This is a genomic window from Nonomuraea sp. B5E05, from assembly GCF_039880665.1.
In the GTDB taxonomy this organism is placed as follows: domain Bacteria; phylum Actinomycetota; class Actinomycetes; order Streptosporangiales; family Streptosporangiaceae; genus Nonomuraea.
Genome location: NZ_JBDPMJ010000030.1, coordinates 1 through 54,342, shown reverse-complemented (window position 1 = coordinate 54,342; position 54,342 = coordinate 1). Strand labels below are relative to the sequence as shown.

The following is a 54,342-nucleotide window of genomic DNA, read 5'->3' as shown; positions in this document are numbered from 1 at the left end:
TCCACGGCCGCCGACACCGCGTGCAGCGCGACATTGGACGGCCTGAACTCCAGCCCGTAGTAGTTCGTGGAATCACCGGCCAGCGACTGCGCGGCATGGCCGGCCAGCCGTAGATGCTCATCCGACAGGTCCGCGTCACCGGAGCGCGCCGCCAGCACGGACGATCTCAGATGCAACGACCCGTACAGCGCCGCAGCGGCAGGCTCCATCCGCTCGGGGTCGTCGCCGAGGCCGCGGCGCGTCTGCTCCATCAGCCGCAGCCCTTGCTCGTAGGCGGCGACCGCGAGCAGAGACACTCCACGCGACCAGCGCGTACGCGCGACCCGTAGCGGATCACGACTCAGCTGCGCCTCACGCTCGATCCGCTCCAGCACGATGCCGCGCATGTCCTGGTATCCGAGCATGTGAGCGAGCGCGGATACGCCCCCGTACGCCTCGGCCATCAGCGCATGCAGGCGGGGATCGTCGCTGTGGTGGATGGCGATGGACAGCTCTTCCAGCAGGGAAGGCAGCATCTCCCCGAGCCGCAGGTAACGAGCCTGCCGGCCCAACTGCGAAGCCTCCTCGACGTCCTTGCGAAGCTCCGCCAAGGACCGCGGCTCCGGCGCCTCCTCCGGCGGAAGATCCTGAGTGAGCAGGGCCCGACGCAACGGCTCGACGACGGCCTGGAGCCGCTGCCCCTGGCTCACCGGCTCCTGATAAGGCTGACCGGTAATGCGGGGAACATCTACCTTCAGTGCCCGCGCCACGGCACCGATGAACGCCGGGCTCGCGGGCGCATGCCCGGATTCCACCTTCGTGAGCAGGCTGTAGGAGACATGCGCGCGTGTGGCGAGGCCACGTTGGCTGTATCCGCGTAGCTTGCGCAGCCCGGCGACCCGGACTCCGATCGTCTCGGTCACGCCCACACCCGCTTTCAGACCCTTTGAAAGCTCGTCTCGGTCTTCAGTATGACTCTGTCTAGCGTGACACAGGCTGATTCCGGCGACCGAACAGTAGCGCTCGGTGACGATGCGGTCGCCATCGAACTCGAGCAGAAGTTCCCAGCGTGGCGTGTATGGAGAAGCGACACCGGCCTCTGGTGGGCCGCGCGCCGCGCCTATCCCATCGGCGCCGAACGGAACACCAGCCTGGCGTCCTATCTCCGCGCCACCACCGCCATGGGCCTCGTCGACCTCCTCATAGAGCAGGAGCAAAGCAAGTCGCCGTAGCCAACACCGAAACGCGCAATCCCCGCCGAGCAGGCCCCCGGTGTGCCCCTTGATCAGAAAGGCAGGTCCTCACCCATGCTGATGCGGGAGATCCCCACATGAACGCGACCATCCTCGCGCACCGGCAATATGTCCGCGCTGCGACGCACGTACCCGGATGGGAGATCGTCCGCGGAAGAGACGGGTCCGGCTGCGAATGCTGGGAGGCACGGTTGCGGATCGCCACGACCGAGCCCATGCGACAGGCCGGGGTGGCCGCGTTCATACGAGGGCCGGACGCCTACGCACTGTCGTCCGCCCTGGCCCGCCAGCAGTCGATCGTGCACCTCTTCCGCACCAGCTCGCCGACCAGTTCAACAACCGCACTACCACGCTCGCCCTCGATCAGGAGGTCATCATGACCGAGCACGACGGACCGCCGCAGATCAGGACATCCTTCTGGCAGACGAGAAGAACGGCACCCTCGCAACCGACACAAACGCACGAGACCCTCGATGACCGATGACCGCACCCCATCGCCCTCGTCAGGTGTGAACCCGAACACGCCCAGCATCGCCCGGGTGTATGACTACTTCCTTGACGGCAAGGACAATTTCGCCGCCGACCGGGAGCTGGCCGAGCAGGTTCTGAAAGTGGCTCCGAACGCTCGCACCACAGCACGTGCGAATCGAACCTTCCTGGTTCGGGCAACGGAAGCGGTCGTCGAAGCCGGCATCCGGCAATTCGTCGATCTGGGCACAGGCGTCCCCACATCGCCGAACGTGCATGAGGTCGCGCAGCGGACCATCCCGGACGCGCGCGTGGCGTACGTCGATAACGATCCGATCGTGCTGGTCCATGCCCGCGCCCTGTTGGCCGGCATCAGGCCTGACGTGATCGCGATCGAGGCTGACCTGCGTGACCCGAAGAACATCCTGGACCACCCCGGCCTGCGTGCGCACATCGACTTCTCCCGGCCAACCGCGTTCCTCCTGGTAGCCATGCTGCATCTGCTGACCGACGAGGACCGCCCGGAGAAGCTGGTGGAGGCAGTACGCGACCGGATGGCGCCGGGCAGCTATCTGATCTTGTCCCATCTGTGGGACGACCCGGACGGTGTCGCGCGGGCAGGTGCCGAAGAGTACGCGCACCGCAAGGCCAGTGCTTCGGTCGTGCCGCGGACGACGGAGCAGATCCAGCGGTTTTTCGACGGCTTCGAGCTGATCCAGCCTGGGCTGGTCTTTCTGGATCAGTGGCGGCCGACCGAAGGCATGATCAACGCGAGGGCCGATGACCGATTCTGCCTGTGCGCGGTGGGCCGGAAGCTGTGACCAGTGGCGAGGTTTCGAGCGTTTCCGGAGTACGACATGGACGTCGGCCAGACGCTGCCGTGGCCGTGCCATCCCAGCGCCCGCGCGTGATCGTCTCCTCCAGCTTCCTCCGGGAGGTGTGGTCGGGTGAACAAGCGGGACGAAGCCGGGCACGCGCCCCTGCGAGCGGGCAACGATCCTGCACTTCTCGTATGAATGACCTTCCCGGCGCCGCGGTGCAGCCGCAGCACCGCCCAAAGGCACAGGCGGTGGCCCGTGTCGCACCCCCTGTCTCGCACCCCAGGGACGAGCCAGTTCCTCTCCCTGGGGTGCGAGACAGCCAACAGCATCTTCTCGACCCCTGGAGGTCACTGTGCGCGACCTTGCCGAACTGGACAAGCTGCCCCACGCCGTCCGCAGCCTCATCGTGCAAGCGCACACCGGAGCGATAGACCGGATTCAGCCCATCAGCACCTCCCGGCCAGGTCTCGCCCTGCACGTGCATGGCGCGCAGCAGGACGTGTTCCTCAGGGCCACCCCGCTGGCCAGCCCGGATCTGCCGCTCTACAAACGGGAGCGATCAGCGAGTCTGAGCCTGCCCCTGGACGCGCCGGCGCCCCGCCTGCTGTGGACCACGGCAGCCGACGGCTGGATGCTGCTGGCCTACGAGCTCATCAACGACAACGCCGACCACGTGTGAGGGGAGGGCGGGTCCTGGCCGCCGCCGTCACGGGAGGCGCGCGGCGGCGTCGTCAGCGAGCCAGCCGGCCCGTGTGGCGAGGACGCCGGCCTGGAAACGGCTCTTGGCGTTGAGGCGGGCCATCAGGTCGGCGGTCAGGCGGCGTTCGGTGCGGAGCGAGATGCCGAGCTTGCGGGCGCACACCTCGTCGGTGTTGCCCTCGGCCATGAGCCTGAGCAGGGAAAGCTCCTGGCGGCTGATGCCGTCGTGCTCGCGTTGGGGGGCGACGCCGATCGGGGTGGCGTCCTCCCAGAGCTTTTCGAAAAGTGCGCACATGGCGATGATCACACTGCTCTGGCGCAACACCATGGCCCCCATGGACGTGTCGTTGATCTGCACCGGAAGCAGCGCCACCCGCCGATCGAAGATGATCATCCGGAGTGGGACCACGGGAGTGGTGCGGATCGACGCTCCCTCTTCGGTCAGCCAGTTGACGTAGGCGAGGGTGGCGGGGTCGTTGGACAGGCTCTCCAGGTAGATCGAGCGCATCCGCACGCCGCGGGCCAGGACCGCCTGGTCCTGGGGCCTGCTGGCCTCCATGTTCTCCCTGGTCTGCGGTCCGCCGTCCACGAACGCCATCACGTCGGACACGCATTCACGCCCCATGACCTCGATGTGCGTCCTGACGTCGTCCAGGCCTGAGAGGTACTTGATCTCGGCCCGGCCGGGGGCGCCGTTACGCCCGTTGTACTCCGCGATCAGGTCGTTCACCGCTGCGCGGCCGGCGGCGATCGCCTGCTGACGCTGAAGCAGCTCGGCCTCGCGGCTGGCGAGCAGCGAGGTGAGGCTGATCTCGGGGTCCACCAGGTGCAGGTGACCCGGCCGTTCCCAGGACGGCTGGATCAGCCCGAGCCGGGTCAGCTCGCCGAGGGCATCGTGCACGTGCCCGGGTGGCAGCTGCGTGCGGATGGCGAGCTCCTCCACCTGCAGCCCTGGCTCGCGCATGATGACGCGATAAAGGGACTCAGCGTCGACGCTGAGTCCCAGCGTGGCGAAAAATCCTCGTGTCATACGTTCACTATGGCCAAGGAACGACGACGGTGGGGCCGCACGAAACCCGTTGGGGGGACGTCCGTAATGGAGGGCGGCCGTAACACCTTCTACGAGGCATCAAGGTGCCAGGGCAGCATGGTGACAGCCAGAAACGATGACACCCCGGGACGGCTGCCCCGAAACTCTTCTCTGTCGGTTTTCCGTACACGTGATACTGCGAGGAGTCCTGTCTTCATGAAGGGAGCCATCCTGTCGCTCGTGGCCGCCGCACTGGTCGGCCTGGCGCATGGGGCCGTCTCCGGGAGTGCGAGCGACCATGGCACGGTCGCGCTGCCGCCCGTTGGCTGCCTCCCGGACGCCGACTGTGGCCCCGGCAACCTCGGCTGGCAGGACCAGACCGAGCCTTGATGCGCTGCCCCATCGTGAGTTGAGGGCCATACCGCCTCGGATGCGAAAGGTTCTACAGGCTGCATATGAGAGTCGAACTGTTCCGGAGACTGACCTCTTTCGCCGGCGCGCTGGCGCTCGGCGCCGGCCTCGTGGCGGCTGCATCGGCTCCGGCCTCGGCGGCCGTTTGTTCCGGCACCCACCTAGACAACTGGTCCATCACCGGCGGATACATCGCCGTTTACTACAACTCCTCCACCGGGAGGAACTGCGCGATGACTTACACGAACAATCCTGGCAAAGCGCAGTACATCATGGTTTCCATCTCCACCTCGGGCGCCTCCGACAGGGATGCCGGCACCTACACCACCTACGCCGGTCCGGTCAGCGTGTACGCCAAGGGCAAGTGCATCAGCTTCCAGGGCCAGGTCGGCAAGAGCAACCCGACAGAGGGCGTCACCGACGTCTACTGCGGCTGAGCCTTCAACGCCGATTGAACGCCGTTCACCCCAGAGTTCATCTCGTCGAGAACCTGAGACGCGATCGCGCTGGGTCGAACCCGGCCAAGCGAGGGGTCCGCGACCTGGTCGCGGACCCCTCGCGCACCGACCCTCCCTGGCGGCCGGACCGCATCAGCGAGTCGGGGCACGCGGTTCATCGGGAGGACCGACCACGCGGCCGGTTGGCGCCCGGCCGGCCATCCTCGCCGTCAGCTTGGCACAGCCAGAATCAGCTTGGCACAGCCAGAAGGAGCCAGGGCGCTCTCACCGGCCCTGCGGCGAGTCATGGCGGCGGTCAGCCGCAGTGGACTCTGTCCACCCTCACATCGCCGTATCCACCGCTGCCCTTGACGGTCGCCAGCACGGTGATGCACTTGTCCCGGGCCGAGACGTAGACGGGACCCGCGTAGTACTCGAACTGGCCGCTGTCGGAGTCGGCCCACGAGGAGGCGCCGGAAGTCTTGATCCGCACCGACTTGTAGGCCTTGGAACCATAGGTGCTGCCCCGGCCGTAGGCCACCGCGCAGTTCCGCCCCTTACCGGAGTTCCAGCGAATCTCAAGGATTCCGTACTTCGAACCCCCCAACTTGATGTTGTACGTACCCACAAGTTTGTAGCCGCTGCCGCACGGGCCCGCCGCGCTCGCCGGAGCAGCGGTACCCACGAGCCAGGCGGAGGCCATGGCCACGCTCGCCACGGCGGCGAGCCCATTACGAAAACGCATATGCCTTCCTTGCTTTTGCGTGGCGCCGTCATCGCGCCCGAGCCTGCTTCTCATTGCGGGGCTCGACCGAGCTTCGAAGGACTCTCGGACAATGAAGCCCGGAAACACCCGCCAACCCGTTCGACCCGCAGCAGTCTGGATCATCCGACCAGCGCCGGTCAGCACTTGCGGCTGGCAGGATGGTGCTCCGGCAACATCATGCGAGGGAGTGGTGTGCGAATTTGGCCTGGTCGCAGCGTGACACAGGCTGATTCCGGCGACTGAACAGGACGACAACGTCGCCATCGCCGATGACCTCATGACCAGGCATCGGATCTTCACCGTCGCCCGCAGCGGCATGAGCGGAGGCGACGCCGTCCGCGCCACTCCCGCCTTGTTCACCTCCGCCGGCGACGTGGACCGGCTGGCGGCCGCCCTGAACGACATCTGCCCGCGTACCGGGTGCCGGTGAGCCCAGGGCGCTCTTGACAGGCGCTCCCCGCCGGCCACTATCTTGCTCATGTGAATAGCTCTTCAGATGACAGCGTGTTGATAGTCGACGGCTGCACCGTCAAGGTGGTCGACGCCGACCGCGTGACCGCCGTGCGCGAACGGATGCCCCCCGCCGATGACCTGACCGACACGGCCGACGTGTTCGGCCTGCTGTCGGACCCCAACCGGCTGCGGCTCCTGGTAGCGCTGCTGGACGGCGAGCTGTGCGTCTGCGACCTCGCGGCGGTGACCGGCCAGAGCGAGTCCGCCGTCTCCCACGCCCTGCGGCTGCTGCGCGCGCACCGCATCGTGGCCGCCCGCCGCTCCGGCCGGATGGCCTACTACCGGCTGGAGGACCCGCACGTACGGATGCTGCTCGACCTGGCACTCGCCCACACCGAACACACCGACGCCATCCACCCCGAGCGCGAAGGAACCCCGTAATGGGCGCCGGACACGGACACGGGCACGCGGGAAGCCGCCACCGATGGCGGCTGGCGGTCTCCTTCGCCCTGATCGGCGCCTACTTCGTCGTCGAGCTGGCCTACGGCCTCATCTCGGGCTCACTGGCACTGCTCTCGGACGCCGGGCACATGGCCGCCGACGTCGTCACCCTCGGCGCCGCCCTGGTCGCCACCAGGATCGCCACCCGCCCGGACACCACCGGCCGGCGCAGTTACGGCTCCTACCGGGCCGAGATCTTCGCCTCCCTACTGGCCGTGATCATGATGCTCGGCGTCGCCCTCTACGTCGTCATCGAAGCCATCGGCCGCATCGGCGGCGGCACCGAGGTCTCCTCCGGCCCCATGCTCGTCGTCGGCGCCATCGGCCTGGCCGTCAACCTCGTGGCCCTGCTCCTGCTGCGCTCGGGAGCCGGCGAAAGCCTCAACGTCAAAGGCGCCTACATCGAGGTCGTGGCCGACACCGCCGGTTCGGTCGGCGTCATCGCAGCCGGCTGGCTGGTGTCCGTCACCGGCCAGCCGTTCTGGGACACCTTCGTCGCCCTGGCCATCGGCGTCTTCGTCGCCGTGCGCGCCATCTCCCTCGGACGGCAGGTCTTCGCCGTGCTGGGCCAGCACGTGCCCGAAGGCCTCGACGCCGGTGCCGTGGCCCAGGACCTGGCCTCCATCGCGGGCGTCCGCGACGTGCACGACCTGCACCTGTGGACACTGACCTCCGGCATGAACGTGGCCACCGCCCACCTGGTCACCGCGGACCTGAGCGACAACCACGCCGTCCTGGACCAGGCCCGCGACCTGCTGCGCCGCCGCCACGGCGTGGCCCACGCCACGCTGCAGGTGGAACCGGCCGACCACCGCGGCTGCGACGAACTGGGCTGGTGAACCACCACAGGCCCCGGCGACCCATCGCTCTTCATCGACACCCCACCCGCCTACCGGAGAAGACCGTGGCATCCCCTCTCACCGGCCCCGCTCCTGTTCAGGCCGGGCCCGCCGCGCCCGGCACCTGGCCGTTCCTGCTGCCCTTCGTGGTCTACGTGCTGCACACATTGGAAGAGCTGCAGGGCTTCGCCGCCTGGGCAGGCCGCTACTTCGGCCCCGAGACCACCGGCATGTTCGCCGCCTACCACATCCCGCTGATGCTGCTCGTTCTGGTGTGCTCCTGGCGAGCCTCGGTGGCCGGGCGGCACGGTGCCTGGGTTGTGCTGGCCACCGCGTTCCAGCGGCAGTTCAGCGTCAACGCCCTGTTCCACCTGAGCGTCGGGGCGGCGGATCAGTTGCCCGTCGCGTACTCGGAGAAGATCTCATCGAGTACGCGTCGCGCGCTCGCGGCCTCCTCGTCGTCGTCGCCCACCGTGTAGGCGTAGGTGGCAAGCGTCTTCCACAGGGCCCAGCCACGCCCGCGGGCCCATGCCGCCTCCCCGACCGACAGCCGCTCCCGGAACGCCTGCCGGCCCTCGGCGGTCAGCAAGGTCCATGCGACTGCCAGGTCACAGGCCGGATCGCCGACGCCGCAGGTGCCGAAGTCGATGACCGCCGCCAACTGCCCGTCGTTGAGCAGGAGATTTCCCTCGGCGACGTCACCGTGGAACCAGCTCTCCACACCGTCCCAGCGTGCGTCGAGGGCGCTCTTCCAGATCTCGCGCGCCAGGTCGACATCGACGTGGCCGCGCAGTTCCGCGAGCGCGTTCTGGGCCACCCCGTCGTACGTCCGCAGCGTGCCGCCGCGAAACCAGTTGTGCTTTCCCGGGCGGGGGCCGTCAGCGGGGTCGATGCTCCGTAAGGCCGTCAGGAACTCGGCCAGGTCAACCGCGAATCGCACGGGATCGGCGATCCGCTCCGCGCCGGCCGGCTCGCCGCCGAGCCACTGGTAGATCGACCACGGGTACGGGTAGCCCGCGCCGGGCTCGCCCTTCGCCAGTGGCACGGGAATCGGCAACGGGAGCCGGGAAGCGAACGCCGGGAGCCACCGGTGTTCCTTGTCGACTGCCAACGCGTACTCGGACGCGCTGGGCAGGCGCACCAACATTCCGGCGCCAAGGTGGAACGTACGGTTGTCCCAGCCGCCGTTGGCAACGGGGTGCACCGGGAGACCGGCCCACTGAGGGAACTGTTGTTCGACGAGGCGACGAACCTGCTCCGCCTCGACGGTGATGCGCTGGGGCACGGCACCGAGATCCGGTGTGTTACTCAACGACACATCCTGTCAGGCTGTTGAATCTCTGTGAAAGCACGTCGCTTGAGTACACCACTGAAGTTCACGCGGTCAAAGGCGTAGAGCGGGCAACGCGGACGACAGGCAGTACGTCCTCCAGGATCTGATCGAGACCTCCACCACGTTCGCTCACTGGATCGGCCCGGAGACAGGGCGGCTCGAGAACATCTCGCTGGACCGAGCGGCGCTGGTCACGTGGCCACGGGGCCAGGGCTTCGCCAGCCGGGCCGAGGCGTCTCCGGGATGGGCGCTGAACGAACTCATTGCGATGGCCCGCGCCGGAAGGGTTGCGGAGGCCCGTGAGGCGGCGGCGCGGTCGCTGAAGTCCTTCTGGCACGCCGCCGGCCGTTACGCCGATCAGACCGAACTTCTCCGCAAGGCGCTCGAAGCAGCCATGAAGCTGGATGACACGCTGGCTTGGCTCACCGACGACTGGAAGGTCTCCACCTGATCGGGCATCGTCAGGATCAGCGCCCGGCGCGGCTTTATCTTCTCACCATGTGAGGGCTGCGGATCTCGGCCCTCACATTTCTTGGTCAGGGTGATGGGTCAGCACGCGGAGCATGCGGCGAGATGTTTCGGGAAGCGAGAGCCGCTCCGCCTGCCGCCTCAGTACTGTGACGTCGCATGACCGGCACCGAGATAGAGATCACCGCGGACTTGGTCCGCGACCTGCTGCAGGAGCAACATCCGGACCTTGCAGGGCTGGCCATCCGCGAGGTGGCGGGCGGCTGGGGCAACCAGATGTGGCGCCTGGGGGACGAGTTGGCCGTGCGCATGCAGCGCATGGACCCCACCCCTGAGCTCCAGCTCAAGGAGCGGCGGTGGCTACCCGTGCTGGCCCCGCGCCTGCCGCTCCCGGTGCCGACCCCGGTGCGGTTCGGCGAACCGTCCGAGCGTTTCCCCAAGCACTGGACCGTGATGACGTGGGTTCCCGGCGAGCCGCTGGACCACGGCTCGATCAGCCGCGGCGCCCACGCGGCCGACACGCTGGCGAGCTTCCTCCAGGCGCTCCATGTGGAGGCGCCCGCCGAGGCCCCGGCCAGTTCGGACCGCGGCGCTCACCCCAGTAGGTGCACCGGCGGCTTCGAGCGGTTCTTGCAGGCCATTGACCCCGACGCCGTCGGCGATGTCCGCGCCGTCCGGGCCGTCTGGGCCGATGCCGTCGCGGCCCCCGAGTGGGAGGGCCCGCCGGTGTGGGTGCACGGCGACCTCCATCCGGCGAACGTCGTCGTCTCGGACGGAACGCTCTCGGGCATCGTCGACTTCGGTGACATGTTCGCCGGAGATCCGGCGTGGGACCTCGCCGCCGCATGGGTGCTGCTCCCCGCGGGCACGGCCTCACGCTTCTTCGACACGTACGCGCACGCGGACGAGGCGGCGATCCGGCGCGCCCGCGGGCTGGCCGCCATGAAGAGCCTCTTCCTGATGCTCATGGGGCAGAACGGTGATCGGGGCCTTCCCGGGGGCAAGCCGCACTGGGGACCTGCAGGCCGGGCGGCACTTGATCGTGTTCTGAAAGGCGTTTGAGTGAGATGTTGCCGACGAGCCATTCCGCGTACGGATGCGGCTCATAACCGTCGGAGAAGAACCCCATGACGTGGCCCTTGTCGCTGCGCAGGATCGCCTGCCGTCCGGGGACCCGGGCAAGCCCTCGGCGCGGAGTGATCATGCTCTGCGAAGACGCCGAGTGCTGCCCCGGCGCGGTCATCCGCCAGGTGTGGGCGTGCGCTGGTCCGTGACCGGATCGGGGCGTTGCCTCGTGCCTCTTCGCGCGAGGAGCGCTCGCCGCGCCGACACGATCACGGCCAGGACGACGAGACCGAAAATCACCATCGTGACGGGCCGTCCGAGGACGTACCCGGGGTTGCCGTCAGAGTAGGCCAGGGTCTGGCGCAGCGAGACTTCGAGCGTGGGCTGGAGGACGACTGCCAGCACGAAGGGAGCCATGCTGAACCCGGCCCGGCGCAGCATGAATCCGAGCAGTCCCGCGACCAGCATGACCACGACGTCGAACATCGAGTTGTTCTCGGCGTACACTCCCACGACGCACAGGCCGATCACGAGCGGCATCAACGTCTGCGGCGGGATCGACAGCAGGCGGGTGAAGAGTCCCACCAGCGGAAGGTTGAGCACCAGCAGCATCAGGTTGGCGATGTACATCGCGGCGATCACGGTCCAGAACAGGTCGGGCTGGTCCTCGACGAACGTCGGGCCAGGGACGATGCCGTTGAGCAGCAGGGCCGCGAGTACGAGTGCCATGGTCGGCGCGAACGGGATCCCGAGCGCCAGCAACGGGACGAACGCCGCGCCGGCCGCCGCGTTGTTGGCCGCCTCAGGGCCGGACACCCCCTCGACGGCGCCCTTGCCGAACTTGTCAGGGTTCCTGGAGATCTTCCGCTCGACGACATAGGAGGCGAACGTCGACAGCACGGCGGCGGGGCCGGGCACCAGCCCCAGCAGGAAGCCGATCACCGAGCCACGCACCGCCGCGGGAGCCGCCTGGCGGGACTCCTGCCCGCTGGGCAGGAGCTCCCTGAGCCGTGGGGCCCTGACGGGTTTCGGACGCCAGCGCCGGCCGACCATCGTGAGCGCTTCCGCCACGCCGAAGGCCCCCATGACCAGGGCGATGAAGCTGAAGCCCTCAGCCAGGGTGTCGGAGCCCATGGTGAACCTCAGGTCACCGCCGGCCGGGTCGATCCCGACCGTGCCGATCGCCAGGCCGGCGCAGATCATGGCGATCGCTTTCGCGACGGAGCCGTCGGCGAGCGCCGCCAGCAGCAGGAGTCCCGCGACGCACAGTGCCAGGTATTCGGGCGGGCCGAGCTTGACCGCTATCCCGCTCAGCCACGGCGCAGACATCATGAGACCGAAGATGGCGATGGTGCCCGCCAGGAACGACGAGAGCGCCGCGATGGTCAGTGCGGGCCCTGCTCTGCCCCGTTTTGTCATCTCGTGGCCGTCGAGCGCTGTGACCACCGACGACGCTTCACCGGGTACGTTGAGCAGGATCGAGGTCGTCGACCCACCGTACGTGGAGCCGAAATAGATGCCGGCGAACAGGATCAGCGATCCCGTCGGGCCCAACTGCGTGGTCATCCCGAGCAGGACCGACATCGCGCCGATCGGCCCGATGCCGGGCAGCACGCCGACCATCGTGCCGAGAACCACGCCGACCAGCGCGAGAATGACGTAGGCCGGATCGGCGAAGGCGGCGAAGCCCGCGCCGAGGTTGTCGATCGCGTCGCCCACGGGGCGTCCTTCCGTTCAGAACAGGCCGAGCGTGCCGCCCGGCAGGGGGACCGACAGCCAGCGCACGAAGATCAACCAGGTGGCCGCGCCGAAGGAGAAGCCGAAGATCACGGCGCTGCTCCACCGGGCGACCCCCATGACCTTGGCCATCAGGACCAAGGAGATCGCCAACGTCACGATCATCCCCACGGTGTCGCCCACCGCCGGCACCAGCAGGGCGGCGGCCAGCACGCCGGCGATCCGCCACCAGCGCACCTCGCCGTCGCCCTCGCCTTCCGCGTCGTCTTCCGCGTCGTCCTCCGGTGGGGTGACGCCGCCCGGCGTCCTTCGACGGCTCTGCAGGAGGACGACGGCACTGGCGGCGACCAGCACCAGCGCGACGACGAAGGGGAAGAAGCCCGCCCCACTGTCCGCCATCGTCCCCAGGCCCTCACCGAGGGCCAGCGCGCCGTACAGCAGGCCCAGCACCAGCAGCGACCCGGCGGCGATCACATCCGGCTTGGCGATCCCTCGCACAGGACCCGTTCCCCTCATTTCGCCGCGATCAGGTTCGCCGCCTCCGCGGTCTTCTTGGCCAGCCGCGCCTTGGCCGTCTCGCCGTCGGCCCCGCTGACGACCAGCCCCAGCTTCCGCGCCGCCTCGGCGAACTTCTGGCTCTTGACGGCCGAGCCGAACGCCTCGCCCAGTTTCCGCTGGACGTCGCCGGGCAGCCCCTGCGGCGCGATCAACACGTTGTAGGCCTCCCACTCCAGGGCGACGTCCTGCTGGGCGAAGGTTCGGATCTCGGGGGCGAGCTCGATGGGCTTGGCGGAGGCGATCCCCAGGGCGCGAAGCTTACCGGCCTTCAGCTGCGCCATCCCGCCGGCCAGTTGCATGACGCCCACTTCGACGTTGTCGCCGAGCAGGGCCGTGACGGTCGCCTGGTCGCCGTCGAACTTGACGTGCTTGAACCGCGTGCCCGTCAACTGCTCGAACTTCCCGGCCGGGATGGCGTAATTGAGCGGACCCTCGGCGATCGTGATAGCCCCTGGGCGGGCCTTGGCGGCTGCGACCAGATCGCCGATGCTCTTGTACGGCGAATCGCCGGGGACCACGAACAGCACCGGTGACGTGGTGACCTCGCTGATCACCGAAATCGCCACCGGGTCGTAGGAGACCTCCTCGGTACGCGGGAGCAAGGTCAGCGGGCCGTCCGGCACGAGGCCGATCGTGTGCCCGTCCGGTTCGGCGCTGAGCGTCGCCGTGGTGCCGACCGAGCCCGCGCCGCCCTCCCTGTTCACCACCTGGACGCGCCGGCCGAGCTTGCCCTCGTCGTTGACGACCTCGACCAGCGAACGGGATGTGGCGTCGATGGCACTTCCGGCCGGATAGGGCACGATGAGCTGGATGTTCCGTGTCGGAAAGCCGCCCTGGGACGCGGGCGCACCGCATGCCGCGGTGACGAGTACGACGGCCGCGAGGAGCGCGGGCAACGCGGCACGGCCGCGCCTGCCGGCCGGAAGAATACTCATGGGGCACCTCCTGGAAGGGACAGGGGAGGATGGGTTCCCGGCCCGATGGCGGCCGTGGCGATGACCGAGTCGTGCCAGCCGTCGTCGCCGAAGTCGTAGGCGTCTCGGTGGAGCCGTTTGAAGAACAGGTGCGCGCTGTGCTCCCAGGTGAAGCCGATCGCGCCATGAAACTGCACCATCGCGGCCGACATCCGGCGGGCCAGGTCGGCGGCGCGGCTCTTGACCACCGACGTCATCAGCACGGCGTCGTCGCGCCCGGTGTCGTGGGCGTGGGCGGTGTACCACAACGCGTCGGTGATCGTCGTCCATGCCACGTACAGCTCGGCCAGCTCGTGCTGGATCGCCTGGAAGCCGCCGATCGCCCGGCCGAACTGCCGGCGCCCGCGAAGGTGGTCAAGAGTGATCCGCATCGCCGTGCCCGCGGCGCCGACGAGGTCCGCGCTCACCAGCACGGTCAACCGCTGGACGATGCGCTCGAAGACGTCGTCGTGCGCCCAGCTCAGCGGCTCAGCGGGCACATCGGCCAAGGTCACCCGGGCCGCACGCATGGTCCGGTCGACGGGCTCGACCGCGCGGATCGACACCCCGGGATGTCCGGCCGCCACGACGAGAACAGCGGGGCCGCTCGCCGACGTGGCGGCGACCAGCATGATGTCGGCATCCTCCGCATGGCCGACGATTCCGGCGTCGCCGTTGAGCATGCCGTCACCGGTGGCGGTGACGGCGATGCCGTCGCGGTCCCACGAGCCGCCCGGAGCACGCAGGGCGGTCGCTCCGATGAGCTCGCCCGCGACCATCGGCGCGAGCCATCGGCGCCGCTGCTCCGGGTCGGTCGAGGTCGCGAGGACGTCGCAGGCGGCCATGGCCGTTCCGACGCCCGCCGGCGCGAGGCCGGCCCCCAGCGCCTCGCCGACCACGGCGAGGTCGAGCAGCCCGAGTCCGAGGCCGCCGTCCGACGGCGCGGCCGTCACCCCGAGCCAGTTGAGGTCTGCCGCCGCACGTCGCAGGCCGGCGTCGAGCCCGGCCGAGGGCGCGTCAGCGTACTGCGCCACGCGCGCCAGGTCCAGGTGGCGATCGAGCCAGCGCCGTACGGCGCCGCCCATCGCCACCTGCTCCTCACTGAGCCCAAAGTCCATGTCACCGGTCCACTCACGCGAATGGCACACAGTTCACAGTGCATGTGTGAAGTACGTCAAAGACGTGAAATCAACCCGACTCATTGCATTTCGCAATGAGTCGGTCATGGGTTTTGCTCTTTGACGCTCCAGGACGACGGTGCTCAGGATGGGCGTGCGCGCAGGACGGATCGGACAAGGAGTGGTGCACGGGATGGATCTTCGATACTCGTCGGCTGCGGAGAGATTCCGGCGGGAGATCCGCCGGTGGCTGGATGAGTCCGTACCGGCGAGGTGGCGCCAGCCGCGTTTCTGGATCGACCGGGGCGGGAGTGAGGAGTCCCTGGAGTTGCGGCGCCGTTGGGAGAAGGACCGGTTCGACAACGGCTTCGCCGGCGTCGACTGGCCCGTCGAGTTCGGTGGGCGCGGCGCCGACCACGAGATCCGGGCGGTGCACGACGAGGAGATGGCGCGGGCCCGGGCGCCGATCGGTCCCTTCCTCGGCCTGACCTACCTCGGCACCGCGCTGCTCGGCCCCACGCTGCTGCGCTACGGCAGCGACGTGCAGAAACGCACGATCCTGCCGCGGATCCTGTCCGGCGACACGATCTGGTGCCAGGGGTTCTCCGAGCCGGAGAGCGGCAGTGACCTCGCCGGCCTCTCGACCACCGCCCGGCGTGACGGCGAGGTCCTGGTGGTCTCCGGCCAGAAGACCTGGACCTCGCTGGCGCGCCACGCCGATGCAATGTTCGCCCTCGTCCGCACCGATCCGAAGGCGGAACGACGTCGCGGCATCACCTTTCTGCTGATCGACCTGACGCTGCCGGGGGTGCACGTGCGCCCGATCCGTCAGATGTCCGGCTCGTACGAGTTCGGGGAGGAGTTCTTCGACGAGGTACGCGTGCCCGTCGACGGCAACGTGGTCGGCCGGATCGGCGACGGCTGGGCCGTGGCCCGCCACCTGCTCTCGGTCGAGCGGAACGCCTCGCCGATCAGCCAGTACGTGGAGTTCGGCCACGAGCTCGACGACGTGATCGCCGCGGCCCGGCACACCAGGAAAGACGGCCGTCCGGCCATCGAACACCCGCAGATCCGGGCACGGATCGCACGCTGCCGGGCCGACCTGGAGTTGCTCCGCGTTCGCGGCTACCACACGATGACCCGCCTGGCGCAGGGTCAGGACCTGGGCGCCGACGCCTCGGTCACCAAGCTGCTGTGGTCACAGACCAGGCTGGCGATCGCCGATCTGGGCGCCGACATCCTCGGTGCGGACGGCCAGCTGAGCGCCGAGCCTGACGGCGGTGAGCATCTCGGCCATCTCCGCTGGCGCCACCTTCACGTACGCGGCCAGCGGATCGCCGGCGGCACCGCGCAGATCCAGCGCACGATCATCGCCCGCGACCTGCTGGGCCTCCCCCGGTGAGCGGGACGGCGATCGGCTCGGGAACCGTGCTGTTCCAGCTGCGCGACGGGGTCGGCACGGTGACCCTCAACCGGCCGGAGCGCCGCAATGCGATCTCCTGGAACCTCGTGCAGGATCTGCTCGCCGCCATCGAGCGGGCCGGCTCAGAAAAGGACCTGCGCGTCCTCGTCGTCACGGGTGCCGGTGACGACTTCTGCGTCGGCGCCGACCTCGCGCGGGTCGGGTCGGACAGTGCCCAGGACCAGGAGACACGCACGCTGCGCGGACGTTCGGTGGCCGACGACCGCGAACGGCTGACCCGGGCCTCGGCCATCGTGGAGACGCTCGTGCACTTCCCCTCGCCGACGATCGCCGCCATCAACGGCGCCTGCGCCGGTGCGGGGCTCTGCCTCGCGCTGGCCGCCGACTTCCGGCTCGCGGCGCGGGAGGCGGTGTTCAACACCGCGTTCGTCAGCGCCGCGGTGTCCGGTGATCTGGGCAGCGCCTGGCTGCTGACCCGCGCGGTGGGCGGCGCCCGCGCGCGGGCGCTGCTGCTCGACCCGGTCAAGCTCACCGCCGCCGAGGCGGCCGACCTGGGACTCGTGACCGAGACCACGACCGATCTGGAGGCACGGATCGGCTCGCTGGCCGGCAAGCTCGCCGCGCAGGCACCGAAGGCGATGCGCTACGCGAAGCAGAACCTGGCGGACGCCGGATCGGCCACGCTGCCCGACTACCTGCGGCGGGAGGTGCCTCGTATGGTCGACTGTGCCCGCAGCGGCGATGCGCGGCGGGCCGCCCAAGCCTTCCTGGAAAAGCGCAGACCGGTGTTCACCGGAGAGTAGGAGCGGCATGACCCCCCCTCTCGCGGGAGTTCGCGTCGTCGAGTTCGGCCACTACATCGCCGCCCCAGCGGCGACCCAGATGCTGTCCGACCTCGGCGCCGAGGTCATCAAGATCGAGCCGCCCGCCGGCGACCAGGCACGCGGCATCGGCGCCTACGGCGAGGGCATCGTCCTGGCCTACAACCGCGGCAAGCGCTCGATCGTGCTCGACCTCAAGCAGGCCGGCGACAGGGACACCGCCCTGGGTCTGATCACGGAGGCGGACGTCGTCGTGCAGAACCTGCGGGCCGACGCGCTGGCCGGCCTCGGTCTCGGTCCCGACGACCTGCGGCCGGCCAACCCCAGGCTCATCTACGTCTCGATCCGTGGTTTCAGCTCCCGAGGCCCCTCGGCGAACCGGGCCGGCCTCGACATCGCCGCGCAGGCCGAGAGCGGGCTGATGTCGATCACCGGCGAGCTCGACGGTGATCCGCTCCGGGTCGGCTTCCCCGTCGCCGACGTCGCCGCCAGCTACGCGGTCGTCCAGGTCGTCCTCGCCGCGCTCCTGCGCCGGGAGCGCACCGGCGAGGGCGGGGTCGCCGAGGTCTCGCTGCTGGACGCCGCTATCCACCTTCAGTCGGCGATGTGGGGCGAATGGCACGCCTCCGGCCAGGAGCCGCGGCGCAAGGGAAACGGCCAGGCGACCGTCGCTCCCGCCGCCGACCTCGTACGCACCGCCGACGGGACCATCGTGTTGTCGGCCTACACCGCCGACCACTTCGCGCGGCTGTGCCGGCTCATCGACAGAAAGTGGATGATCGACGACCCTCGCTTCGCCGACAACCCCGCCCGGGTCGCCAACCGGGAGGCGCTCCTGGCGGAGATCTCGCGGGCCATCGGCGTCCTGCGGACCGAGGAGTGCCTCGCGATGCTGGCCGACCACGGCATCGTCGCGGCGGAGGTGCGCACCTACCACGACGTGGCCGAGGCGCCGGACGTGCATGCCAGCGGAGTCCTGACCACGGGCATCGGGCCGGACGGTGACCGCTACACCGTTCCATCACTGCCCTTCACCCTCGACGGTGTCACCGTCGAGGCGGACCAAACGGTGCCCCGCGCCGGGGCCGACTCGGGTGCGCCCGGCTGGCGCGGCGCTTGACCTGGTGAGCAGGGCGCACATTGGATCGCATCATGAACGTCCGCGAGCTCGAATGCTTCCTCGCCGTCGTCGACCAGGGCAGCATCACCCGGGCCGCTTCCGCGCTCTACCTGGCACAGCCGTCCCTGTCGCAGATCATCCGCCGCCTGGAAAGCGACCTCGGCGTGGAGCTGTTCCGCCGGGTCGGGCGCGGACTGGTGCTCGCCCCCGCCGGTGAGGCGCTTGTCGGGCCGGCCCGCCAGGTCGTCCGTGACCTGCACCATGCCCGCCAGGTCGCCGAGGGTTACCGGGGGCTCGAACGCGGACGGGTCGACCTGGCGATCTCCACCTCCCTCACGTCCAACTTCCTGGCCGCGTGGGTAGGTCACTTCCGCCGCCAACATCCCGGGTTCACGGTCCGGCTCAAGCAGCACGACGGCGACACCGACGAGATCGTCCACCTGATCAGGTCGGGCGAGGCCGAGCTCGCCTACGCGGTCGCGCCCGTGTCCCGGCAGGGAATCGACTGCTTCCGCATCGGGGAGGGCGAGGTCGTGCTGGCGCTGCCGCCCAGTTGGCGCGCCGGCTTCCCCGACCCGATCCCGGCCGCCCTGCTCGACGGCCTGCCGATGATCGTCGATCGGGGGTTCGGGCGTGCGTACCTCGACTCCATCGGCGTCGAACCCACCGTCGTCGTCGATGTCAGCGAACCCGCCGGACTGGTGCCACTGATCGTCGCCGGCGCGGGAGCCGCCGTCCTGCCGATGCGCCAGGCCCTGGACGCTCGACGCAGGGGAGCGAGCCTGCGCATGATCGAACCGCTGGCCGTACGGGCGATCTACGCCATCACCTCGACCTCCCCGCTGTCGATACCGGCCCGCCGGTTCCTCGAACTCAGCAGGGAGAACCTTGATCGCTGGCGTCGGGCCGTGACCAGACGCACCGACCGGGGCATGACGCTGCTGGAGGCGTCCATCGACGCCGACAACGTGATCGAAGCCGCATATCAGCGACTGGAGGAGACCCCTGACCAGCCGATGACGCCCCTCGCTTCCACGCCGCTCTCGGCGCGAGATTCCTGATCTGTGGCTTCAGGTTCGGGCCTTGGGCACCCTACCGCTGCGACCTGCGGTTTTCCGCGATTCTGCAGTCGAGTCGAAGGATTCCCTGTCGCCGACCGCGGCAGGCTCCTCCCCGAGGGCTGGGAGGCTCGGCTCGGCATGCCGGCACCGCCGGACGGCCAACGGATCGCCGTACCCGAGGATGATCACAGAATGCCGGACAGTGCCTCAGACGTCGCACCGTTGAGGCCCGTGGTTCTGCCGTCTCTCCACCAGCGATCCTTGCGAGCGCTGGGGCAGGAGCGTGGGAGAGGTGCGTGCGTCTGCTCGTGCATGAGCACCCCCGGTCGTGCCGAGGGCAGCAAGCGAGCTGAGCATGTCCGAGGGCTCCGGGCGCGAGGGCGTCTCTCCGGTCCGGCGAAGTCAAGTCAAAAGGAGAAGGCGGGATACCCTGCCTGCGGTGCCTCGAACCACGTGACCGGAGGAGTCGATGCTGGGATGACGGCAGAGCGACCGATGCCCACACAGGACGACGTGCTCGGCTACTTCGACACGCTGTCGAACTGGGGACGGTGGGGCGACGACGACGAGCTCGGCACTCTCAACCACATCACCGACGACGTCCGGGTGGCGGCGGCGCGGGCCGTGCGCCACGGCAGGAGCGTGTCGTGCGCATGGGAGGTCGCCGTACCGGAGGACATGGAGCGGTCGACGACGACGTGCCCGTGCGCCGCCGACATGCCGGGTGCCGAGAACATGCCGCCCGCATTCCACGCCGACCGGCGCTGGGGCTTCTCGTCCGAGCGGATCGGCGTCACCTTCCACGGCAACACCCTCACCCACATCGACTCGCCGTGCCACATCTTCTGGGACGGCACGATGTACAACGGGCGGTCGCACTCGCTGGTCGGCGCCGCAACGGGATCGGCGTGGGCGGCCGTCACGGCGGCGGCGAACGGGATCATCACGCGTGGTGTCCTGCTGGACATCGCGGGCGTGCGGGATGTGCCGTGGTTGGAGCCGGGGCAGGGTGTGTTTCCCGACGATCTCGAAGAGGCCGAGCGCCGCCAGGGTGTGCGGGTACGCTCCGGCGACGCGGTACTCCTGCGGACCGGCTATGGCCGCGTCCGGCGCGAGACCGGTGCGGTCAGCGGTTTCACGCAGGCCGGGTGGCACGCGTCCTGCCTGCCGTGGCTGCATGAACGGGAGGTCGCGCTGATCGGCGCCGACACCCCCCAGGACGTTCAGCCATCGGGGTACGAAGGCGTGTTGATGCCGGTTCACGCCGTGAGCCTCGTCGCGATGGGTCTGTGGATGCTCGACAACTGCGACCTGGAGGCGTGTGCGGCGACGGCTGCCGAGCTCGGCCAGTGGGACTTCCACCTCGCAGTCGCGCCGGTCCGCTTCGCCGGTACGTCCGGCAGCCCGGTCAACCCGATCGCCACCTTCTGACCGCGGTTCACGAGGAGGTGCGATCCGCCGTCTGGCCGCCGCCCCGATCAGGCCTGCTCTTCACGGGCCTCTGACGGGCGCGGGTCATGGGGCATGGGGTGCCGAAGGTTGTGGGCGCAGGCCGTCCATCATGACCGTGACGAAGCCGGCGGCCAGTTCCGGGGAGCTCTCGTTCGAGCGTGCGATCGCGTAGGCCGCCTCACCCAGCAACACCGTGGTGACGGCCGGGTGAAGGTCGGCTCTGATCGCTCCGGCATCCTGCGCCCGGCCGATCAGGTCGCGCAACGTGTTGCGGAGTTCGGCGCGCCGCAAGGTGGTCAAGGGGACCCGCAGGCCCTCAAGCTGTTCGCTCATGATCCAGTGAGCCGCTTGAAAGTTGATCAGTTCGAGCAGGAAACCGCGCAGCGCCGTGCCCGGGTCGTCTTCGGCCAGCGCCTCCTGGGCGCGTCGAATGAGAGGGCCGAGCAGGTCGGCGACGGCCGCGTCAATGAGCGCGTCCTTGGTGCCGAAGGCTCGTACGACCGTTGCGGCCCCCAATCCGGCCTGGCGGGCGATGGTCTCCACTGTGAGAGTCGTCTCGGGCCGGGTGAGCAGCGTTTTGGCGGCCTCCAGGGCAAGGCGCCGGTTGCGTACGGCGTCCGCCCGGCGCGGCTGACCCTCGACCGCCTTTGGTGTTGACATCTGAAATGCCCCTTCCACATCATTAACTGGAATGCTCATTTCAGTAATTTATGTGCCTGGGGAGGGCCCATGCAAGCACTGCTCACCGCCCCTGACTCCGCCGCCGGCGTACGGCTCGGCGAGACACGCGAACGCGCCGACCGGCACGACATCGACACGCTCGCCCGGAGGCTGCGGGCGGCCGACGCTCCCCGTCGGATGACGGTGACGCTCCGATGAGCCGGCGCATCCTGATCTCCGGCGCGAGCATCGCCGGGCTCACCCTCGCGCACTGGCTGAGCAGGCGCGGCTTCGAACCCACGGTGATCGAGCGCTCCCCGCGGCTGCGCGCCGGCGGTAACGGCGTCGACGTCCGCGACCAGGCCATCGAGGTGGCCGAGCGGATGGGCGTCATGCCACGCATCAGAGCGGCAGGAGCCGACGTGGTGGGTATGGCGTTCCTGGACGCCAGCGGCGAGCCCCTGGCTCGGATGGACCTGCGGCCCAGAGGCGACGAAGTCGAGATCATGCGCGCCGATCTGGCGGCCATCCTGCACGCGACCGCCAAACGTGGCGTCGAATACGTCTTCGGCGACTCCATCCAGAGCCTGCGCCAGGACGATGACAGCGTCGCGGTCACCTTCGAGCAGGGATCCCCGCGCAGGTTCGACCTGGTCGTCGGCGCCGACGGCATTCACTCCACGGTCCGCCGCCTCGCCTTCGGGCCGGAGACGCGGTTCCTGCGGTACCTGGGCCACTACTTCGCCTTCGCCGACGCCGATCCCGCCCTGGGCGAGAACCGCTGGGTCACGGCCTACAACGAGCCCGGCAGGATGGCCGGCGTCTATCGCTCGGGCAACCACACGGGCGCCAAGGCCAACTTCATGTTCCACCGTCGCGAACCGCTCCTCTACGACCACCGCGACATCGACCGGCACAAGGACCTCCTGCGCGAGGCCTTCACCGGCCTTGGCTGGCATGTGCCCGCGCTGCTCGACCGGGCCCTGGCCGACCCCGACCTGTATGTCGACTCGCTCGCACAGGTTCGTATGCCCTCTTGGTCGTCGGGCCGCATCGCTCTGGTGGGCGACGCCGCCTACTGCGCTTCCCCGGTGTCGGGCTGCGGCGCCCGGCTGGCCATGGTCGGCGCCTACCGCCTGGCAGGCGAGCTCGCCACCGCCGACGGCTACCACGAGATCGCTTTCCGCCGATACGAGGACGGTTTCCGAGATGCCGTCCGGCGCATGCAACAGGTCGGCCCCAACCTCCGGCTCATGATTCCCAAGAGCCGGCTCGGCGCCCGTATCAGGAACGCCATCGCCCGGTCACCGCTCCTGGACTCCCTGGCGGGCATCGAACGCATCATGAGCCCCAAGAACACCGACCCGCTGCCGGACTACGACAGCCGGGCCACCACCGCCCGCTGAGAGCCGGCGGAACACCGCGGGGTGCGGTCCGGGCCTTCGCAGGCCACGACCCACCTGGCGCCATGCCGGCCCGGGGTCACGGCTGATTGAGGACGCGGCGCAGTGCGGTGGTGGCGGCGGCGAATTCGGTGTCGTCCAGGAGCGTGCCGCCCCACTCGAGCAGCGGCCGCCGCGCCTGCTGGATGCGGGTGGCCATCTCGCGCCCGTGGGGGGTCAGGGTGAGCTCGATGTGGCGGCGGTCGTGCGCGGACGGATGGCGGTGGACGAGTCCGGCGCTGTGGAGGCGGTCCACGAGCCGGCTGGGGTTACCGGTCTCGGCGATGAGGCGGGCGCCGAGCTCTCCAAGGGTGAGGGGCTGGTCGTCGGCGAGAATGAGGATCGCCTCGGCCTGGACCACCGTGATGCCCAGCGGCCGCAGGGCCTCGCTGAAGCGTCGATTGATCTCTCGGTGCACGGCTTTGACCGCCAGCACGAACTCCAGCACCTGGTCCACGGAAAGGCATCCTACTTGAATCGATGACATGACATAGATATCGTGCGTCATATCGTTAGATGACATGACGCACATCTCGGAGAGCGATATGCGCAGCACCGTCCTGTCGCGGACACCGACGTTTCACTTCGAAGCCGTCCGGGCCCTGTGGTCGAGCCCGTACAACGGAGCCGACTACGGAGAGGTCGTCTCGGCGGTCTCCCGGGTACGCCCCGGCGACTTCGAGTCCTGGCACCGGCAATGGGCCCACCTGGCCATGGCCACGTGGGGCCGCGCCGATCGCCTGGGCGACCCGGTCTCGCGGGGCAAGGCCCTGCTGCGGGCGAGCAACTACATGCGCACCGCCGAGTTCTACCTGGCGCCCGCCGACCCTCGTCGCGTGGACTGCGCGAGCCGTTCCCGGACGTGGTTCGACTCCGGACTGGCCGCCCTCGGCGTGGCCGCCACTCGCTCGCGCGTACCGTACGAGGACGCGGAGATGGAGACGATCTTCCTGCGGTCATCGCGCCCGGACGCCCGGGACGTGCTGGTGGTGCACGGGGGCTTCGACTCGACGCCGGAGGAGTTGTACTTCGTCATCGGCGCCGGCGCGCTGGAGCGGGGCTTCCACGTGCTGCTGTACGAAGGGCCGGGGCAGGGCAACCTGCTGCGCGAGTTCGGGATGCCGTTCACGTCGCGGTGGGAACGCCCGGCCGCGACGGCGATCGACTCGCTGCGGCGGCACTGCGATCCCGGCGCGATCGTCGGGGTGGGGGTGAGCTTCGGCGGCCATCTGCTGGCCCGGGCGGCCGCGATGGAGAAGCGCTACGACGCGATCGTGCTGCTCGACTACTTCCCCGGCATGTTACGAGCCTTCGCCCACAAGATGCCCCGGCTGCTGCGCGGGCGGATCGGCGCCATGCCCGCCTGGCTCCAATTCCTGATCAAGCTGAACGCACGTTTCGACGCTGAGCTGCGCTGGGCGCTCGGCAACGCGCTGTGGACGTTCGGCGTGTCCACGCTGCCCGCCCTGGTCGCGGAAATGGGCAGGTACGACGACCGCGCGTGGGCCGATGCCATCGAGGCCGACGTCCTGGTGCTGCTGGGCGAGGACGAGCACTTCTTCGACAACCGCCTCGGGTACGACTTCGCCCGCCGGCTGACCGGCGCGCGCTCGGTCCGGGTGCACGAGTTCCCCGGGGCCGAAGGCGGCGCTCTGCACTGCCAGAACGGGGCCGTCCACCTCGCGCACGAGGTCATCTTCGACTGGCTGTCCACCGTCAAGGAGGCCGGCCGATGAGTGAGCCGATCAAGCATGGCCGGATGGTGGTGCGGCGCTTCGGCGACGCGGAGACGCTGGGGCGGGCCGAGGCGGTCACGCCCGTCCCCGGGCCGGGCCAGGTCAGGGTCAGGGTGCTGGCAGCAGGAGTCGGCTACACCGACGTGATGGCGCGCAAGGGCGAGTACCTCTTCCAGCGGGGACGGCCGTTCAGCCCCGGGTACGAGTTGGTGGGCGAGGTCGTGGACCACCACGTCGACGCGCCGCCGCCCTGGCTGGTGGCCGGCGCCCGGGTCGCCGCCTGCCTGACCCGGATGGGCGGCTACACGGAATATGCGAACCTGCCCGTGCGGATGCTGGCCCCCGTACCGGATGGCCTGGACACCCTGGTGGCGGCCGCCCTCCCGCTGGACTACCTGACTGCGCTGAGCCTCCTGGACCGGCATGGCCGGGCCCGCCCGGGCGACACCGTGCTCATCCACGGCGCTACCGGCGGTGTGGGCGACGCGCTGTGCCAGCTCGGCGCGCACCGGCGCCTGTCCATGTACGGCACCGCCTCCGCGCGCAGCCTGCACCTGCTGCGCGACTACGGCATCGTCCCCATCGACTACCGCCACCAGGACGTCGCCCAGGTCGTGCGCGCCCGGCATCCCGAAGGCGTCCGGATCGTCTACGACCACCTCGGCGGCGCCGCCCTGCGCGCCGGCCACCGCCTGCTGGCCCCGGGCGGCGTGCTGGTCAGCTACGCGTTCATGGGCCGGCCCGGACACGTGCTGGCCGACACCGTCCGCGGTGCGCTGCACAACCGCATGCTGAACCTCGTGCCGGGCAGGCGTACGGCCGTCTGCTCGCTGCCCCGGGAGATCGCCGCGGACCCGCCGCGGCACCAGGCACTGCTGACCCACCTGTTCGAGCTGGCGCTCACGCGGCGCATCCGGCCGCGGATCGGCGCGTGCTTTCCGCTCGCCCGGGCCGCCGACGCCCATCGGGCACTCGAACGACGGGACGTCCACGGAAAGATCATCCTCAACATGTTCTGACCCTGATTGCCAGGGCGCTGAACACACGTTTACTATTGTAAACGTGTGTTCAGCACCTTTGGCGGACCTGACCGCCCAAGCCAAGATCCGTAACGCCGCCATCGAGCACTTCGCCCGCGACGGCTTCCAGAAGACGAACCTGCGCGCCATCGCGGCCACCGCAGGGGTGAGCGCCGCCCTGGTCATCCGGCACTTCGGCAGCAAGGACAACCTGCGGAGCATCTGCGATGAGCACGTCCTGCAGATTCTGGTGCGGAGAGCCCGGACCGTGGCCGACATCGTTGGCGTGCGCGATCTGTCCGAGGAATATCTGTCGAACTCGGAGGAGTACCGCCTCCATGTGCAGTACATGGTGCGCGCGATCGAGGACGACTCCTCCGCGGCCACCACGTTCGTCAACACGCTGGTGGAGGAGACCGAGCAGATCTTCCGGGACGGGATCGCCAGCGGCTCGATGCGCCAGTCCTCCGACGTTCGGGCGCTGGCCGTGCTCACCGTGCTGGTGAGCCTGGCCACACTGACCATGGCGCCGCCCCTGACCCGCGCGCTCGGCTTCGAGCGGATGGGCCCCGACGTGCTGCAGCGCATCGGTCTGCCCATGCTCGAGCTCTACACCCACGGCTTGTACGCCGACGACACCGTGCTCAAAGCCGCCCAGACCGTCTGGGACGCCCAGCGGGGAGACGATCTCTAGTCCTCTCCGCATCACCACCACTCAAGGACACCCATGATGACTGTGACCGATGCCATTTCCATGGCCGGATTGGTCAAGTCGTTCGGCCCGGCACGGGCACTGAACGGCCTCGACCTCGTCGTACGGACTGGCGAGGTGCACGGCTTCCTCGGGCCCAACGGCGCGGGCAAGAGCACCACGATCCGGATCCTGCTGGGCCTGATGCGCCTCGACGCGGGCACCGCCCGGCTGCTCGGCGGCGACCCCTGGACACAGACCGCTGAGCTGCACCGCCGCCTGGCCTACGTGCCCGGCGACGTCACTCTGTGGCCCGGCCTGTCCGGCGGCGAGGCCATCGACCTGCTCGGCCGGCTGCGCGGCGGGATCGACCGGCGGCGCCGTGACGAGCTGATCGAGCGCTTCGACCTCGATCCGCGCAAGAAGGGCCGCACCTACTCCAAGGGCAACCGGCAGAAGGTGGCCCTGGTCGCGGCGCTGGCCTCCGACGCCGAGCTGCTCATTCTCGATGAGCCCACCTCCGGTTTGGACCCGTTGATGGAGGAGGTCTTCCGGCAGACGGTCCAGGAGGTGCGACGCACGGGTGACCGTACGGTGCTGCTGTCCAGCCACATCCTCTCCGAGGTCGAGGCGCTCTGTGACCGGATCACGATCATCCGCGACGGCCGCACCGTCGAGACCGGCACCATGGCCGAGCTGCGGCACCTCACCCGCACCTCCATCGACGCCGAGCTGGCCGCCCCACCGGACGGGCTGGCGGGCCTGCCGGGCGTGCACGGCCTGCGCGCCGACGGCTGCCGGGTACGCTTCAGCGTCGACGCCGCCGCGCTGGACCTCGCACTTCGCCACCTCACCCGGGCCGGCGTGCGCAGCCTGGTCAGCCAACCTCCGACGCTGGAGGAGCTGTTCCTGCGGCACTACGACCGTGCGGCCGCGAACGTCGAGGGCCGGCACGCGGAGGCAGGACGATGAACGCGTTCGCCGGCACGGGAAAGCTCATCCGCCTGGTGCTGCGGCGCGATCGTGTGCTGCTCCCGCTGTGGGTGGCCCTCATCTGCGTGATCCCGGTGGTGTTCGTCGGCGCGTTCACTGGGGCGTACCCGACGGCCGAGGCCCGCCAGCACTACTACGAGACCAGCGTCCACACCAGGGCCTTCACCGTCGCGTACGGCGTGCTGAACGGCTCCAGCCTCGGCGAGCTCGTCTCGTGGCGGTCGGGGTTCGTGACGTTCATGGTCGCGCTGTTCGCGCTGCTCACGGTCATCCGGCACACGCGTACAGAAGAGGAGGCCGGGCGGCGCGAACTGGTCGGAGCCACCGCTTTGTCGCGGCATGCCGACCTGGCCGCCACACTGATCGTCATCTGCGGGGCCGTCCTCGTCCTTGGCGTGGCGTCGGCGCTGGCGCTGATCGGCCAGGGCCTGCCCGCCGCCGGTTCCCTGGCGCTGGGGCTCGGGTTCACGGTGACCGGCTGCGTGTTCGCCGCGATCGGCGCCGTGACCGCGCAGCTCACGACGGGAGCGGGCGGCGCGCGGGCCATCGGGATCAGCGTGCTCGGTGCCGCACTCATCCTGCGCGGTGTCGGCGACATCGCCGCGCAGTCCGGTGACGGGCCCGCGTGGGTGTCGTGGCTGACACCGCTCGGCTGGGCGGAGGCGCTGCGGCCCTACTCCGGAGAACGCTGGTGGATCCTCACGCTCGCCGCGGGCACCGTGGTGGCGCTGATCGTGCTGGCCGTGGCGCTGTCGGAGCGGCGCGACCTCGGCGCCGGCATGTTCCACGCCCGCCTGGGCCCGGCCGCCGCCGGACCTCGCCTGAGCAGCCCGCTGGCGCTGGCCTGGCGGCTGCACCGCGGCCCGCTGATCAGCAGGATCGCCGGACTCGCCGTGGTCGGGCTCGTGGTCGGCGCGATGTCGGCGAGCCTTGGGACGCTGATGGACAACAGCGGCGCCGCGGCCCGAGAGGCGCTGGCGCGGCTCGGCGGTCCAGGCACGCTCGTCGACCAGTTCCTCGCCCCCATGATGACCATGCTCGGCCTGGTCAGCGCCGGCTTCGCCATCCAGGCCGCGCTGCTGCTCAGAAACGAGGAGCGCGACGGGCGGGCCGAGCCCTTGCTGGCCACCCCGGTGCGCCGGCTGCGCTGGGCGGGCAGCCACGTCGTGTTCGTACTGCTCGGCCCGGCGCTCGGATTGATCGCCTTCGGGACGGCCGCCGGTCTGGCGCACGGCCTCAACACGGGCAACGTCGCCCGTGAGCTGTCCCGCCTCCTGGCCGCCGCTCTCGTGCAACTCCCTGTGGTATGGGTGTTCACCGGGGTCGCTCTCGCCCTGTTCGGGCTGCTGCCCCGACGGGTCGCCGGCACGTTCGCGGTGGCCATGGTGAGCATGCTGTTCGGCTGGGTCGGCCTGGAGTTGCAGCTCGACCAATGGGTCATCAACCTGTCGATCTTCGAGCACGTACCGAAACTTCCCGGCGGGGTCATGACGGCCACGCCACTCATCGTCATGACCGTCGTCGCGGCGGCCCTCGTCGCGGTCGGCCTGGCCGGATTCACCCGACGCGACATGCCCACCACCTGAGCCTGGAAGACATCATGCTCCTGTCCGAGGACCGCTACGACACCTCCTCGGCCCAATCGACGCCACCCTCGAGGCCCAGGTGACCGTCATCCCCGGAACCGGCCACCATCCACAGCTCACCCATCCGATTGGCTGGCCCGCGCGGAGTCGGTCAGCGTTGCGGGCGGCGGCCCAGTTTGTCGGTCCAGCCGAACTCCTCGAAGGTCACCCCCGTCGTGTCCTCACCCTTCTCGGCGACCGCGTACTCCAGCAGCTCCGCCGTGTCCTTGTTGACGATCAGACGGACAGGCACCGGCCGGAACCGGTGCCTGTCGGATGTGTCTCGCGCAGTCAGGTGGCGGCCTGCGCGCTCACCTGCTGGAGGCGTCTCACCTCATCGCCGTTGGCGGCTCTCAGTGGTCGGCGACCGTGATCTTCACGCGGACGGAGCCGTCGTTGTCGCGGAGGCAACCGTTGGCGTCGTTGACGCGCAGCTGGAGGAAGCCTGCCTGGCGTGCCCGGATCAAGGCCCTGCTGCCGACCCTGTAGTGGTCTCCGTTGATCTTCGCGATCATCGAGCCGTGGGGGTGCCTGCTGAGGATCTTGCACTGCTGGTAGATCCTGCGGTCGATGTGCCTGGCGTAGCCGGCCGAGGACACGTAGGGGAACTCGCGGTAGTCGACCGTCCACCGGCCGCCGACGTAGCGGATCCGCACCATGTCACCGGGTTCGACGTACACGCCCGCGTGCTGCCAGCCCTTCTCGGCGCTGATCCATTTGCTTTTACCGTAGTGCGACGTGGCCGAGGCGGGTGAGGCGCCGGCGAGCACGCAGCCGCCGGCGGTGAGCGTGGCGAGGAAAAGGGTGGCCAGCTTCGATCGCATCTGTGAATGCCCTTCCGGGTCTCTTTTTCTTTATGGTCGCCGTACATATGGGTTAGATGCGCCGGAGGGAGGAAGGTTCGGAGCCTTGCCATATTTTTCGCCCCGAACATCGTCCCCCGCGAAAGGGATCGAAAGCCGAATAACACGCCCGTAGCCGGCTTCCCAGACCCTCAAGAAGGAAGGCAGGGTGCTAAATGGTCGGATTCGTCCAAGTTGGAGGAGTTCGAGCGCTGATCGCCGCTGCCGCCCGGAATTCGGGCGGCACCGGTACGTCCAGCACCAGCCACGTTCCCGGCAGGCTACCGGCCGGATCCCGGACGAGCGCAGGTGACGGCCCGTTGACCGGTAGCCGCAGACCCTGCGCCAGTCGCCCGCCGGCCGCCTTGACGCAGGCCTCGCGCCGGGTCCAGAGCCACGCGAAGCGTTCCGGCGACCCGTCGACGAACTCGGCCTCCCCCGCCGGGAAGAACCTGCGGGCGAACGCCGCCTGGTCGAGCTCGGGACGCAGCCGCTCCACGTCGACGCCCACACTGCGCCCATACGCCACGACCAGCAAGGCCAGGTCCCCCGAGTGCGACAGGTTCCACTGCACGTCGGGCCTCGCCGGCGCGTACGGCTTGCCGTGCCTGCCGACGGCGATCCGCACCTCACCGGGGCGAACGCCCATGCGCCGGCCGAGCACACGTCTCATGCCGGCATGGGAAACGATGAAGCGCCGTCTGGCGGCCGCGTCGGTGAAGTTCGCCGCCCGGGCGCGCTCGTGTTCGTCGAGCCAGCTCGCCATGCCGTCCAGGTCCGCCGGCCGGGCGGTCGGAATGCGCCAGATCTCCAAGTCTCGCCACAAGCTCACGATGCCCCCCGACACGTCGTCTGACGAGGCGCGGGGCACCGGGTCGATCGCGTCATCTCCGGACGATCGTGCCCTGGGAGAGACCCTGGAAGACGTTGAGATGGTGGATGTTCCGCGTGCCCTCCATGTACTCGATGCCGCGCGCGTCCCTGACGTACTTGTCGAGCAGCGGATGCTCCAGGCGCGCACCGGGCCCGAAGAAGTCGAGCGTGCGCAGGGTCACGTCCTCCGCCAGGCGGGCCGCGCGCGACTTCGCCGCGGAGGCGAGCGGGCCCATACCCGGATCATCCTGGTCTGACGCGACGGCGGCCCGGCGGACGAGCTGCCGCACGCCTTCGATGCGCAGGCCGATGCCGTCGAGCTCGGCGCGTTCCCACGCGGTGAGCGCACGCCGGTGGGCGCGCACGTAGTCGTGAGCGCCGCGGGCGATCCCGAGGCCGAGGGCCGCCACACCGGGCCTCAGCTGATTCAGCGCGCGAACGGCGCCGAGCAGTCCGCGCCTGGACGGCGACAGGTGCGCGCCGAGCAGCCGGTCGGCTGGAATCTCGACGGAAGAGAAGCGCACGTCGGTGACCTGGTTGCCGCGCAACCCCACCGTAGGGATCGGCGTGGCGACGAAGCCCGGGTGGCCGGTGTCGGCGAGCACCGCGACGACGCCGAGCGGACCCGGCCTCACCCGAGCGAAGATCACGCCGACGTCGGCGCGGATGGCGTTGCCGATGAAACGTTTGGCCCCGTTGAGCAGCAGGCGATCGCCGTCCTGGGTGAGCGTGGTCTGCATCGCACCCGCGTCCGATCCGCGTTCGGGCTCGGTGAGCGCGAAGAAGGTCCAGGTGGGACGCTCGGCGAGACGCCCGTAGAAGAGCTCCTGCTGCGCCTGGCTGCCGAGCCGGCTGACGAGCACCCCGGACATGGAGGGGCCCGGTGCGGCCAGCATCATGCCCGCGTCGGCGGCCCCGAACTCCTCGCAGATCGTGACCCGCTCCATCCCGCCGCCACCGAAGGAATGGCCGTCGAGCGTGATCGGATCGTCGTCGTACTCCTCGGGAATCGAGAACTTGGCGAGGAACCGCATGCCGGGCAGGTCGAGGAGCTCGTGCACCAGGTCAGGGGTGCGCTCCAGGTCGAGCGCCCACTTCGCGAGCTCCTGCGCCCACTCGCGGGCATGGGCACGCAGCACCGACTGCCGCTCGGTCAACTCGATCATTTCGCTGCCCTTCCGGTGTAGGCGTCGGCGAGGAGTTCGGAGACGTGGGCGCTCTGGCCTGGACCGTCGGCGCGAAAGCCGCTGCCGCCGAGCAGCCTCAGCAGCATGCGGTCCGCCAGCGTGATCCGCTGGTGGAGCGCCGTCAGATGGTCGTGGTCGAGATCGCCGGGCTGCGCTCCCTCGAGCACCGTGAGGACCTCCAACTGCTCGATCACCGCCTCGGCCAGCTGGGCCTTGACCAGCTGGAGCAGCAGCAGCGGCGACCCGTCAGACGTGCGCCCGCCCAGGTAGGAACGGCAGTGTTCGAGGAGCCCTTCGGACAGGCCGTAGCGCAGCCAGGCCAGCCCCAGGGTCCATGCGGCGTTCATCTCCGCCCTCGCCGGCTCGCGCAGGGCCACCAGTGACCGCCCGTGCAGAGCCACCTCACCGAGGCAGGTGGCCGTGGCCTGCTCGCCCGCCACCTCGCGCGGGACGAGGGCATGGCCGGCAGGACCGTAGACGACCCTGCCCGCCGCCGGCCCCGCGTGCAACAGGAGCGCCGCGGCGACCAGCCCTTCCGTCCTGGCGGTGGCGCGGATGGTCGCGTAGGGGAGTTCGTCGTGGGAAGTCATCACGCCTCGCCTTGGGTGTCGAGTGTGCAGATGCTGAGGTTGCCCATCGTGCGGTCGTAGTCGGCGACGGCGACTCGCCGGCGGTGCCACCCGGGCAACGCGGCGGCCAGCGCCACCCAGACCCCGGTGCAGGGCAATCCGGGCGGCGCGACCCTGATGTGCTCGAACTCGTTCGGGAGCGTCGCCGCCAGGCCCCGTCCCGCGACCAGCGCCGTATGCCCTCCCAGCTCAGCGGCGAGCAGGCCGGCCACCCGCTCGGGGGGAATCTCGGTCCAGTGACGCACCTCGAAGCCCTCCGCCAGATCGCCGCCGTCGGTGAACACCAGGCCCGCGGCGCAGTCCCGCAGCGGCACGACCTCCTCCGACCCGGCCACGTCATAAGGCAGACTCCGCTGGTCCATCACCATCAGCACGCAGGTCGACGCCCCGTACGTGCGAAGGATCTTCAGGGCGGTGAAAGGCGCGACCACCCCCTGGTCCGTCACCCCGAGCGGGAAGGGCTCTCCGGGGAGCAGGTCCGCCAGGAGCGAGGTCGGGGACCGGACCAGATCGGTGTCGGGCACGGCGGTCGCCAGGGCGAACATGTCGACCGGCACCGGCAACGGCCCCAGCTCCGGGACCACGGCCTCCGCCATCTCCGCGTAACTGTTGAGCCGGGTGGACAGGTAGCCGGGGCGCGGAGGCAGGCCGTACAGGCCGGTGACGTCGTGGACGTAGCTGTTCATCAGCTCGTGGGCCCTGCCGGGGAGGAACGGCCGTCCCTCGTGGAACATCCGGGTCACGATGCGATGCAGCCGCACGCTAGCCCTGCTCGATGACGTAGTCGGCGAGCGAGCCGACCGTCTCGAAATGCCGCTGCTCCAGCGTGTCGGTGTCGAACTCGACCCGCAGGTCGTCCTCCAGCCGCATCAGCAGCTCCAGCACGCTCGTCGAATCGAGTCCGAGGTCGTCGAACAGGCGGGTCGGCTCGTGGATTTCCGAGCTTTCCCTGCCGAGCATGGCGGCGAGGGCGCCCGCGATGGCGCCGGTGATCGCGGAACGCTCGATCTCCTGGGTTTCGCTCATGAGCTGGTCTCCTTACGTGGGATGAGTCGCTGCCTGTCCAGCAGGTCGCTGACACCGTCGCGGTCGCGGACGAGGTGGGCCACACCGTCGACGACCAGGACCTCCGCGGGATGCCCGTGGCTGAGGAAGAGCACCGGCGACGCGCTGGGGCCGTACGCGCCGGAGTTGAACACCCCGAGCAGGTCCCCGGGACGCAGGTCGGGCAGCTCGACCGCCTTGCCGATCGTGTCGTTGGGCGTGCACAACGGGCCGGTGACGTTCCAGGGGCCCGATGGCGGGTCGGTCCGGTTGAGCAGCCGCATCGGGAAGTTGCGCTTGACGAACGACCCGATGCCCACGGCCGCCATGTGGTGGTTGGTGCCACCGTCGGCGATCGCGAACCGCTCGCCCATCGAGGACTTCACGTACCGCACGCGTACGACGTAGACACCGGCCGGCGCGGTGAGGTAGCGGCCCAGCTCCATGATCATCCGGGTCCCGGGATGGTGTGCGGCGAACCCCTCGATGACCGGGTTGAGCAGGCCGGCCAGGACGTCCACGTCGAGGTCGCGCTCGCCGTCGAAGTAGGCCACGCCGAGCCCGCCGCCGACGTCGACGATGTCGAGGGGAAAGCCGAGCTTCTCCGACAGCCGCTCCGCCATGTCGAGGATGAGCGCCGTGTTCTGCGCGACGACGTCCTCGCTGAGGATGCGGGTCCCCATGTACGCCTGGACACCGACGATCCGCACGTTCGCATGTCCGCCCACGAGGTGCGGCGCTCCCAGGAGCTGCTCCTCGTCGATGCCGAACTGGCGGGGCTTTCCCCCCATCGTCAGCTTCGAGCCCTTGACGGAGAAGGCGGGATTGACGCGGAGCACCACGGCCGCGGTCCGGCCTCGTTCGGCGGCGAGGCGGTCGATCAGGTCCAGCTCGCCGAAGGACTCGCACACGATGGCGCGCACCGGCGTGTCGAGACAGGCACGCAGTTCCGCCTCGCTCTTGCCCGGGCCGAGGAAGATGATGTTCTCGGGCGCGATGCCGGCCCGCACGGCGGTGGTCAGCTCGGCCAGGGAGGACACCTCGGCCCGTGCGCCGTACGAACCGAGCAGGGCGCAGATGGACAGGTTCGGGTTCGACTTGAGCGAGAAGAAGAGCTCGAGCCGTGCGTGCAGGCGGGCGCGCAACCCCTCGTACTGCTCTCGCAGGGTGTCGCCGTCGTACAGGTAGAGCGGTGTGCCGTACCGGTCGGCCAGCTCACCGATCCCGATCCCCTGGACCTGGTACGCCGTCATGTCAGTCTCCTCACGATCTCGTGGTCGAGGGCGGTCCGGGCATCGTGGCCGTCGGCGATCAGCAGGCCGTACAGGCGCCCGTCGAAGGAGGAGCTCTCCCGTGCGGCGGCGTTCACCGTGGCGAAATTGTTGACGAGCAGGCCGGCGCCGCCCGGGCCCTCCAGCAGCAGACCGGCCAGCTTCCGGCGCAGAACCCGGTACGGCAGGCGCTCGCTGAGCCGCAGCGGGTACTGCCTGGCCAGCGCCACCTGCCCCGGCGCCATGAAGCGCTCCTGAAGGGGTAGCTGGTAGGTCGACATGTTGTGGCGCGCGTTGATCTCGACCACGGGATACAGCCGCCCGCTCGTGTCCACCATGGCGTCCACGCCGACCACGCCGTAGAAGCCGTCCCGTGCGAGGATCTTCGCCAGCCGCTGGGAGGACTCCTCCAGCTCGGCCATCTGAGCGGCCGTGATCGTTGCCGGGATGCGGTGCCCCTTGTGCACGCCGTTCTCGGTGATGGCCTCCTTGACGAAGTCGAAGTGCGCGTTCGCGTCCGGGCTGACGGTGAACTGGTAGTTGAGGTCGGCGGACTTGGCCACCCACTCCTCGATGACCAGCGCGACCGTGTCGTCGCCGGACTTGGCCGCCCGGCGCCGGATCATCGCGTGCAGGCGCTCCAGTCTCTGCCGGTCCTCGACCACCACGATGCCCTTGCCCGAGACGCCGAAGGCGTCCTTGATCACCAGGCTTCTGCCCTGGTCGAGCAGGGGCAGCGCCTCGTCCAGCGCGGCCTCCAGCTCGGCCATGGTCTCCGCCGTCCGCCCGGCCACCTGGCGCAGACCGGCGTCGTCGGCGGCCCGGCGACTGTAGATCTTGCTGTTCACCACCTTGCACACGTCGGCCCGCGGCGTGACCAGGGGCAGCCCGGTCGCCGTTGACAGCCGCTCCTCCAGGATCGAGGTGCCGTGCGGGGCCAGCCGGACGCCTTCCAGCGCCGACAGCTTTTCCACAAGGCCAGGGTCGTCGAGCGCGTCGAGCGTCACGGTGCGCCCCGGGTCGTTGCGCGCGACAGTGTGAATCCGGGGCAGGTCGACACCCAGTTCGGCCAGATGGGCGACGTAGTCCTCGTCGGGAGCCTCCTTGAGGATCACGTGGTCGTGAGGACCCGCCAGGAGCAGGGTGAACTCGTCCATCCGGTTGACGACGGCGGCTCCGGCGGAGAAACCCGGGCGGGGAAGACCCTTCTCCCCCACCGCCCACTGGTTCTCGACCTCGAAATTGCCGACGAAGGCCAGCGGTGTGTCCGGCGAACCCGTCAGCGCCGCCTTGACGCGTTGGAGAAACATGAGCATGCCTTTTCAGTGTTCGAACACCATGGCGGAGAAGAACCCGCCCAAGCCCACGGCGGCCATCACGTACCGGTCGCCCGGCCGTAACCGGCCGAGTTCCTGCGCCGTACGGAGATTGATGAAGGAGTCGGCGCAGAAGCAGTGACCGGTCTCCGGGACGTTGTCCAGCAGGACACGTTCCAGCGGGAAGCCCATGAGCCGGCACACCCGCACCCAGGAGACGCGGTTGACGTTGTGCGGCAGGATCAGGGCCACGTCGTCGAGGGAGATCCCGGCCCGGTCGACGGCGGTCGTCAGGACGTCGGCCACCGCGTTCGGATAAACCTGCTGGAAGTCGGCGTTCACCTCGTCAGGGAGCACGTAACCGGAGTTGAACCTGCCGTACGTGCGCGTGGCGTATCCGAGCACACGGTCGTGCCCGCCGCCGACGCCGACCAGGAGCGCCGCCGCCCCTTCACCGTTCACGGCCGCGCCGGGCACCGTTCTCGCCATGGTGGTGAAGGTCTTCTCGCCGGTCAGGATCAGGGCGAGGGCGTCAGGATCGGCATCGGCCGCCAGCAGCCGGCCGGCGAGGTCGACCGCGAGCAGCCCCGACGCGCAAACCTGGTGGACGATGGTGAACGCCTCCGCCCGGCGCAGCCCGAGCGCCCGCCTCACCTCGTGAACGTCGCTCCTCGGGTAGACGGTCGCGACCGGCATGCTCCGCGCCTGGATCACATAGCGAACGCGGTCCTCCTGGCCGTGCAGTTCGCTGAGCTTGCCGGCGGCGGCGAGCATGAGGTCGTAGCCGGTGCCACCGGGCTCGCGACGGATGTGCGAGAGACCGAAGAACCGTTCGAACGCCCTGAGCTGCGCGTCCGTCAGCCCCAGCTCGTCCTGGAGCGAGGCGATCGCCACGCGTTGCGGCGGCAGGTGGACGGCGACTTCCCGCAGGTCGGTCATCGCTGTTCCACCAGCGTGCTCAAGTGCTCGGCCAGCGCGTCGATGGTCTCGTAGTCCCAGGCCACGGTCGGCTCTATCCGCAGATCCAGATGGTCCTCGATGTCGCCGCACATCGCGAACGTGTAGACCGAGTCCAGTCCGTACGTCGCCAGCGACACCGAAGGACTGATCTCCGACGGATCCTTGCCGAGGTAGGACGCGACCCGCTGGGTCAGCCAGCTACGCAGATCGTCCACGGACGTCTCCTTCGTTCATGTCACCCGGTAGCGAGCGCGCACGGCGGGCGTGAGGTCCTCGTGCAGGGCCCTGAGCTCGTCCTTGGCGAACAGGTCGCGCGTCAGCCCGCGCTGGATCTTCCCGCTGGTGGTCCGCCGGACCTGGGACGGCCTGACCAGGACCACACCGCCGACCGCGACACCGAAGTCACGCCGGATGACGCTGCGGATCTGCGCGGCGAGGCCGGACGGCGTCATCTCCTCCAGGGCGTGCGCGCGGCACTCCTGGACGATCACGATCTCCTCGTCGGGGGTGGGCACCGTGAAGACCGCGCCGACCCCGCGAGCGAGCGCCGGGTGCGCCGCGCGCACCGTCGCCTCCAGATCCTGGGGGTAGAGGTTCTGCCCGTGGACGATCAGCACTTCCTTGATGCGGCCCGTCACGTAGAACTGACCGTCGTGGGTCGTCCCGAGGTCGCCGGTGCGCAGGTAGTCGCCGCCGCCCCGGTCGCTGGTCGCTCCGAAGACGGCCCTGGTCGTGTCCGGACGGTTCCAGTAGCCGCGCGCCACCTGGGGACCGCGTACCCAGATCTCGCCGATCTGCCCGTCCGGCAGGATCTCGCCGTTCGCGGGGTCCACGATGACGACCTCGTCGCGGGCGAGCCCGCTGGAGACCAGGTGCCGGGTGTGCTCCTCCGTGCCCGCCGGTGAGGCGGGCACGAAGTGGCCGAGGGCGAGTTGGAAGGCGTCCACGCAGGTGGTCACCGGGCCGTGCCGAGGGTCGGAGCAGCTCACCGCCAGGGTCGCCTCGGCCAGGCCGTAGGCGGGGAGCATGGCCATAGGATCGAGCCCATGAGGCCGGAAGCGCTCGACGAAGGCCTGCTGGGTCGCGGCGCGGATCGGCTCCGATCCGTTCAGCACCTGGGTGACCGAGGAGAGGTCGATCCCGGCCGCCTGCGTCTCGGTGACCACTCGCGCGCAGAGGTCGAAGGCGAAGTTGGGGGCGGCGGTGAGGTTGACGCGGTGCCGGTCGAGCAGCCGCAGCCAGGCGTACGGCCGCTTGACGAAGGCCAGAGGGGACATCAGCACCGTCGTGGCGCCCAGGCACAGGGGGGTCAGCAGCAGGCCGATCAGCCCGAAGTCATGGAAGGTCGGCAGCCAGCCGCCGAAGCGCGTCCTTGGTGTGGCACCGGTCAGCCGGCAGAAGAGCTCGGTGTTCGCCCGGACGTTGCCGTGGTCCACCATGACGCCCTTGGGGTCTCCGGTGGAGCCGGACGTGTACTGCAGGAAGACCAGGCTCTCCGCGTCGGTCGTCCCCGGGTCGGCCCACTGCTCGGCCGGCGGGAGTGCTCCGTCGACGGCCAGGCAGGTCATCGTCTCCAGACCGGCGTCGCCGGCCCACTCCTGGACGGCGTCCAGCCCTGCTCGCTCGGCCAGGGCCACCTTGACGCCCGCGTCTCTGGCGATGCCCGCCAGGCGGGCCTGGTGGCTGCGGTGACCACCGGGCGGCGGCGCAGGAACCGCGATCATGCCCGCGTAGACGCAGCCGAAGAAGGCGGCGACGAAGCCGAGGCCCGGCTCGTTGAGCAGCAGGACCCGATCGCCCGGTTCGGCGTGCAGGTGGAGCAGCGCGGCCACGCGGCGCGCGGTCCGATCCAGCTCGGCGTAGGTGAGGCACTGGTCGCCGGCGGCGTCCGTCGGGTCCGTCGCGAAAACGACCGCCTCCTGGTCGCCGCGGACGACGGCCCAGTCCCGCAGGAGTGCCGTCAAGGTGTCGTGGTCAGGCATGCAACCCTCCCTGATGGGAACATGATGGGATGATTTCGTCCGGTTCTCGGAGGCGACAGCCGCGTTCGGGCGGCCCAAGGGCTATGCCTGATCGGCTTCACAGCCCCGCCCGGACGGCCGCGTACCGGACCCGCGTGTAGAGCGTGTTCAGGTCGTCGAGTTCGGCGTGGGGCGAGAGGAAGTGCGCGGGCACCTCGTTCGCCACCCGGGTCGAGGCCGGCACCACCGCGTCGGCGCCCGGGCCGCTCCTGCTGCCCGGATCCGCCCAGCTCTCGGCGGCGTCCAGGGCGGTCAGCAACTCGCTCACGTTCGCGGACGATGGTCGCCTGGCCACGAACACCCCCCGCGACAGGTATCGTCCGGGGCCGGCGGCGAGCACCGAGAGCAGGGCCCGGTCGGCGAGCGCCTCGCAGGCCAGGGTCGTCACGACCGGCCGGTCGTCCGGCCGCTCGGCGAGCGCCTGCTCGGGCCGGGCGCCGCACCGGGGACAGGTGACGGAACGCAGGCTGACCTGGGGATCGAGCACCCCCGGTGGCGCCGGGATCGAGGGCGGGACGAGCAGCAGCGCCCGTGCCTCTCGCCGGGCCATCCGCTCGGTGATGGTCGCTGCCTCACGCACGGACGAGCTCCTCCAGACGCGGCCGGGCCGCCGCGCGACCGCGTTCGACGGCCTCGACGCCGAGCCCGGTCAGAGCCGCGGACGAGCGCTCGTCCAGGCGGGCACGGTCGGCGGCGCCGAGCCCCGAGGCGACCCACGAGGCGATCGCCCGGTGGAGCATCCAGTCGGCGCCGGGGCCCGCGCGTTCACCCGCGTCCGCCCCGAGCATGTACGCCGCGGCCCACAACTCCCGCGCGTACGCGGGGACGTCACGGCGCGGCAGGGCGGCGAGGATCCGCCGGGGATCCAGGCCGATCAGGGCGGACCAGTCCGCCCAGTACCAGCCGAAGGGATGCTCCACGGGCTCGCCTGCACGAAACAGCCGCAGGAAGCACCGGGAGTCGATGAGCTCGACCGCGAAAGTCCCCCGCTCCCGGTCGTCCCACGTGCGCCAGTGTCCGGGGGCGAGGTTCCTGTCGCCCGCGTAGACGGTCGCGTGGAAGGAACCGGGATGTCCGGCCAGGCTGGGCGTGTCCTCATGGTCGACCAGGTGCGGCACCGCGGCCAGCACGGGCAGTCCGCGCTCGGCGCAGAAGAGCGCGACCATCTCGTCGTCGTCGCGGATGTCGTCGCTGATGGGAGCGAGGTACGCGGCCAGCTCCCTGGCCCGCTCGGCCGGGAGCACGAGCCCCTGGGTCGGGATCCACTCCGCCTGCGACAGCGGCGCCCACGCGGAGCCGGCCGCCGCGGCCCGCCTGACGAAGTACGAGTTCTGCGGGCTGTTCCAGTTGGAGTAGAGGGCGACGGCGTGCCGCGGCCGCGCGCGGACGGCATCGGCCAGGTGGGCGGCGAATCCGGCGCTCAGCCGTACGTCGTCCTGCAGGACGAGATGGTGGGTGGCATCGTCGGGCACGGCCGCCCAGGCGCGCTTGGCCGTACGCAGCGGGCTGGGAGTTCCCGACGGGTCCGGATCCACGATCACCCGCGCCTCGAGCGGGGCACAGGAGGCGAGCAACGAGGGAACCCGGTCGGCCCGGCGTGGATGATGCATGATCGCGACGCTTATGCGGATGTCCATGAAGATCCCACGCGCTCTTTCTGCTCGTCGGCGTCGATCAGGTCCTCGACGGGCACGAATCTGCACCCGCTCACCATGAGGGTCTCCAGGATCAGCGGGAGCGCCTCGATCGTCTGCGAACGGTCGCCGCCGCCGTCGTGCAGGAGCACGACGGATCCGAAGTCCGTGTCGCCGATCACCTGGTGGGCGATCGCCGAAGCGCCGGGCAGCGCCCAGTCCGCGGCCTCGACGTCCCAGAGCACGGTGGTCTGCCCGTGCCGGGCCAGCCACCCGAGCACGTCGGCGTCGCGGCCGCCGAAGGGCGGCCGGAACAACGTCGTGACCTGCCCGGTGATGCCGGCCAGCACCTCGGCTGTCCTGTCCACCTGGGCGAGGACCTCCTGCCTGGTGAGGTCGGGCAGGTAGGGATGTGACCACGTGTGGTTGCCCACGCTGTGGCCTTCCTCCGCGATCCGCGCCACCAGGTGGGGATGGGCCGCGGCGTGCAGCCCGAGACAGAAGAAGGTGGCGGGCACGCGGTAGTGGCGGAGCAGGTCGAGCACGCGCGGCGTGTGGTCGGGGTGGGGGCCGTCGTCGAAGGTGAGCGCCACCCTCGGGTGCACGCGGCTGCCGTGCGGCAGGCACCGGCCCGAGGCGACCTGCTCGGCCTCGACGAGCGCGGCCGATTCCAGGTCCTCCTCGATCCGCTGGTCGAGCCCGGTGAGCGTGCCCGAGTCGAGGACGATCCTGGTCAGGCGTGACCTGTCGGTACGGCCCAGCTCCGCCAGGACGACCGCTTCCGGCGAGCCGAACGCCCGCCGTAACGGCTTGACGTCGCCGTCGGCGCGGTAGACGTCGAGTCCCGCGGCCGTCAGATGACCGTCGACGACTCCGTTGGTGGTGTCGATGACGCACATCAGCGGTTCGCGTCCGGCCAGCCGGAGGAGGCGGGCCACGACGTCCCCCACCCCCACGGTCTCGAGGCGGAGCGGGGGCACGACGTGGGCTCCCGCGTGATCCAGGACGGCCAGCTCGTACGCGTCCTTCTCCCATCCGATGCCCGCGTACCACATCGGTCAGCCCTGCCGGAGCTGGACGGGCTGGCCGTCCCGCCGGGCCGACGTGTACGCCGCCTCGATGATCTCGGCGGTCGAGACGACGTCGTGGAGGGGATCCGCCCACGACGCGGGTCGCGCGAGCCGGGCGGTGAAGTCGGCGAAGAGGTCCGCGAACCATTCCTCGTGGGTGGAGCTCCGCGTGGGCGACTCCAGGGATCGCTCCTCGTCACCGCCGGGCCCGGTCAGCACGGCGGTGCCGTCCGTGATGGTCACCGAGGAGGCGGGGCCCGCCAGGGTGTAGTGGTTCGTACGCCTGTCGCCGACCCAGCTCAGCTCGATGTCGGCGATGCCCGAGGGGAAGTGCAGCCGCACCTCGATGGCCTCGTCGAGGCCTTCGCTCTGCCAGCGGGCCACGGCGGAGACCTTGGCGGGTCGTTCCCCGAAGAGGCGGGCGGCCATGTAGACGCAGTGCGAGCCGTGGTCCAGCAGGATGCCGCCGCCGGCGATCTCCGGGTCACGCCGCCAGTCCGGCCGGTAGGCGTCGTTGCCCCTGGCGTGGGTCTGCCGCTCGATGCGGAAGCACAACGTTCGCGGTGTCCCGGCGCCGGCCGCGCACTCCTCCAGCAGCCGCATCATCGGCGAGAACAGGTAGTTGTGCGCCGGGTAGAGCAGCCGCCCGGCCCGCCTCGACGTTTCGGCCAGGTCGAGCGCGTCGGCCGCGCGGAAGGCGACGGGCTTCTCGCAGATCACGTGGCTGCCGGATTCCAGCGCCGCCAGGGCCAGGCCGCGGTGGTGACCCGGCGGTGCGCACACGTCCACGACGTCGGGCGCGTGTTCGGCGCTCAGCTCGGCGAGCTCGGCGTACGCGCGGACGCCGGCCTGCCTGGCCGTCTCCTGCCTGGCCGGCGACGGGTCGACGACGGCGACCAGGTCCACGCCCGCCAGGCGGCGGTAGGCCGACAGCCGGGCCGCGCCGGCGACGCCGAAGCCCGCGATCGCCACCTTCATCGGGTCCCTCCTGCCAGAGTCGCGCGGATCACGCCGGCGGCTTCGCGGGCGAGGTCGTCGTCGACGTTGAGCGGCGGGTAGAGCCGCAACGTGTTGCCGCCCGTCATGACCAGGACGCCCGCCTCCAGCAGGGCGAGGAACGTCTCGCGCAACACCTGGCCGGACACGGGCTCCTTGGTGGCCTTGTCGGCCACCAGCTCGATGCCGATGGCCAGGCCAAGCCCGCGCACGTCTCCCACCAGCGGCGCCTCGTCGGCCAGCGGGCGCAGCAGTTCGAGCAGTTCGGCTCCGAGCTTGCGCGCGTGTTCCGCGAGGTCCTCCTCGACGAGCACGTCCGTGGTGGCGGCCACCGCCCGGCAGGCCATGGGGAACGCGCCGAAGCTGGAGGAGCTGGCGCTCGGGTCGGAGAAGGGCGCGGCGGACATGTGGGCGGCGGTGGAGATCACCCCGGTGACCGGGTACCCCCCGCCCATTCCCTTGCCCACTGTCACGATGTCCGGGGTGACGTCCTCGTGCAGGTAGGCCATCGGCGCTCCCGTACGGCCGAAGCCGGTCATCATCTCGTCGGCGATGAGCAGGGCGTCGAACTCCTCGGCCACCTCCTTGAGCGCCGCGAGATAGCCGTCGGGCGGGACGACGTTGCCCGACCGGCCCTGCACGGGCTCGACCACGATGGCGGCGAACGCCCCCGTCGATTCGCGTTTGATGACGTCGCGCGCCAGGTCCACGCACGCGAATCCGCAGGAGGGGCTCTTCAGCTTCAGCGGGCAGCGGTAGCAGTTGGCGTACGGTGCGCTGAAGTTGCCGGCGGGCAGCGGGCCCAGCCAGGCCCTGGCTCCTGACGTGAGCGCCAGGCTGCCCATCGTCTTGCCGTGGAAGCCGCCCCAGAAGGACAGGAACTCGTGTTTCCCCGTGACCGACTTGGCCAGTCGCAGGGCCGCCTCCACGGCTTCGGTGCCGCCGCTGTAGAGCTGGATGCGGTCGAGGGGCTCGCTGAGCACGCGGCTCAGGGCGTTCACCATGTCGAGCCGGGCGGGCGAGCCGAACGCGCCCGCGGGGGTGCCGGTGAGCTGGGCGGCCAGCGCCGCGACGTATCGGGGGTGGGAGTGTCCGATCGAGTTGACGCCGCCGGCGCCCTGAAAGTCCACGATCTCGTGCCCGTCGGCGTCCGTGAGCATGGCGCCTTCCGCATGCTCGACGCAGAGCTTCGACCACAACATCACGGCTTGCAGGCCGGGCCCGATGACCCGCTGCTCCGCGGCCCAGTGAGCGTCCGACCTGCTGCGCTCGGACGTCAGTCCCATTGCCATTTTCAGGCCCTTCCAGGTGTGTGTGCTCCAGCGTGCCGACTGTCCGGACGGGACATAAGCGGCGATCGGCCGGGCGAGAGGGCATACCCGAACGAGCCGGTGCCGCGGAACCCTCGCCCGCCTAGGGTGAGGAGATGGATCACGCCGGGCTGGTCGCCCTCGCCGCCGCGGCCGCCGTCGAAGCCGGCTCGCTCCTCGTCACCCGTTACGGCCCCGGCGTCAGGACGCGGGCCAAGAGCGGCCGGCATGACGTGGTGACGGAGGCGGACGGGCAGGCCGAGTCGCTGATCCGCACCATGCTGTCGGCGTCCCGTCCCGACAGCGTGATCGTCGGTGAGGAGACGGGCGCGAGCGGAGCGGGCGAGGTCGAGTGGTACGTCGATCCCATCGACGGCACGCACAACTTCGCGCGCGGTCTCGGGCTGTACGCGGTGTCGATCGGAGTGTCGGTGCGCGGCGAGCCGGTCGGCGGAGCCGTCTACGAGCCGACGCGCGGCGAGTTGTTCACCGCGGCCGGCGGCGTTCTCCGCATCGATGGCCGGCCGGCGCCCCCGCGCGTCGCGGAGCCCGATCCGCTGCCCGTCGTCCTGACCGACATCCCGACGCCGGGAGCCCTGGACCCCGCCGAGGCCCGGTTGCACGCGGAGCTGGTGGAGACGGCGGACGTGCGCAGGATCGGGTCCTCGGCGCTGGCGCTCGCCTACGTGGCCGCGGGCCGGGCCGACCTGGCCGTGAACGCCGACGTGTTCGTCTGGGACGTGGCCGCCGGGCGATCGCTGGTCAGGGCGGCGGGAGGGGGTTTCGCGGGAGTGCCTGGGGAGCCGGGAACGGAGCGCCGGTCCGGTTTCGTGGCCTGGGGCCCGCTCTTCGCCGCGCACGGCAGGCGGCTGTCGGACCGCCTCGCGGAATTCGCGGAGCTCGCTGTCCGGAACTCGTCAAATGCCTGGCCTTGCCCAACAACGACCGTATTTGATGCGAGTCATGACGCCGACCTTTCCTGAAGGCACAGATACCGCACCGATCAACGTCGCGATTCTCGTCGGCAGCGAGTTGCTTCATCGAGGTCTGGAGACCGTTCTGCGGCAGGTCCCCATGGTGAACCTCACGGTCGACGGCGACGCCTGCGATGTCCTGATCACCACGGAAGCGCTGCCCGGCACGCGCGGAAAAGACGTCAAGACCATTCTCCTGCTGGACGAGGCCCAGGTGACCCGCCCGGAGTTCACCCTCTCCTCGCAATTCGACGGTTACCTCATCCAGGAGGAGATCACGGCGAATCAGCTGCGCGACGCCCTGCACCGGGTGGTCGCGGGCGAGCTCGCGATCCCCGACCGGTTGGCGCGGGAGTTGCTCACGCGCGCGTCAGGCCCGCCGTCCGCGGCGGACGCGCCACAGCGCCGTCCGCCGGTCAGCCTCACCGCACGGGAAAGCGTGACGCTGTCCCTGCTCGCCGACGGCCTCAGCAACCGGCAGATCGCGCGTCGCCTGTCGATCTCGGAGCACGGCGCGAAAAGGCTGGTGGCCAGCGTGTTGCTGAAGCTGGACTCGCCCAACAGGACCGCGGCGGTCGTCACGGCGATCAAGGCCCGCCTGATCGAGTACGCCTGAGACGCGGCGACAGCGGCCGGAACATACGCTCGCGCACCATCCCCTTCCACACCCCGACCGCGCCCACGACGTCGTCCAGCACGTGCGCGGCGACGTATCTGACCGGGTCGAGCGGCGGGCGGCGCTCGACCCACTCGGCCAGCGCGGGCAGCACCAGCGCGGCGACGAGCGGGAGGCGCAGCCGGGGGACGGCGATCGCGGCGGGCAGCGCCAGCGGCCACCACACCTGCGCCACCGACGTTCCGGCCAGGCGGCCCGCCGTCAGCGTGTCGGCGGCGGCCAGCGCGGCCGCCCGCGCCGGCTCGCCGGGCAGTTCCCTGGCCAGGCCGGCCGCGTGGGCGGCCACGCAGGCGGCCGCCAGGCCCGCGCGGGCCGCCCGGCCAGGGGCGCACACCGCGGCGGCCCAGGCGAGGACGCCCCACGCGGACGCGTCGAGCGCCGGAACGGCGCCGGGGTGCCTGCGCTCCAGCGCCGCCACCGAGGTGCCGTACTCGACGCGGCGGGCCAGCCAGTTGCCCGGCCGGACCCTGTGACGGTGAGCGACCTCGGCGCCGGGCTCGTAGCGGACCTGCCACCCCGAAGCGACCAGCCGCCAGACGAAGTCGACGTCCTCCCCCAACGGGAGCCGCTCGTCGAAACCGGTGCCCGCCGCCGCCCGCCGGACCACGAGCGCCGCCGTCGGCACGTACGGCACCAGGCCGTCGGGCCTCACCACCGCGGCGGTGTCACCCATGTCGAGCGCGGAACGGGCGGCCTCGTAACGCGACAACCAGCCGCGTTCCACTCCGTACGACACGATCCGCGGGGCGACCGCCGCCACCTCCTGGTCGGCGAAGTGCGGCAGCAGCCGGTCCGGCCAGCCGGGTTCCAGGACGCAGTCGGAGTCCACGAACGCCACGTAGGGCGTGGTCACAGCGGCAAGACCGGTGTTCCTGGCGGCGGCCGGGCCGCCTTGCGTGTCCCGGCGCACGTAGGTGGCCCCGGCATCGGAGACGACCTTCGACACGGCCTCGTCGTCAGGAGAACCGTCGTCCACCACGATCACCGCGAGCCCGCGCAGCCCGGCCAGGCACGCGGCCAGCTCCCGCGCCCGCCCGTGCACGGGGACGACAACGGTCACCTCAGCCTCCGTGGGCCCGCCCGCTCCTGGCTCCGGCCGCAGCAGGCCCGCCTCCACCAGCAGACGGGCGAGTGCGATATGCGCGCCGGAGACCGGCCGCCCGGCCCGCCAGCGGGCGACCTCGCCGGCCTGGGCCCGATCGAGGTGCAGCACCCGGCGGGGATGGCCGCCCACGAGGACGCGTCCCTGCCCCAGGACGCGCGTGCCGGGGTCCAGCCGCGGGATCACGCGTACTCTCCGAGCCGAGCCACCTGCACGTCGTGGGAGAGCTGGTCGACCAGCAGCCGTTCGACGCCCCACAGGTACCGTTCGATGGCGTCGGGAGGCATGTACGTGGTGTCGGCGCACAGCGACAGCAGGACCGCGCCGGGATGCCCGGGCGTGTCTCCCACCTGCACGAAAACCGTGACGCCGTCCTCGTCGGTGCCGTCCGCCCAGCCGAACTCGGAGGCGGCCGGGGCGCCGGGCCGGATCACCGGCGCGGACGGCGTCCTGTAGTCGTTGAAGAAGGAGCGCAGCTCCGGATGCCCGCCCCTCTCCTCGCCGAGGTCGGCGATGATGTCCCAGGCCTTGTCCGGATCGAACCTGCCGTGGCGGTAGGCGCGGATCGACGATTTCCAGGTCGCCCGGATCACGTCGGAGAACGCCGGGCCGGCCACCTCGAGCAGCGCCGGGACGTCCTGCGTGAGGGTGCCCACGGCATGCCGCAACTCGGCCGGGATCCGGTTGCCGGCCACGAGCAGCAGGCCCACCTCAGCACGGCCGGTGACCGCGCCGAGCATCGCGGCCGCGGCGGCCAGGGCCACGGTCGAGTTGCCGACCCGGTGACGGGCGGCCAGCGTGTCCAGCGCGGCGGCGGCCACGTACGAGCTCAGGCCGGCCTGCCGGTAGCGGGGCGTCTGAGCGGGCCCGGCCGGCCGCGAGAAGTTGGCGTGCGGGAAGGCGCTCAGCGTGGAGCGGACGTTGGCCAGCGCGGCGGACTCCATCCGCCGCCCGGACGCGGACTGCTCCGCGGCCGCCACATCGAGCGGCTGGGCCGCGGGCACGGGTTCGGGCAACGGGCCGCCCTCCGCCCGGCTGCCGAGCATGCGCTCCAGCTCCGCGGCGAGCAGCCGGATGCTCTGCAGATCCGTCGCCATGTGGGTGGCGCACACGACGACCGCGTACGGCACGCCGTCGCGCGCCGCCACGACCGCGCGGAAGGGCGCGTCGGCGGCGTGGTCGAAGTCCGCGTCACGCAGCCGCTCCGCCAGCGCGTCCACCTCGTCCTGGCCGGCTTCCCGCTCGTCCAGGACGCCGACCAGGATCTCGCCGGAGGCGAGCACCCGCTGCGTGAGCCCGCCCTCGTCGGTGAAGACCGTGCGGAGGGACTCGTGCCGCGCGACCAGCTCGGCCGTCGACTCCAGCACGTCGTCCAGGCCGATCCCCTCGGCGACGGCCAGCGGGCAGGCGACGTTGTACGGCGTGCCGTCCGGCATCTGGCGCAGGTCACGCCAGACCTGCCGCTGGCCCCACGTGGCGGGCCCCGTTTGCGCGCGGGTCCCGGTGAAGGGGACCTTGTGCCAGGTCAGGTCGTTCATATGCCCTCCTCGGTCGTGGCCGTCAGCCGGACTTCCAGATACATGGCGTTGAGCTGCGTCTCGGGTTCCGGCGCGTGCGGGCCGGTGAACATCGGCCGGAGATCGCCGTCTCGCGCCCTGGTCACGGCGGGCAACGTCGCCTCGCCGTCGTGGCCCGCGGCGCCGTGCCCGTCCGTGAGGGCGTCCGCCCAGGTCTCGCTCCGGTCGACGGCTCGCAGGTCCTGAACGTCCAGCCGCGCCACGGCCCGCGTCCGGTACGCGAGCGGCCCCGTACCCTGCTCGATCGCGACGGCCATGGGCAACACCGCCCGCGGAGTCAGCCATTCGCAACCGAGCACGGCGAGCGTGGGCAGATCGCTCTCCTCGCCGCTCACGCTCCAGTGGTCGAACGGCGGATCGGCGCCCGCGGCACCGCAGACCGGGCACGGCACCACCCGCATCACCACGTCGGGAGCGGGCGGGCGGATGACACCCGGTGGCTGGTCGGGGGCGATGAGGCGGTTCAGCCGCGCCTCCCTGCGGGCCATCCGCTCCGCCACAGCCCGCAGGTCCTCAGCCGGCGACATCGGCGGTCCTCCTGACCGAGAAGCCTTCCAGACACGCCTCCGTCAGCGCGGCGCGCTCTTCCTGACCGAGCTGCGACCGGTCGGCGGGCCGCAGGCCGGACTCGACCCAGGTGGCCAGGGCCGGCCGGAGCCACTCCGCGGGACCGAACGCGGGAGTGTCCGCGCCGAGCAGGTATCCCGCCGCCCAGACCTCGGCCCGCACGCCCAGCCCTGGGACCACGCTCGGGTCCATGCCGATGAGCGGCGCCCAGTCGTGCCAGTACCAGCCGTACTCGTGTCCCGCCGGCTCCTCCGTGTGCGGGCGGGTGAAGCGGAGGTAGCAGCGCGAGCCGCGGAGTTCGACCACGTGCTCCCAGGGATCCGCCCGCTCGAACCTGGCCGCCAGCGCGGCGTCCTGTGCCGGATCGCGCGCCCAGTGCGCCGCCGGCGGCGGGGTCCGGCCGGCGAACACGGTCGCGTGATACAGGTCCTCGTGCGCGGTGAGGGATTCGGCCTTCCCCTTCTCCACGAGGTGCGGGATGGTGGCCAGCATCGGCGCGCGCCGCTCGCGGCAGAACCGGGCGATCATCTCGTCGTCGTCGACGACCTCGTCGGGAATCGGCGCGAGATAGCGGGCCAGCGCGCGGGCCTGCTCGGCGGGCATCAGGAGGGCGACGGCCGGCGCCCAGTCGGTGCGGGAGAGCGGGGCCCACGCGGCGCCCGCCGCCGCGGCCCGGCGTACGAGATAGGAGTTCTGCGGGCTGTTCCAGTCGGAGTAGAGGGCCACCACGTGCCGCGGCCTGGCCGCGACGGCGGCCATGACCTGCGCGGCGAAACCGTCGCAGAGCAGCGCGTCGTCCTGGATGACCAGGTGGTGGGTGGCGCCCTCGGCCACGGCGGCCCACGCGCGCTTGGCCGTGCGCAGCGGGCTGCGGATGCCCGACGGGTCGGGATCGGTCACCACCCGGGCCACCAGCGGCAGGCAGGCTCTGACCAGGGCGTCCACCAGGTGGGCGCGGGCCGGATGATGCATGATCGCGACGCTGACCTTCATCGTTCCCCCTCGGGGAAGCGGCGGCGGACGAATCCGCGCGTGAGCAGGGGCGCGACCAGCACGCCTACGGTGTTCAGAGCGGCGAGCGTCCAGTAGAAGCCCTGGACGCCGACCTCTCGCGCGAGCAGCGCTCCCACGACGACGCCTCCCAGGAAATACGGGATGTTCAGCAGGAGCGCGAGGACCCCGCCGCCGATCTGCTCGACGACCACGATGGCGGTGACCGTGATCCCCATGCACCCGTACGTGAGCCCGACGATGCCGAGGAAGAGCTCCGTCTGCGCGGCGACGTCGGGCGTCCCTGCGACCAGCGAGGCCAGCGGAGCGCGAGGCAGCCACACCGCGAGGGCCAGCACCGCGTAGGTCAGCCACGCCAGCCCCATGCCCGCCTTCATGACCGGCAGCACCAGGTCGGGCCGGCCGGCTCCGCGCAACCGGTTGATCGTGATCGCCGTCGCGGAGCCGATGGCGGTGGACGGGACCAGGATGAGCGTCTCCAGGGCCACGGCGACCGAGAACCCGGAAACGACATCGGGGCCGAACGGCGCCACCACCCACATCAGGCCGAAGTTGCTCGCCGCGATCACCAGGAACGAGATCGTGATCGGCCCGCCGGCGCCGGCCAGGTGGGCGACCGCCTCCGGCCGCCAGCCGAGCCTTTCCCTCGATCGCCATACGTCGGTCCTGGCCAGCGCGACGACGGCGTAGGAGAGCGCGGCGACGGCTCCGGTCGCCATGGCGATCGGCAGCGCGTACATGCCGAGGCCGGTGCCGAACCCGAGGACGGCCACCGTGGCGATCTCCGCACCGGCACCCAGCAGGACCACACCCGCCGCGCTGCGCGCGTGACCGTAGCCCCTGAGGCTGGACGAGCACAAGGACACCGGCAACCACAACAGGTTGGCACAGCAGATCCAGCGCACGAAGGACACGAAGTTCGCCGTGGAACCGGGCGGCACGTCGAGCAGCGAGGCGATCCAGGGGGCGCCCGCGATGACGGCGAGAGCGACGACCGCCCACACCGCTCCTCCGACGACGGCCATACTCGCCGCCGAGGGCAGCACGTCCTGGGGTCGTCCCCGGCCGCGGCTCAACGCGGCGGCGACCTGGTTGCTGATGTCCAAGCCCATCTGCAAGGCGATGAAGAGGAAGGCGAGCGGCATGTAGAGCGATCTGAGGTAGAGCGCCTCCTCGTCCACGCGGCCCATGATGGCCAGGATGATGAGCGGCGTCACGACACCCACGATCTCGCCGTACAGGATCGGAGAAGCCAGGCGGGCGATCTCCAGGCGGCCCGCCCACGGAACGGGCTCAGGTGGACGAACGACCTGCGCCACGATTTCCCCTTCCAGGCGAATGCAAAACACGCTGCATTTCGGCAACCATAGCCATGGCGGAGAAGGGCGACCAGCTGGCTGAACGGCTATGCCCGTTCAGGGTCCTATTACCGGAATAGGGAACAGGTTAAGGTGCTGGGCATGCAGGAACCAATGGGCGTCGCGATAGTGGGATGTGGATATGTCGCCGACTACTATGCGACCACTCTTCCCAACCACCCGCAGCTCAGAGCGGTCGGCGTCCATGACAGAGATCCGGAGCGGGCCGCGGACTTCGGCCGCCACCACGGCATTCCTGTTTTTGCGTCCATGGCCGACCTGCTGGCCGACGAATCCGTCCGCATCGTGGTCAACCTCACCAATCCGCGAAGCCATGCGGACGTGACCAGGTCTGCTCTCGAGGCGGGCCGGCACGTTTATTCGGAAAAGCCTCTCGCCCTTTCTCTCGCCGAGGCGCGCGAGCTCGTGGAACTGGCCGAGTCCCGCGGCCTGACCCTCGGCGCCGGCCCGTGCACCCTGCTCGGGGAGACGGCGCAGACCTTGTGGCGTGCGCTGCGCGACGGTGTCGTGGGGCGCCCCAGGCTGGTCTACGCCGAACTCGACGACGGGGCCATCCACCAGATGCCGTACTGGACCTGGGTCAGCGAGTCCGGCGCGCCGTGGCCCTACCTGGACGAGTTCCGCGTGGGCCCGGCCCTGGAACACGCGGCGTACTACCTGAACTGGCTGACCGCCTTCTTCGGCCCGGTCACGGAGGTCACGTCGTTCTCGGCGCTGGTGGTCCCCGGCAAGGTGCCCGGCATGACCGGCTGTGACTTCGCGCCCGACTTCACGACCGCGACCCTGCGCTTCACCTCGGGTGTGATCGCCAGGCTGACCTGCTCCACGCTGGCCCCCGAGGACCGCGCGCTGCGGATCATCGGCGACGAGGGCGTGCTGTGCGTGACCGAGTGCTGGGACTACGGTGCCGGTGTCACCCTGCGGGCGGTGGTGCCCGCCGAACGGCGGGAGACGTGCGATCACTATCTCGAGCCGCCGCTCTCCTTCCCCCTGGTCCGGCCGGCCGACTACCCCCACCGCTACCGGGAGCCCAGGGAGGACATGCACGACATGGACTTCGCGCGGGGAGTGGCCGAAGTGGCCGACGCCGTCACCGAGCGCCGCAGGGCCCGCGTGTCAGCCCGTCAGGCCCTGCATGTGCTGGAGATCATCCTCGCCATGACGGAGTGCGGCACGACGAAGATCGAGTCCACGTTCGAGCCCGTGACACCCATGCCGTGGGCGGGACTTCCGGCATGACGGTGCTCGGCTGGGGAGTGCTGGGAGCGGCCCGCATCGCTCGCTCGGACTTCCTGCCGGCGGTGGCGGCCTCCTGCGTGGCGCGCCTCGCCGCCGTCGGCGCCCGCGATCTCGGCAGGGCCACGGAGATGGTCGAAGGTCATCCCGGCGCCCGGGCGTACGGTTCCTATGACGAGGTCCTGTCCGACCCGGCCGTCGACGCGATCTACGTGGCGCTGCCCAATTCCCTGCACACCGAGTGGACCGTGCGCGCGCTGGAGGCCGGCAAGCACGTGCTCTGCGAGAAGCCGATGGCCAGATCGTCGGCCGAGGTGAAGGAGATCGCCGCCGCCGCTGCCGGTCGGGGCCGGCCGGTGGTGATGGAGGGGTTCATGTACCGCTTCCACCCCCAGTACGACACCCCCGCCTTCACGGCGGTCCTCGCCGAGCTCGGCGAGATCACCACCGCGCACGCGCACTTCTCCGTTCCGCTCGAGAAGCCGGACGACTTCCGCCTCTCCGCCGAGTTGGGCGGCGGAGCGTTCTGGGACCTCGGTTGCTACTGCGTCCACGCTCTGATGTGGCTGCTCGGTGACGTGGCGGAGGCCCGCGGCACGTTCACCGGCGATCCGGACGTCGCGGGTTCCGCGTCGCTGCGCTTCGCGTCAGGCGCGACGGGCACGGCGTCCTGGGGGTTCACCGGCACGTTCGCCGAACGGCTCCTGCTGGTGGGCACCGCCGGCGTCCTCGATCTGGAGCTCCCCTTCCTGGCGTCCGGAGCGGGCTCCATCCACCTCGCGACCGCTCACGGCGACCGGACGTGGACCCCCGCGGCGGCCAACCAGTTCCGGACCCAGGTGGAGCACTTCACGGCGGTGGTCAGGGGAGCCGCGGACCTTCGCATCCCCCTCGCGGAAACCCTGCGCTGGGTGACCGTCGCGGAGAACCTGCGCTAGGAGAACAGCCTTCCGCGCAGGCCTGCCGCGCGGACACGGAGCACAACCCCGCGTGATCGTGGCGACGCACGCCATCGGCCCGGAGCCGGACCTCCTGAGCGGTCGCGTTGCTGCATACCCGCTTTATACCAGGGGCCGCTAGAAAGATACCTGCGTTATACCGAGGACTGTTAGAAAGCATTTACTCCAGGCGTTTCCACGTTCAAGGAGCGGAATCAAGCACCCCGTGCACCCGGACGATCCAGCGGCGAGGACCAGTAAATCCAGCCGGCGACGTGCGACGTCCGTATTTCTCGGCCCAGCTGTTCAAGGTCTGCATTCGAGAGGAGACACGTGTACGCATTGATTGAATGGCTCAACGCCTGCATGCGTGGTGGACTGATCAGCAGGACACAGCAGGAGGTCATCCTGCTGCTCGCCGCCGGATGGACCGATGAGGCCGTCGGCAACAAGCTGGACATCTCCTCGCGCACCGTCCAGCGGCACGTATCCCGCACCATGACTCTCGTGGGCGCGCGGAGCCGCCTCGAGCTCGGCATTCTGCTGTCCAGCCGCGCGCAGTCATGGGTGATGCGCAGGGCCCGGACGAACCGGCGATCTTTCGCTCTGGAACCGGTGACCGGCTGAGGGGACTTACCGGTGCCGCCCGGGTTCCGGGCGGCAGTGGCGATCAGCGCTCGACCTCTCCGCGGATGAACTTCTCGACGTAGTCGCGGGCCTGGTCGTCGGAGTACTGCTCGGGTGGTGACTTCATGAAGTAGGAGGATGCCGACAGGATGGGTCCGGCGATGCCGCGG

61 protein-coding genes and 1 pseudogene (1 of these 62 only partly in view) are annotated in these 54,342 nt (G+C 70.2%); 29 read left to right on the top strand and 33 right to left on the bottom strand.

Features of this window, described 5'->3' with window-relative positions; genetic code table 11:
* Positions 1–902, bottom strand: partial view of a helix-turn-helix domain-containing protein gene (locus ABGB01_RS38330; protein WP_347778551.1) — the 5' portion only. Its footprint begins 292 nt before the window's first position; 902 of the gene's 1,194 nt are visible here — the first part of the coding sequence; the start codon lies at positions 900–902; the stop codon falls past the left edge of the window.
* 63 nt (positions 903–965) lie between these two features.
* Between ABGB01_RS38330 and ABGB01_RS38325 the strand changes: the two genes are divergently transcribed.
* The 4 genes from ABGB01_RS38325 to ABGB01_RS38310 all read left to right on the top strand — a co-directional run bounded on the left by ABGB01_RS38325 (position 966) and on the right by ABGB01_RS38310 (position 3,200).
* Complete coding sequence (locus ABGB01_RS38325) at positions 966–1,211, top strand: hypothetical protein (protein WP_347778550.1); 246 nt, start codon at positions 966–968, stop codon at positions 1,209–1,211.
* Between the two features lie 98 nt (positions 1,212–1,309).
* Positions 1,310–1,612 carry a hypothetical protein gene (locus tag ABGB01_RS38320; protein WP_347778548.1) on the top strand — a complete coding sequence of 101 codons (303 nt, stop codon included), beginning with the start codon at positions 1,310–1,312 and terminating at the stop codon, positions 1,610–1,612.
* Positions 1,613–1,705: 93 nt separating this feature from the next.
* Complete coding sequence (locus tag ABGB01_RS38315; RefSeq protein ID WP_347778547.1) at positions 1,706–2,521, top strand: SAM-dependent methyltransferase; 816 nt, start codon at positions 1,706–1,708, stop codon at positions 2,519–2,521.
* Positions 2,522–2,873: 352 nt separating this feature from the next.
* Positions 2,874–3,200, top strand: a complete 327-nt coding sequence (locus ABGB01_RS38310; RefSeq protein WP_347778545.1) for a hypothetical protein — start codon at positions 2,874–2,876, stop codon at positions 3,198–3,200.
* A gap of 27 nt (positions 3,201–3,227) precedes the next feature.
* Here the strand turns inward: ABGB01_RS38310 and ABGB01_RS38305 are convergent, their stop codons facing one another.
* Positions 3,228–4,250 carry a helix-turn-helix domain-containing protein gene (locus ABGB01_RS38305; protein ID WP_347778543.1) on the bottom strand — a complete coding sequence of 341 codons (1,023 nt, stop codon included), beginning with the start codon at positions 4,248–4,250 and terminating at the stop codon, positions 3,228–3,230.
* Between the two features lie 216 nt (positions 4,251–4,466).
* Between ABGB01_RS38305 and ABGB01_RS38300 the strand changes: the two genes are divergently transcribed.
* Positions 4,467–4,640, top strand: coding sequence for a hypothetical protein (locus ABGB01_RS38300; RefSeq protein WP_347778541.1), 174 nt, complete (start codon positions 4,467–4,469; stop codon positions 4,638–4,640).
* Between the two features lie 65 nt (positions 4,641–4,705).
* Entirely contained in the window at positions 4,706–5,098 is a 393-nt protein-coding gene (locus ABGB01_RS38295; RefSeq protein ID WP_347778540.1) for a hypothetical protein, read from the top strand.
* Between the two features lie 316 nt (positions 5,099–5,414).
* On the opposite strand, the gene ABGB01_RS38290 is transcribed toward ABGB01_RS38295, so the two are convergent.
* Positions 5,415–5,843 carry a hypothetical protein gene (locus ABGB01_RS38290; protein WP_347778539.1) on the bottom strand — a complete coding sequence of 143 codons (429 nt, stop codon included), beginning with the start codon at positions 5,841–5,843 and terminating at the stop codon, positions 5,415–5,417.
* Positions 5,844–6,141: 298 nt separating this feature from the next.
* Here ABGB01_RS38290 and ABGB01_RS38285 point away from each other — a divergent pair, with 298 nt between their 5' ends.
* From ABGB01_RS38285 to ABGB01_RS38270, 4 genes are all read left to right on the top strand, one after another.
* A complete protein-coding gene (locus tag ABGB01_RS38285) occupies positions 6,142–6,294 on the top strand; it encodes a hypothetical protein (RefSeq protein WP_347778538.1) in 153 nt (50 codons plus the stop codon).
* Between the two features lie 74 nt (positions 6,295–6,368).
* Positions 6,369–6,758 carry a metalloregulator ArsR/SmtB family transcription factor gene (locus ABGB01_RS38280; RefSeq protein ID WP_347778537.1) on the top strand — a complete coding sequence of 130 codons (390 nt, stop codon included), beginning with the start codon at positions 6,369–6,371 and terminating at the stop codon, positions 6,756–6,758.
* Positions 6,758–7,657 (top strand): cation diffusion facilitator family transporter, encoded by a 900-nt coding sequence (locus tag ABGB01_RS38275; RefSeq protein ID WP_347778535.1) that lies wholly within the window; start codon positions 6,758–6,760, stop codon positions 7,655–7,657. Before ABGB01_RS38280 ends, ABGB01_RS38275 begins: the two co-directional genes overlap by 1 nt.
* 65 nt (positions 7,658–7,722) lie before the next feature.
* Positions 7,723–8,136 (top strand): hypothetical protein, encoded by a 414-nt coding sequence (locus tag ABGB01_RS38270; RefSeq protein ID WP_347778533.1) that lies wholly within the window; start codon positions 7,723–7,725, stop codon positions 8,134–8,136.
* On the opposite strand, the gene ABGB01_RS38265 is transcribed toward ABGB01_RS38270, so the two are convergent.
* On the bottom strand, positions 8,049–8,969 hold the full coding sequence (locus tag ABGB01_RS38265; RefSeq protein WP_347778531.1) for an aminoglycoside phosphotransferase family protein: 921 nt from the start codon (positions 8,967–8,969) through the stop codon (positions 8,049–8,051). The genes ABGB01_RS38270 and ABGB01_RS38265 overlap by 88 nt on opposite strands.
* A 289-nt stretch (positions 8,970–9,258) precedes the next feature.
* On the opposite strand from ABGB01_RS38265, the gene ABGB01_RS38260 reads away from it, so the two are divergent.
* Complete coding sequence (locus ABGB01_RS38260) at positions 9,259–9,441, top strand: hypothetical protein (RefSeq protein WP_347778530.1); 183 nt, start codon at positions 9,259–9,261, stop codon at positions 9,439–9,441.
* A gap of 176 nt (positions 9,442–9,617) precedes the next feature.
* Positions 9,618–10,520: an aminoglycoside phosphotransferase family protein gene (locus ABGB01_RS38255; protein WP_347778528.1), complete on the top strand. Its 903-nt coding sequence runs from the start codon at positions 9,618–9,620 to the stop codon at positions 10,518–10,520.
* Positions 10,521–10,697: 177 nt separating this feature from the next.
* On the opposite strand, the gene ABGB01_RS38250 is transcribed toward ABGB01_RS38255, so the two are convergent.
* Genes ABGB01_RS38250 through ABGB01_RS38235 form a run of 4 tightly spaced genes read right to left on the bottom strand, consistent with a single transcriptional unit; the run spans position 10,698 to position 14,889 of the window.
* A complete protein-coding gene (locus ABGB01_RS38250; RefSeq protein WP_347778526.1) occupies positions 10,698–12,242 on the bottom strand; it encodes a tripartite tricarboxylate transporter permease in 1,545 nt (514 codons plus the stop codon).
* Positions 12,243–12,257: 15 nt separating this feature from the next.
* The gene (locus ABGB01_RS38245) at positions 12,258–12,758 is read right to left on the bottom strand and encodes a tripartite tricarboxylate transporter TctB family protein (protein WP_347778524.1); all 501 of its coding nucleotides are present in this window, start codon (positions 12,756–12,758) and stop codon (positions 12,258–12,260) included.
* A 14-nt stretch (positions 12,759–12,772) separates the two neighbouring features.
* Positions 12,773–13,753, bottom strand: coding sequence for a tripartite tricarboxylate transporter substrate binding protein (locus ABGB01_RS38240; protein ID WP_347778523.1), 981 nt, complete (start codon positions 13,751–13,753; stop codon positions 12,773–12,775).
* Positions 13,750–14,889, bottom strand: a complete 1,140-nt coding sequence (locus ABGB01_RS38235; RefSeq protein WP_347778522.1) for an acyl-CoA dehydrogenase family protein — start codon at positions 14,887–14,889, stop codon at positions 13,750–13,752. The genes ABGB01_RS38240 and ABGB01_RS38235 overlap by 4 nt, the downstream gene beginning before the upstream one ends.
* A gap of 193 nt (positions 14,890–15,082) precedes the next feature.
* Between ABGB01_RS38235 and ABGB01_RS38230 the strand changes: the two genes are divergently transcribed.
* The 5 genes from ABGB01_RS38230 (at position 15,083) to ABGB01_RS38210 (ending at position 20,745) form a co-directional block, all read left to right on the top strand.
* Positions 15,083–16,291: an acyl-CoA dehydrogenase family protein gene (locus ABGB01_RS38230; protein WP_347778520.1), complete on the top strand. Its 1,209-nt coding sequence runs from the start codon at positions 15,083–15,085 to the stop codon at positions 16,289–16,291.
* On the top strand, positions 16,288–17,115 hold the full coding sequence (locus ABGB01_RS38225; RefSeq protein WP_347623105.1) for an enoyl-CoA hydratase-related protein: 828 nt from the start codon (positions 16,288–16,290) through the stop codon (positions 17,113–17,115). Before ABGB01_RS38230 ends, ABGB01_RS38225 begins: the two co-directional genes overlap by 4 nt.
* A gap of 7 nt (positions 17,116–17,122) precedes the next feature.
* Positions 17,123–18,253, top strand: a complete 1,131-nt coding sequence (locus tag ABGB01_RS38220) for a CoA transferase (RefSeq protein ID WP_347623104.1) — start codon at positions 17,123–17,125, stop codon at positions 18,251–18,253.
* 32 nt (positions 18,254–18,285) lie between these two features.
* Complete coding sequence (locus ABGB01_RS38215; protein WP_347778518.1) at positions 18,286–19,314, top strand: LysR family transcriptional regulator; 1,029 nt, start codon at positions 18,286–18,288, stop codon at positions 19,312–19,314.
* A 477-nt stretch (positions 19,315–19,791) separates the two neighbouring features.
* Complete coding sequence (locus ABGB01_RS38210) at positions 19,792–20,745, top strand: cyclase family protein (protein ID WP_347778516.1); 954 nt, start codon at positions 19,792–19,794, stop codon at positions 20,743–20,745.
* Positions 20,746–20,829: 84 nt separating this feature from the next.
* Here ABGB01_RS38210 and ABGB01_RS38205 read toward each other — a convergent pair whose 3' ends face one another.
* Complete coding sequence (locus ABGB01_RS38205) at positions 20,830–21,465, bottom strand: TetR/AcrR family transcriptional regulator (RefSeq protein ID WP_347778515.1); 636 nt, start codon at positions 21,463–21,465, stop codon at positions 20,830–20,832.
* Positions 21,466–21,495: 30 nt separating this feature from the next.
* Between ABGB01_RS38205 and ABGB01_RS38200 the strand changes: the two genes are divergently transcribed.
* On the top strand, positions 21,496–21,645 hold the full coding sequence (locus ABGB01_RS38200) for a hypothetical protein (protein ID WP_347778513.1): 150 nt from the start codon (positions 21,496–21,498) through the stop codon (positions 21,643–21,645).
* The gene (locus tag ABGB01_RS38195) at positions 21,642–22,832 is read left to right on the top strand and encodes an FAD-dependent monooxygenase (protein WP_347778511.1); all 1,191 of its coding nucleotides are present in this window, start codon (positions 21,642–21,644) and stop codon (positions 22,830–22,832) included. The genes ABGB01_RS38200 and ABGB01_RS38195 overlap by 4 nt, the downstream gene beginning before the upstream one ends.
* 76 nt (positions 22,833–22,908) lie before the next feature.
* Here ABGB01_RS38195 and ABGB01_RS38190 read toward each other — a convergent pair whose 3' ends face one another.
* Positions 22,909–23,325 carry a MarR family transcriptional regulator gene (locus ABGB01_RS38190; RefSeq protein ID WP_347778510.1) on the bottom strand — a complete coding sequence of 139 codons (417 nt, stop codon included), beginning with the start codon at positions 23,323–23,325 and terminating at the stop codon, positions 22,909–22,911.
* A 64-nt stretch (positions 23,326–23,389) separates the two neighbouring features.
* Here ABGB01_RS38190 and ABGB01_RS38185 point away from each other — a divergent pair, with 64 nt between their 5' ends.
* Genes ABGB01_RS38185 through ABGB01_RS38165 form a run of 5 tightly spaced genes read left to right on the top strand, consistent with a single transcriptional unit; the run spans position 23,390 to position 28,893 of the window.
* The gene (locus ABGB01_RS38185) at positions 23,390–24,604 is read left to right on the top strand and encodes an alpha/beta fold hydrolase (RefSeq protein WP_347778508.1); all 1,215 of its coding nucleotides are present in this window, start codon (positions 23,390–23,392) and stop codon (positions 24,602–24,604) included.
* Positions 24,601–25,623, top strand: a complete 1,023-nt coding sequence (locus ABGB01_RS38180; RefSeq protein ID WP_347778507.1) for a zinc-binding dehydrogenase — start codon at positions 24,601–24,603, stop codon at positions 25,621–25,623. The genes ABGB01_RS38185 and ABGB01_RS38180 overlap by 4 nt, the downstream gene beginning before the upstream one ends.
* A gap of 43 nt (positions 25,624–25,666) precedes the next feature.
* A complete protein-coding gene (locus tag ABGB01_RS38175; protein WP_347778506.1) occupies positions 25,667–26,317 on the top strand; it encodes a TetR family transcriptional regulator in 651 nt (216 codons plus the stop codon).
* A 42-nt stretch (positions 26,318–26,359) separates the two neighbouring features.
* Positions 26,360–27,286: an ABC transporter ATP-binding protein gene (locus ABGB01_RS38170; protein WP_347778595.1), complete on the top strand. Its 927-nt coding sequence runs from the start codon at positions 26,360–26,362 to the stop codon at positions 27,284–27,286.
* The gene (locus tag ABGB01_RS38165; RefSeq protein WP_347778505.1) at positions 27,283–28,893 is read left to right on the top strand and encodes an ABC transporter permease; all 1,611 of its coding nucleotides are present in this window, start codon (positions 27,283–27,285) and stop codon (positions 28,891–28,893) included. Before ABGB01_RS38170 ends, ABGB01_RS38165 begins: the two co-directional genes overlap by 4 nt.
* 151 nt (positions 28,894–29,044) lie before the next feature.
* Here the strand turns inward: ABGB01_RS38165 and ABGB01_RS38160 are convergent, their stop codons facing one another.
* From ABGB01_RS38160 to ABGB01_RS38080, 17 genes are all read right to left on the bottom strand, one after another.
* Positions 29,045–29,185, bottom strand: a complete 141-nt coding sequence (locus ABGB01_RS38160) for a hypothetical protein (RefSeq protein ID WP_347778504.1) — start codon at positions 29,183–29,185, stop codon at positions 29,045–29,047.
* 100 nt (positions 29,186–29,285) lie between these two features.
* Positions 29,286–29,756 carry a hypothetical protein gene (locus tag ABGB01_RS38155; RefSeq protein WP_347778503.1) on the bottom strand — a complete coding sequence of 157 codons (471 nt, stop codon included), beginning with the start codon at positions 29,754–29,756 and terminating at the stop codon, positions 29,286–29,288.
* 190 nt (positions 29,757–29,946) lie between these two features.
* Positions 29,947–30,588 carry a 4'-phosphopantetheinyl transferase superfamily protein gene (locus ABGB01_RS38150; protein WP_347778502.1) on the bottom strand — a complete coding sequence of 214 codons (642 nt, stop codon included), beginning with the start codon at positions 30,586–30,588 and terminating at the stop codon, positions 29,947–29,949.
* 70 nt (positions 30,589–30,658) lie between these two features.
* Entirely contained in the window at positions 30,659–31,813 is a 1,155-nt protein-coding gene (locus ABGB01_RS38145) for an acyl-CoA dehydrogenase family protein (RefSeq protein ID WP_347778501.1), read from the bottom strand.
* Complete coding sequence (locus ABGB01_RS38140; protein WP_347778500.1) at positions 31,810–32,424, bottom strand: hypothetical protein; 615 nt, start codon at positions 32,422–32,424, stop codon at positions 31,810–31,812. Before ABGB01_RS38140 ends, ABGB01_RS38145 begins: the two co-directional genes overlap by 4 nt.
* Positions 32,424–33,224, bottom strand: coding sequence for a hypothetical protein (locus ABGB01_RS38135; protein WP_347778498.1), 801 nt, complete (start codon positions 33,222–33,224; stop codon positions 32,424–32,426). The genes ABGB01_RS38140 and ABGB01_RS38135 overlap by 1 nt, the downstream gene beginning before the upstream one ends.
* 1 nt (position 33,225) lies before the next feature.
* Positions 33,226–33,489 carry an acyl carrier protein gene (locus ABGB01_RS38130; protein ID WP_347778497.1) on the bottom strand — a complete coding sequence of 88 codons (264 nt, stop codon included), beginning with the start codon at positions 33,487–33,489 and terminating at the stop codon, positions 33,226–33,228.
* On the bottom strand, positions 33,486–34,760 hold the full coding sequence (locus ABGB01_RS38125; RefSeq protein WP_347778495.1) for a type III PLP-dependent enzyme: 1,275 nt from the start codon (positions 34,758–34,760) through the stop codon (positions 33,486–33,488). Before ABGB01_RS38125 ends, ABGB01_RS38130 begins: the two co-directional genes overlap by 4 nt.
* A complete protein-coding gene (locus ABGB01_RS38120) occupies positions 34,757–36,094 on the bottom strand; it encodes an ATP-grasp domain-containing protein (protein WP_347778493.1) in 1,338 nt (445 codons plus the stop codon). The genes ABGB01_RS38125 and ABGB01_RS38120 overlap by 4 nt, the downstream gene beginning before the upstream one ends.
* A 6-nt stretch (positions 36,095–36,100) precedes the next feature.
* The gene (locus ABGB01_RS38115; RefSeq protein ID WP_347778492.1) at positions 36,101–37,033 is read right to left on the bottom strand and encodes a 3-oxoacyl-[acyl-carrier-protein] synthase III C-terminal domain-containing protein; all 933 of its coding nucleotides are present in this window, start codon (positions 37,031–37,033) and stop codon (positions 36,101–36,103) included.
* Positions 37,030–37,269, bottom strand: coding sequence for an acyl carrier protein (locus tag ABGB01_RS38110; RefSeq protein WP_347778490.1), 240 nt, complete (start codon positions 37,267–37,269; stop codon positions 37,030–37,032). The genes ABGB01_RS38115 and ABGB01_RS38110 overlap by 4 nt, the downstream gene beginning before the upstream one ends.
* Before the next feature lie 15 nt (positions 37,270–37,284).
* A complete protein-coding gene (locus tag ABGB01_RS38105; RefSeq protein WP_347778488.1) occupies positions 37,285–39,036 on the bottom strand; it encodes a fatty acyl-AMP ligase in 1,752 nt (583 codons plus the stop codon).
* Positions 39,037–39,133: 97 nt separating this feature from the next.
* Entirely contained in the window at positions 39,134–39,655 is a 522-nt protein-coding gene (locus ABGB01_RS38100) for a hypothetical protein (protein WP_347778487.1), read from the bottom strand.
* On the bottom strand, positions 39,648–40,685 hold the full coding sequence (locus ABGB01_RS38095) for a hypothetical protein (RefSeq protein WP_347778485.1): 1,038 nt from the start codon (positions 40,683–40,685) through the stop codon (positions 39,648–39,650). The genes ABGB01_RS38100 and ABGB01_RS38095 overlap by 8 nt, the downstream gene beginning before the upstream one ends.
* Before the next feature lie 11 nt (positions 40,686–40,696).
* Positions 40,697–41,764, bottom strand: a complete 1,068-nt coding sequence (locus ABGB01_RS38090) for a polysaccharide deacetylase family protein (protein ID WP_347778484.1) — start codon at positions 41,762–41,764, stop codon at positions 40,697–40,699.
* 3 nt (positions 41,765–41,767) lie between these two features.
* Positions 41,768–42,757, bottom strand: a complete 990-nt coding sequence (locus ABGB01_RS38085; RefSeq protein ID WP_347778482.1) for a Gfo/Idh/MocA family oxidoreductase — start codon at positions 42,755–42,757, stop codon at positions 41,768–41,770.
* Positions 42,754–44,067, bottom strand: a complete 1,314-nt coding sequence (locus ABGB01_RS38080; RefSeq protein WP_347778480.1) for an aspartate aminotransferase family protein — start codon at positions 44,065–44,067, stop codon at positions 42,754–42,756. Before ABGB01_RS38080 ends, ABGB01_RS38085 begins: the two co-directional genes overlap by 4 nt.
* Positions 44,068–44,201: 134 nt before the next feature.
* Here ABGB01_RS38080 and ABGB01_RS38075 point away from each other — a divergent pair, with 134 nt between their 5' ends.
* Positions 44,202–45,068 (top strand): inositol monophosphatase, encoded by an 867-nt coding sequence (locus ABGB01_RS38075; protein ID WP_347778478.1) that lies wholly within the window; start codon positions 44,202–44,204, stop codon positions 45,066–45,068.
* A complete protein-coding gene (locus ABGB01_RS38070; RefSeq protein ID WP_347778477.1) occupies positions 45,049–45,675 on the top strand; it encodes a LuxR C-terminal-related transcriptional regulator in 627 nt (208 codons plus the stop codon). Before ABGB01_RS38075 ends, ABGB01_RS38070 begins: the two co-directional genes overlap by 20 nt.
* On the opposite strand, the gene mftF is transcribed toward ABGB01_RS38070, so the two are convergent.
* The 5 genes from mftF to ABGB01_RS38045 are packed head-to-tail and all read right to left on the bottom strand — an operon-like array spanning position 45,647 to position 51,311.
* Positions 45,647–47,023 carry a mycofactocin biosynthesis glycosyltransferase MftF gene (mftF, locus tag ABGB01_RS38065; RefSeq protein WP_347778476.1) on the bottom strand — a complete coding sequence of 459 codons (1,377 nt, stop codon included), beginning with the start codon at positions 47,021–47,023 and terminating at the stop codon, positions 45,647–45,649. The genes ABGB01_RS38070 and mftF overlap by 29 nt on opposite strands.
* Complete coding sequence (locus tag ABGB01_RS38060; RefSeq protein WP_347778475.1) at positions 47,020–48,375, bottom strand: condensation domain-containing protein; 1,356 nt, start codon at positions 48,373–48,375, stop codon at positions 47,020–47,022. The genes mftF and ABGB01_RS38060 overlap by 4 nt, the downstream gene beginning before the upstream one ends.
* Positions 48,372–48,941 carry a hypothetical protein gene (locus ABGB01_RS38055; RefSeq protein WP_347778473.1) on the bottom strand — a complete coding sequence of 190 codons (570 nt, stop codon included), beginning with the start codon at positions 48,939–48,941 and terminating at the stop codon, positions 48,372–48,374. Before ABGB01_RS38055 ends, ABGB01_RS38060 begins: the two co-directional genes overlap by 4 nt.
* The gene (locus ABGB01_RS38050) at positions 48,928–49,974 is read right to left on the bottom strand and encodes a hypothetical protein (protein WP_347778472.1); all 1,047 of its coding nucleotides are present in this window, start codon (positions 49,972–49,974) and stop codon (positions 48,928–48,930) included. Before ABGB01_RS38050 ends, ABGB01_RS38055 begins: the two co-directional genes overlap by 14 nt.
* Positions 49,971–51,311, bottom strand: coding sequence for an MATE family efflux transporter (locus tag ABGB01_RS38045; protein ID WP_347778470.1), 1,341 nt, complete (start codon positions 51,309–51,311; stop codon positions 49,971–49,973). Before ABGB01_RS38045 ends, ABGB01_RS38050 begins: the two co-directional genes overlap by 4 nt.
* A 141-nt stretch (positions 51,312–51,452) precedes the next feature.
* Here ABGB01_RS38045 and ABGB01_RS38040 point away from each other — a divergent pair, with 141 nt between their 5' ends.
* From ABGB01_RS38040 to ABGB01_RS38030, 3 genes are all read left to right on the top strand, one after another.
* The gene (locus tag ABGB01_RS38040; RefSeq protein ID WP_347778468.1) at positions 51,453–52,610 is read left to right on the top strand and encodes a Gfo/Idh/MocA family oxidoreductase; all 1,158 of its coding nucleotides are present in this window, start codon (positions 51,453–51,455) and stop codon (positions 52,608–52,610) included.
* Complete coding sequence (locus ABGB01_RS38035) at positions 52,607–53,545, top strand: Gfo/Idh/MocA family oxidoreductase (RefSeq protein ID WP_347778467.1); 939 nt, start codon at positions 52,607–52,609, stop codon at positions 53,543–53,545. The genes ABGB01_RS38040 and ABGB01_RS38035 overlap by 4 nt, the downstream gene beginning before the upstream one ends.
* A 333-nt stretch (positions 53,546–53,878) precedes the next feature.
* Positions 53,879–54,172, top strand: a complete 294-nt coding sequence (locus ABGB01_RS38030; protein ID WP_347778465.1) for a helix-turn-helix transcriptional regulator — start codon at positions 53,879–53,881, stop codon at positions 54,170–54,172.
* A gap of 43 nt (positions 54,173–54,215) precedes the next feature.
* Here the strand turns inward: ABGB01_RS38030 and ABGB01_RS38025 are convergent.
* Positions 54,216–54,342: pseudogene (locus ABGB01_RS38025) on the bottom strand (inositol-3-phosphate synthase); the annotation flags it as partial.

Bases quoted from the DNA above. Each gene is read 5' to 3' on its own strand.
- ABGB01_RS38320 (WP_347778548.1), top strand. From the start codon at position 1,310: ATGAACGCGACCATCCTCGCGCACCGGCAATATGTCCGCGCTGCGACG.
- ABGB01_RS38315 (WP_347778547.1), top strand. From the start codon at position 1,706: ATGACCGATGACCGCACCCCATCGCCCTCGTCAGGTGTGAACCCGAAC.
- ABGB01_RS38305 (WP_347778543.1), bottom strand. From the start codon at position 4,250: ATGACACGAGGATTTTTCGCCACGCTGGGACTCAGCGTCGACGCTGAG.
- ABGB01_RS38300 (WP_347778541.1), top strand. From the start codon at position 4,467: ATGAAGGGAGCCATCCTGTCGCTCGTGGCCGCCGCACTGGTCGGCCTG.
- ABGB01_RS38295 (WP_347778540.1), top strand. From the start codon at position 4,706: ATGAGAGTCGAACTGTTCCGGAGACTGACCTCTTTCGCCGGCGCGCTG.
- ABGB01_RS38290 (WP_347778539.1), bottom strand. From the start codon at position 5,843: ATGCGTTTTCGTAATGGGCTCGCCGCCGTGGCGAGCGTGGCCATGGCC.
- ABGB01_RS38285 (WP_347778538.1), top strand. From the start codon at position 6,142: ATGACCAGGCATCGGATCTTCACCGTCGCCCGCAGCGGCATGAGCGGA.
- ABGB01_RS38275 (WP_347778535.1), top strand. From the start codon at position 6,758: ATGGGCGCCGGACACGGACACGGGCACGCGGGAAGCCGCCACCGATGG.
- ABGB01_RS38260 (WP_347778530.1), top strand. From the start codon at position 9,259: ATGGCCCGCGCCGGAAGGGTTGCGGAGGCCCGTGAGGCGGCGGCGCGG.
- ABGB01_RS38255 (WP_347778528.1), top strand. From the start codon at position 9,618: ATGACCGGCACCGAGATAGAGATCACCGCGGACTTGGTCCGCGACCTG.
- ABGB01_RS38240 (WP_347778523.1), bottom strand. From the start codon at position 13,753: ATGAGTATTCTTCCGGCCGGCAGGCGCGGCCGTGCCGCGTTGCCCGCG.
- ABGB01_RS38235 (WP_347778522.1), bottom strand. From the start codon at position 14,889: ATGGACTTTGGGCTCAGTGAGGAGCAGGTGGCGATGGGCGGCGCCGTA.
- ABGB01_RS38230 (WP_347778520.1), top strand. From the start codon at position 15,083: ATGGATCTTCGATACTCGTCGGCTGCGGAGAGATTCCGGCGGGAGATC.
- ABGB01_RS38220 (WP_347623104.1), top strand. From the start codon at position 17,123: ATGACCCCCCCTCTCGCGGGAGTTCGCGTCGTCGAGTTCGGCCACTAC.
- ABGB01_RS38215 (WP_347778518.1), top strand. From the start codon at position 18,286: ATGAACGTCCGCGAGCTCGAATGCTTCCTCGCCGTCGTCGACCAGGGC.
- ABGB01_RS38210 (WP_347778516.1), top strand. From the start codon at position 19,792: ATGACGGCAGAGCGACCGATGCCCACACAGGACGACGTGCTCGGCTAC.
- ABGB01_RS38205 (WP_347778515.1), bottom strand. From the start codon at position 21,465: ATGAGCATTCCAGTTAATGATGTGGAAGGGGCATTTCAGATGTCAACA.
- ABGB01_RS38200 (WP_347778513.1), top strand. From the start codon at position 21,496: ATGCAAGCACTGCTCACCGCCCCTGACTCCGCCGCCGGCGTACGGCTC.
- ABGB01_RS38195 (WP_347778511.1), top strand. From the start codon at position 21,642: ATGAGCCGGCGCATCCTGATCTCCGGCGCGAGCATCGCCGGGCTCACC.
- ABGB01_RS38185 (WP_347778508.1), top strand. From the start codon at position 23,390: ATGACGCACATCTCGGAGAGCGATATGCGCAGCACCGTCCTGTCGCGG.
- ABGB01_RS38180 (WP_347778507.1), top strand. From the start codon at position 24,601: ATGAGTGAGCCGATCAAGCATGGCCGGATGGTGGTGCGGCGCTTCGGC.
- ABGB01_RS38165 (WP_347778505.1), top strand. From the start codon at position 27,283: ATGAACGCGTTCGCCGGCACGGGAAAGCTCATCCGCCTGGTGCTGCGG.
- ABGB01_RS38155 (WP_347778503.1), bottom strand. From the start codon at position 29,756: ATGCGATCGAAGCTGGCCACCCTTTTCCTCGCCACGCTCACCGCCGGC.
- ABGB01_RS38145 (WP_347778501.1), bottom strand. From the start codon at position 31,813: ATGATCGAGTTGACCGAGCGGCAGTCGGTGCTGCGTGCCCATGCCCGC.
- ABGB01_RS38140 (WP_347778500.1), bottom strand. From the start codon at position 32,424: ATGACTTCCCACGACGAACTCCCCTACGCGACCATCCGCGCCACCGCC.
- ABGB01_RS38130 (WP_347778497.1), bottom strand. From the start codon at position 33,489: ATGAGCGAAACCCAGGAGATCGAGCGTTCCGCGATCACCGGCGCCATC.
- ABGB01_RS38125 (WP_347778495.1), bottom strand. From the start codon at position 34,760: ATGACGGCGTACCAGGTCCAGGGGATCGGGATCGGTGAGCTGGCCGAC.
- ABGB01_RS38120 (WP_347778493.1), bottom strand. From the start codon at position 36,094: ATGCTCATGTTTCTCCAACGCGTCAAGGCGGCGCTGACGGGTTCGCCG.
- ABGB01_RS38115 (WP_347778492.1), bottom strand. From the start codon at position 37,033: ATGACCGACCTGCGGGAAGTCGCCGTCCACCTGCCGCCGCAACGCGTG.
- ABGB01_RS38105 (WP_347778488.1), bottom strand. From the start codon at position 39,036: ATGCCTGACCACGACACCTTGACGGCACTCCTGCGGGACTGGGCCGTC.
- ABGB01_RS38095 (WP_347778485.1), bottom strand. From the start codon at position 40,685: ATGCATCATCCACGCCGGGCCGACCGGGTTCCCTCGTTGCTCGCCTCC.
- ABGB01_RS38090 (WP_347778484.1), bottom strand. From the start codon at position 41,764: ATGTGGTACGCGGGCATCGGATGGGAGAAGGACGCGTACGAGCTGGCC.
- ABGB01_RS38085 (WP_347778482.1), bottom strand. From the start codon at position 42,757: ATGAAGGTGGCGATCGCGGGCTTCGGCGTCGCCGGCGCGGCCCGGCTG.
- ABGB01_RS38080 (WP_347778480.1), bottom strand. From the start codon at position 44,067: ATGGCAATGGGACTGACGTCCGAGCGCAGCAGGTCGGACGCTCACTGG.
- ABGB01_RS38075 (WP_347778478.1), top strand. From the start codon at position 44,202: ATGGATCACGCCGGGCTGGTCGCCCTCGCCGCCGCGGCCGCCGTCGAA.
- ABGB01_RS38070 (WP_347778477.1), top strand. From the start codon at position 45,049: ATGACGCCGACCTTTCCTGAAGGCACAGATACCGCACCGATCAACGTC.
- ABGB01_RS38060 (WP_347778475.1), bottom strand. From the start codon at position 48,375: ATGAACGACCTGACCTGGCACAAGGTCCCCTTCACCGGGACCCGCGCG.
- ABGB01_RS38055 (WP_347778473.1), bottom strand. From the start codon at position 48,941: ATGTCGCCGGCTGAGGACCTGCGGGCTGTGGCGGAGCGGATGGCCCGC.
- ABGB01_RS38050 (WP_347778472.1), bottom strand. From the start codon at position 49,974: ATGAAGGTCAGCGTCGCGATCATGCATCATCCGGCCCGCGCCCACCTG.
- ABGB01_RS38040 (WP_347778468.1), top strand. From the start codon at position 51,453: ATGCAGGAACCAATGGGCGTCGCGATAGTGGGATGTGGATATGTCGCC.
- ABGB01_RS38035 (WP_347778467.1), top strand. From the start codon at position 52,607: ATGACGGTGCTCGGCTGGGGAGTGCTGGGAGCGGCCCGCATCGCTCGC.